38 protein-coding genes and 2 pseudogenes are annotated in these 54,678 nt (G+C 71.1%); 20 read left to right on the forward strand and 20 right to left on the reverse strand.

Going from position 1 to position 54,678, the window contains the following annotated elements; all coding sequences use genetic code 11:
- Positions 1 to 61: 61 nt before the first annotated feature.
- A complete protein-coding gene (locus ABT288_RS27805; protein WP_351613101.1) occupies positions 62 to 1,591 on the reverse strand; it encodes a helix-turn-helix domain-containing protein in 1,530 nt (509 codons plus the stop codon).
- 379 nt (positions 1,592 to 1,970) lie between these two features.
- Between ABT288_RS27805 and acnA the strand changes: the two genes are divergently transcribed.
- Positions 1,971 to 4,688: an aconitate hydratase AcnA gene (gene acnA, locus ABT288_RS27810; protein WP_351613103.1), complete on the forward strand. Its 2,718-nt coding sequence runs from the start codon at positions 1,971 to 1,973 to the stop codon at positions 4,686 to 4,688.
- Positions 4,689 to 4,818: 130 nt separating this feature from the next.
- A pseudogene (locus tag ABT288_RS27815) lies at positions 4,819 to 5,160 on the forward strand (ATP-binding protein); the annotation flags it as partial.
- A gap of 265 nt (positions 5,161 to 5,425) precedes the next feature.
- Here the strand turns inward: ABT288_RS27815 and ABT288_RS27820 are convergent.
- Both ABT288_RS27820 and ABT288_RS27825 read right to left on the reverse strand, forming a co-directional pair.
- Positions 5,426 to 8,095, reverse strand: coding sequence for a SpoIIE family protein phosphatase (locus ABT288_RS27820; RefSeq protein ID WP_351613105.1), 2,670 nt, complete (start codon positions 8,093 to 8,095; stop codon positions 5,426 to 5,428).
- A 565-nt stretch (positions 8,096 to 8,660) separates the two neighbouring features.
- Positions 8,661 to 12,470 carry a GH92 family glycosyl hydrolase gene (locus ABT288_RS27825; RefSeq protein ID WP_351613106.1) on the reverse strand — a complete coding sequence of 1,270 codons (3,810 nt, stop codon included), beginning with the start codon at positions 12,468 to 12,470 and terminating at the stop codon, positions 8,661 to 8,663.
- Between the two features lie 1,094 nt (positions 12,471 to 13,564).
- Between ABT288_RS27825 and ngcE the strand changes: the two genes are divergently transcribed.
- From ngcE to ABT288_RS27875, 10 genes and pseudogenes are all read left to right on the forward strand, one after another.
- Complete coding sequence (ngcE, locus tag ABT288_RS27830) at positions 13,565 to 15,016, forward strand: N-acetylglucosamine/diacetylchitobiose ABC transporter substrate-binding protein (RefSeq protein WP_351613109.1); 1,452 nt, start codon at positions 13,565 to 13,567, stop codon at positions 15,014 to 15,016.
- Positions 15,017 to 15,046: 30 nt separating this feature from the next.
- Positions 15,047 to 15,973 (forward strand): carbohydrate ABC transporter permease, encoded by a 927-nt coding sequence (locus ABT288_RS27835; protein WP_351613112.1) that lies wholly within the window; start codon positions 15,047 to 15,049, stop codon positions 15,971 to 15,973.
- Between the two features lie 4 nt (positions 15,974 to 15,977).
- On the forward strand, positions 15,978 to 16,901 hold the full coding sequence (locus ABT288_RS27840; RefSeq protein ID WP_351613114.1) for a carbohydrate ABC transporter permease: 924 nt from the start codon (positions 15,978 to 15,980) through the stop codon (positions 16,899 to 16,901).
- A gap of 1,325 nt (positions 16,902 to 18,226) precedes the next feature.
- A complete protein-coding gene (locus ABT288_RS27845; RefSeq protein ID WP_351613117.1) occupies positions 18,227 to 19,426 on the forward strand; it encodes an ROK family transcriptional regulator in 1,200 nt (399 codons plus the stop codon).
- Positions 19,427 to 19,558: 132 nt separating this feature from the next.
- Positions 19,559 to 20,659 (forward strand): sugar ABC transporter substrate-binding protein, encoded by a 1,101-nt coding sequence (locus ABT288_RS27850; RefSeq protein WP_351613192.1) that lies wholly within the window; start codon positions 19,559 to 19,561, stop codon positions 20,657 to 20,659.
- A gap of 214 nt (positions 20,660 to 20,873) precedes the next feature.
- Positions 20,874 to 21,674: an ATP-binding cassette domain-containing protein gene (locus tag ABT288_RS27855; RefSeq protein WP_351613120.1), complete on the forward strand. Its 801-nt coding sequence runs from the start codon at positions 20,874 to 20,876 to the stop codon at positions 21,672 to 21,674.
- The gene (locus tag ABT288_RS27860; protein WP_351613123.1) at positions 21,671 to 22,981 is read left to right on the forward strand and encodes a sugar ABC transporter permease; all 1,311 of its coding nucleotides are present in this window, start codon (positions 21,671 to 21,673) and stop codon (positions 22,979 to 22,981) included. Before ABT288_RS27855 ends, ABT288_RS27860 begins: the two co-directional genes overlap by 4 nt.
- Positions 22,982 to 23,116: 135 nt before the next feature.
- A complete protein-coding gene (dxs, locus tag ABT288_RS27865; protein ID WP_351613195.1) occupies positions 23,117 to 25,045 on the forward strand; it encodes a 1-deoxy-D-xylulose-5-phosphate synthase in 1,929 nt (642 codons plus the stop codon).
- A gap of 153 nt (positions 25,046 to 25,198) precedes the next feature.
- Entirely contained in the window at positions 25,199 to 26,722 is a 1,524-nt protein-coding gene (locus ABT288_RS27870) for an amino acid permease (protein ID WP_351613126.1), read from the forward strand.
- An 82-nt stretch (positions 26,723 to 26,804) separates the two neighbouring features.
- Positions 26,805 to 28,264, forward strand: a pseudogene (locus tag ABT288_RS27875) (ArnT family glycosyltransferase).
- 540 nt (positions 28,265 to 28,804) lie between these two features.
- On the opposite strand, the gene ABT288_RS27880 reads toward ABT288_RS27875, so the two are convergent.
- Both ABT288_RS27880 and ABT288_RS27885 read right to left on the reverse strand, forming a co-directional pair.
- The gene (locus ABT288_RS27880) at positions 28,805 to 29,212 is read right to left on the reverse strand and encodes a PIN domain-containing protein (RefSeq protein ID WP_351613129.1); all 408 of its coding nucleotides are present in this window, start codon (positions 29,210 to 29,212) and stop codon (positions 28,805 to 28,807) included.
- Between the two features lie 47 nt (positions 29,213 to 29,259).
- Complete coding sequence (locus ABT288_RS27885; RefSeq protein WP_351613132.1) at positions 29,260 to 30,225, reverse strand: hypothetical protein; 966 nt, start codon at positions 30,223 to 30,225, stop codon at positions 29,260 to 29,262.
- A 150-nt stretch (positions 30,226 to 30,375) separates the two neighbouring features.
- On the opposite strand from ABT288_RS27885, the gene ABT288_RS27890 reads away from it, so the two are divergent.
- Both ABT288_RS27890 and ABT288_RS27895 read left to right on the forward strand, forming a co-directional pair.
- Positions 30,376 to 31,395, forward strand: coding sequence for a PLL family lectin (locus tag ABT288_RS27890; protein ID WP_351613135.1), 1,020 nt, complete (start codon positions 30,376 to 30,378; stop codon positions 31,393 to 31,395).
- A gap of 10 nt (positions 31,396 to 31,405) precedes the next feature.
- Complete coding sequence (locus ABT288_RS27895; RefSeq protein ID WP_351613198.1) at positions 31,406 to 31,798, forward strand: hypothetical protein; 393 nt, start codon at positions 31,406 to 31,408, stop codon at positions 31,796 to 31,798.
- A 61-nt stretch (positions 31,799 to 31,859) separates the two neighbouring features.
- On the opposite strand, the gene ABT288_RS27900 is transcribed toward ABT288_RS27895, so the two are convergent.
- The 5 genes from ABT288_RS27900 to ABT288_RS27920 all read right to left on the reverse strand — a co-directional run bounded on the left by ABT288_RS27900 (position 31,860) and on the right by ABT288_RS27920 (position 38,616).
- Positions 31,860 to 33,989 (reverse strand): 3-hydroxyacyl-CoA dehydrogenase NAD-binding domain-containing protein, encoded by a 2,130-nt coding sequence (locus tag ABT288_RS27900; RefSeq protein WP_351613136.1) that lies wholly within the window; start codon positions 33,987 to 33,989, stop codon positions 31,860 to 31,862.
- Positions 33,986 to 35,203 (reverse strand): thiolase family protein, encoded by a 1,218-nt coding sequence (locus ABT288_RS27905; RefSeq protein WP_351613139.1) that lies wholly within the window; start codon positions 35,201 to 35,203, stop codon positions 33,986 to 33,988. Before ABT288_RS27905 ends, ABT288_RS27900 begins: the two co-directional genes overlap by 4 nt.
- Before the next feature lie 255 nt (positions 35,204 to 35,458).
- Positions 35,459 to 36,748 (reverse strand): ribonuclease D, encoded by a 1,290-nt coding sequence (locus ABT288_RS27910; RefSeq protein WP_351613142.1) that lies wholly within the window; start codon positions 36,746 to 36,748, stop codon positions 35,459 to 35,461.
- 253 nt (positions 36,749 to 37,001) lie between these two features.
- Entirely contained in the window at positions 37,002 to 37,658 is a 657-nt protein-coding gene (locus ABT288_RS27915; protein WP_351613144.1) for a LuxR C-terminal-related transcriptional regulator, read from the reverse strand.
- A 280-nt stretch (positions 37,659 to 37,938) separates the two neighbouring features.
- The gene (locus tag ABT288_RS27920; RefSeq protein ID WP_351613146.1) at positions 37,939 to 38,616 is read right to left on the reverse strand and encodes a DUF3000 domain-containing protein; all 678 of its coding nucleotides are present in this window, start codon (positions 38,614 to 38,616) and stop codon (positions 37,939 to 37,941) included.
- Positions 38,617 to 38,767: 151 nt separating this feature from the next.
- Here ABT288_RS27920 and hemE point away from each other — a divergent pair, with 151 nt between their 5' ends.
- Positions 38,768 to 39,808 carry a uroporphyrinogen decarboxylase gene (gene hemE / locus ABT288_RS27925; RefSeq protein ID WP_451335919.1) on the forward strand — a complete coding sequence of 347 codons (1,041 nt, stop codon included), beginning with the start codon at positions 38,768 to 38,770 and terminating at the stop codon, positions 39,806 to 39,808.
- 1 nt (position 39,809) lies between these two features.
- On the opposite strand, the gene ABT288_RS27930 is transcribed toward hemE, so the two are convergent.
- On the reverse strand, positions 39,810 to 40,634 hold the full coding sequence (locus ABT288_RS27930) for a rhomboid family intramembrane serine protease (RefSeq protein ID WP_351613151.1): 825 nt from the start codon (positions 40,632 to 40,634) through the stop codon (positions 39,810 to 39,812).
- 91 nt (positions 40,635 to 40,725) lie between these two features.
- On the opposite strand from ABT288_RS27930, the gene ABT288_RS27935 reads away from it, so the two are divergent.
- Entirely contained in the window at positions 40,726 to 40,998 is a 273-nt protein-coding gene (locus ABT288_RS27935) for a hypothetical protein (RefSeq protein ID WP_351613154.1), read from the forward strand.
- Here the strand turns inward: ABT288_RS27935 and ABT288_RS27940 are convergent.
- Together ABT288_RS27940 and ABT288_RS27945 are read right to left on the reverse strand one after the other, a co-directional pair.
- Positions 40,995 to 42,389, reverse strand: a complete 1,395-nt coding sequence (locus ABT288_RS27940; RefSeq protein ID WP_351613157.1) for an FAD-dependent oxidoreductase — start codon at positions 42,387 to 42,389, stop codon at positions 40,995 to 40,997. The two genes, ABT288_RS27935 and ABT288_RS27940, sit on opposite strands and share 4 nt — an antisense overlap.
- Before the next feature lie 27 nt (positions 42,390 to 42,416).
- Complete coding sequence (locus ABT288_RS27945; RefSeq protein ID WP_351613160.1) at positions 42,417 to 43,382, reverse strand: DUF4349 domain-containing protein; 966 nt, start codon at positions 43,380 to 43,382, stop codon at positions 42,417 to 42,419.
- Positions 43,383 to 43,522: 140 nt separating this feature from the next.
- Between ABT288_RS27945 and hemG the strand changes: the two genes are divergently transcribed.
- Complete coding sequence (hemG, locus tag ABT288_RS27950) at positions 43,523 to 45,016, forward strand: protoporphyrinogen oxidase (RefSeq protein WP_351613163.1); 1,494 nt, start codon at positions 43,523 to 43,525, stop codon at positions 45,014 to 45,016.
- A 5-nt stretch (positions 45,017 to 45,021) separates the two neighbouring features.
- Positions 45,022 to 45,753 carry a hydrogen peroxide-dependent heme synthase gene (gene hemQ, locus ABT288_RS27955; protein ID WP_351613166.1) on the forward strand — a complete coding sequence of 244 codons (732 nt, stop codon included), beginning with the start codon at positions 45,022 to 45,024 and terminating at the stop codon, positions 45,751 to 45,753.
- Between the two features lie 67 nt (positions 45,754 to 45,820).
- On the opposite strand, the gene ABT288_RS27960 is transcribed toward hemQ, so the two are convergent.
- The 7 genes from ABT288_RS27960 to ABT288_RS27990 form a co-directional block, all read right to left on the reverse strand.
- Positions 45,821 to 47,458 (reverse strand): alpha/beta hydrolase, encoded by a 1,638-nt coding sequence (locus tag ABT288_RS27960; RefSeq protein ID WP_351613169.1) that lies wholly within the window; start codon positions 47,456 to 47,458, stop codon positions 45,821 to 45,823.
- A gap of 150 nt (positions 47,459 to 47,608) precedes the next feature.
- Entirely contained in the window at positions 47,609 to 48,388 is a 780-nt protein-coding gene (locus ABT288_RS27965) for a TIGR04222 domain-containing membrane protein (protein ID WP_351613172.1), read from the reverse strand.
- Between the two features lie 97 nt (positions 48,389 to 48,485).
- Positions 48,486 to 49,259: a DUF4142 domain-containing protein gene (locus ABT288_RS27970; protein ID WP_351613174.1), complete on the reverse strand. Its 774-nt coding sequence runs from the start codon at positions 49,257 to 49,259 to the stop codon at positions 48,486 to 48,488.
- A gap of 245 nt (positions 49,260 to 49,504) precedes the next feature.
- Positions 49,505 to 50,824 carry an MbnB/TglH/ChrH family RiPP precursor modification enzyme gene (locus ABT288_RS27975; protein ID WP_351613177.1) on the reverse strand — a complete coding sequence of 440 codons (1,320 nt, stop codon included), beginning with the start codon at positions 50,822 to 50,824 and terminating at the stop codon, positions 49,505 to 49,507.
- Between the two features lie 90 nt (positions 50,825 to 50,914).
- Positions 50,915 to 51,523 carry a TIGR03086 family metal-binding protein gene (locus ABT288_RS27980; protein WP_351613180.1) on the reverse strand — a complete coding sequence of 203 codons (609 nt, stop codon included), beginning with the start codon at positions 51,521 to 51,523 and terminating at the stop codon, positions 50,915 to 50,917.
- 77 nt (positions 51,524 to 51,600) lie between these two features.
- The gene (locus ABT288_RS27985; RefSeq protein ID WP_351613183.1) at positions 51,601 to 52,239 is read right to left on the reverse strand and encodes a TetR/AcrR family transcriptional regulator; all 639 of its coding nucleotides are present in this window, start codon (positions 52,237 to 52,239) and stop codon (positions 51,601 to 51,603) included.
- Positions 52,240 to 52,248: 9 nt separating this feature from the next.
- Complete coding sequence (locus ABT288_RS27990) at positions 52,249 to 52,965, reverse strand: aminoacyl-tRNA hydrolase (protein ID WP_351613186.1); 717 nt, start codon at positions 52,963 to 52,965, stop codon at positions 52,249 to 52,251.
- A 106-nt stretch (positions 52,966 to 53,071) separates the two neighbouring features.
- Here ABT288_RS27990 and ABT288_RS27995 point away from each other — a divergent pair, with 106 nt between their 5' ends.
- Positions 53,072 to 53,950 (forward strand): ATP-binding cassette domain-containing protein, encoded by an 879-nt coding sequence (locus tag ABT288_RS27995; RefSeq protein WP_351613189.1) that lies wholly within the window; start codon positions 53,072 to 53,074, stop codon positions 53,948 to 53,950.
- A partial coding sequence (locus ABT288_RS28000; RefSeq protein ID WP_502972841.1) for a hypothetical protein occupies positions 53,947 to 54,678 on the forward strand: 732 nt, incomplete at its 3' end. The genes ABT288_RS27995 and ABT288_RS28000, both read left to right, overlap by 4 nt.

Genomic DNA, 54,678 nt, shown 5'->3' on the forward strand with positions numbered 1-54,678 from the left:
CTCCCGGGCCCGCGTTCGTGCGGGCCCGGGAGGGGTGTGGCGGCGGTAGTGCGCAGGCCCGTCAGATGTCCCGGAAGATCTCGATCTGCGCCCCGACGGAGTTCAGCCGCTCGGCGAGATCCTCGTAACCCCGGTTGATGACATACACGTTCCGCAGTACGGACGTGCCCTCGGCCGCCATCATCGCCAGCAGGACGACCACGGCGGGGCGCAGGGCCGGCGGGCACATCATCTCGGCGGCGCGCCAGCGGGTCGGGCCCTCGACCAGGACCCGGTGCGGGTCGAGGAGCTGGAGGCGGCCGCCGAGGCGGTTGAGGTCGGTGAGGTAGATCGCGCGGTTGTCGTAGACCCAGTCGTGGATGAGCGTCTTGCCCTGCGCGACGGCCGCGATCGCCGCGAAGAACGGGACGTTGTCGATGTTCAGGCCCGGGAAGGGCATGGGGTGGATCTTGTCGATCGGGGCTTCGAGCTTGGAGGGGCGGACCGTCAGGTCGACCAGGCGGGTGCGGCCGTTGTCCGCGAAGTACTCGGGCGACCGGTCGTGGTCGAGGCCCATCTCCTCCAGGACCGCCAGCTCGATCTCCAGGAACTCGATGGGGACGCGGCGCACGGTCAGTTCGGACTCCGTCACCACCGCGGCGGCCAGCAGGCTCATCGCCTCGACCGGGTCCTCGGAGGGGGAGTAGTCCACGTCGACGTCGATGTTCGGCACGCCGTGCACGGTCAGCGTGGTGGTGCCGACGCCCTCGACCTTGACGCCCAGCGCCTCCAGGAAGAAACACAGGTCCTGGACCATGTAGTTGGAGGAGGCGTTGCGGATGACCGTCACGCCGTCGTGCCGGGCGGCGGCCAGCAGCGCGTTCTCGGTCACGGTGTCGCCGCGCTCGGTCAGCACGATCGGCCGGTCGAGGCGGACCGTGCGGTCGACCTGCGCGTGGTACTGGCCCTCGGTGGCCGCGATGTCCAGGCCGAACCGGCGCAGCGCGATCATGTGCGGCTCGATGGTCCGCGTGCCGAGGTCGCAGCCGCCGGCGTACGGCAGCTTGAAGTGGTCCATGCGGTGCAGCAGCGGGCCGAAGAACATGATGATCGAGCGGGTGCGTACGGCGGCCTCCGCGTCGATCGCCGCCATCTCCAGCTCGGTCGGCGGCACCAGTTCCAGGTCGACGCCGTCGTTGATCCAGCGGGTGCGCACGCCGATGGAGTTGAGCACCTCCAGCAGGCGGTACACCTCCTCGATACGGGCCACCCGGCGCAGCACCGTGCGGCCCTTGTTGAGCAGCGAGGCGCACAGCAGCGCCACGCAGGCGTTCTTGCTGGTCTTCACGTCGATGGCACCGGACAGACGGCGACCGCCGACCACGCGCAGATGCATCGGGCCCGCGTAACCCAGCGACACGATCTCGCTGTCCAGCGCTTCGCCGATCCGGGCAATCATCTCAAGGCTGATGTTCTGGTTCCCGCGCTCGATGCGGTTGACCGCGCTCTGACTGGTGCCGAGCGCCTCCGCGAGCTGCGTCTGTGTCCAGCCCCGGTGTTGCCGGGCGTCACGGATGAGCTTGCCGATGCGTACGAGGTAGTCGTCTGCCATGAGGTTGAGGTTATCTCAGATATGAGATGGTGCCCGTCAGGGGGGCCATTCGGGTGACGGCGTGTCACCGGCCTGCGGGGACCCCGCATTCCATCCGGTTCGTGGTGAGTGCCCGTTATCTCCCCTACCCTCCCCGTACGGGGTGAATCCAGGCGTGACGTCGCCGATCCGTCCCGTGCGACCGGCCCGGCGGGGTGTCCGGGCATGACCATCCGGCCCCCATGTACTAGAGTTATCTCGACATCGAGATATCTGCCAGGCGCACCGCAGTCGCCACCCACTAAGGGTTACCTAACTTAGCCTTACCTTAGCGGATCGGCCCAGCCGGGGTGGCGGCAGGATTGACGGTGGTACGCGCACATCAATGAAGGAGACTGTCGTGTCGGCGAACAGCTTCGACGCCCGCAGCACGCTGCAGGTGGGCGACGAGTCGTACGAGATCTTCCGGCTGGACAAGGTGGAGGGCTCGGCCCGCCTGCCGTACAGCCTCAAGGTCCTGCTGGAGAACCTGCTCCGCACGGAGGACGGCGCGAACATCACCGCCGACCACATCCGCGCGCTCGGCAACTGGGACTCGCAGGCCCAGCCCAGCCAGGAGATCCAGTTCACGCCGGCCCGCGTGATCATGCAGGACTTCACCGGCGTGCCCTGTGTGGTGGACCTCGCGACCATGCGTGAGGCCGTGAAGGAGCTCGGCGGCGACCCCGCCAAGATCAACCCGCTGGCGCCGGCCGAGCTGGTCATCGACCACTCCGTCATCGCCGACAAGTTCGGCACCAACGACGCCTTCAAGCAGAACGTCGAGCTGGAGTACGGCCGCAACAAGGAGCGCTACCAGTTCCTGCGCTGGGGCCAGACCGCCTTCGACGAGTTCAAGGTCGTCCCGCCGGGCACCGGCATCGTCCACCAGGTCAACATCGAGCACCTGGCCCGTGTCGTGATGGTCCGCGACGGCAAGGCCTACCCGGACACCCTGGTCGGCACCGACTCGCACACCACGATGGTCAACGGCCTCGGCGTCCTCGGCTGGGGCGTCGGCGGCATCGAGGCCGAGGCCGCCATGCTCGGCCAGCCGGTCTCCATGCTCATCCCGCGCGTCGTCGGCTTCAAGCTCACCGGCGAGCTGCCCACCGGCACCACCGCCACCGACCTCGTGCTCACCATCACCGAGATGCTCCGCAAGCACGGTGTGGTCGGCAAGTTCGTCGAGTTCTACGGCGAGGGTGTCGCCGCCACCTCCCTCGCCAACCGCGCCACCATCGGCAACATGTCGCCGGAGTTCGGCTCCACCGCCGCGATCTTCCCGATCGACGACGAGACCCTGAACTACCTGCGCCTGACCGGCCGCTCCGAGCAGCAGGTCGCGCTCGTCGAGGCCTACGCCAAGCAGCAGGGCCTCTGGCTGGACCCGAAGGCCGAGCCGGACTTCTCCGAGAAGCTCGAGCTGGACCTGTCGACCGTCGTTCCGTCCATCGCCGGCCCGAAGCGCCCGCAGGACCGCATCGTCCTCGCCAACGCCGCCGAGCAGTTCAAGCAGGACGTCCGCAACTACGTGGACGACATCGACGAGGCGGGCAAGGAGTCCTTCCCGGCCTCCGACGCCCCGGCCGTCCACCCGAACGGCTTCCCGTCCAACCCGGTTCCGGTCACCGCCCCCGACGGCACCACCTACGAGCTGGACCACGGTGCGGTGACGGTCGCGGCCATCACCTCCTGCACCAACACCTCCAACCCGTACGTCATGATCGGCGCCGCCCTGGTCGCCAAGAAGGCGGTCGAGAAGGGCCTGTCCCGCAAGCCGTGGGTCAAGTCCACCCTCGCCCCGGGTTCGAAGGTCGTCACCGACTACTTCGAGAAGGCCGGCCTCACCCCGTACCTGGACAAGCTGGGCTTCAACCTCGTCGGCTACGGCTGCACCACCTGCATCGGCAACTCCGGCCCGCTGCCGGAGGAGGTCTCCAAGGCCGTCAACGACCACGACCTCGCGGTCACCTCGGTCCTCTCCGGCAACCGCAACTTCGAGGGCCGGATCAACCCCGACGTCAAGATGAACTACCTGGCGTCCCCGCCGCTGGTCGTCGCGTACGCCATCGCGGGCTCCATGAAGGTGGACATCACCCGTGACGCCCTGGGCACCGACCAGGACGGCAACCCGGTCTACCTGAAGGACATCTGGCCGACCGAGGCCGAGGTCAACGACGTCGTCGCGAGCGCCATCGGCGAGGACATGTTCTCGAAGTCGTACCAGGACGTCTTCGCGGGCGACGCCCAGTGGCAGTCCCTCCCGGTCCCGACCGGCAACACCTTCGAGTGGGACCCGCAGTCCACCTACGTCCGCAAGCCCCCGTACTTCGAGGGCATGGGCATGGAGCCGGCACCGGTCGAGGACATCGCCGGCGCCCGTGTCCTGGCCAAGCTGGGCGACTCGGTCACCACCGACCACATCTCCCCGGCCGGTGCCATCAAGGCCGACACCCCGGCCGGCCAGTACCTCACGGAGCACGGCGTCGAGCGCCGCGACTTCAACAGCTACGGCTCCCGCCGCGGCAACCACGAGGTCATGATCCGCGGTACGTTCGCCAACATCCGCCTGCGCAACCAGATCGCGCCGGGCACCGAGGGCGGCTACACCCGCGACTTCACCCAGGCCGGCGGCCCGGTGTCGTTCATCTACGACGCCTCCCGCAACTACATCGAGCAGGGCATCCCGCTGGTCGTCCTGGCCGGCAAGGAGTACGGCTCCGGTTCGTCCCGCGACTGGGCCGCCAAGGGCACCGCGCTGCTCGGCGTCAAGGCCGTCATCGCCGAGTCCTACGAGCGCATCCACCGCTCGAACCTCATCGGCATGGGCGTCCTGCCGCTGCAGTTCCCGGAGGGCTCCACCGCCGAGTCCCTCGGTCTGACCGGTGAGGAGACCTTCTCCATCTCCGGCGTGACCGAGCTGAACGAGGGCACCACGCCGCGCACGGTCAAGGTCACCACCGACACCGGTGTCGAGTTCGACGCGGTCGTCCGCATCGACACCCCCGGTGAGGCCGACTACTACCGCAACGGCGGCATCATGCAGTACGTGCTCCGCAACCTGATCCGCAAGTAGGCGGACCGGCACAGCGGTTCAGGGCCGCATCCCCGGCACCGGGGGTGCGGCCCTTCGCCGTCCCCCGCGACCGGGTCACCGCGTCGCCCCCGGCACGGCCCGGCACCGCATCACGGCCGAGCCGGCCCGGATGACGGGTCTCGTGGAGGACCGGCTCCTGCCCGCCCGGCTGGACACGGGCCGGCCCCTGCACGCGGCTGAGGCGGACCTCGCGGCAGTGGTCGCGGAAGCGGTACGGGAGCCCCGTACGTCCGGAGCGGACCACGTCTGGCCACTCGGACTCCCCGCCGCCTCCCCGGCCCCGGTCGTCGGCGACGGCCCGCGCCTGAAGCAGGCGGTGACCGCGCTGCTCGTCAACGCCTGCGTACACACCCCGCCCGGTACGACCGTCACCGTCGCCGTCGAGACCACCGCCGGCCACCACACCGTCCGCGTCCGCGACGACGGCGCGGGCATCCCTGCCGACCTGCTCCCCGCGGTCTTCGACCCCTTCCCCCGCGCCGACCCCTCCCGCACCCGCACGGGCCTCGGCGAGGGCGGCTCGGGGCCGGCCTCGCGGTGGCGGCGGCGATCACCGGCGCGCACCAGGGCCGTATCGACGTCCACAGCGCGCCGGGTCGCACCGAGTTCCGCATCGAACTTCCGGCCGCCGAGCCGACGTCCAGGAACGCGGAAGCCTCCTCGGCGCACCGGTCCGGGCCGCCGCACAGCCCCCTGTGAGCTGCCCCGCCAGTGCCCTACGGCAGTGCCTGCTCCGCCCAGATCACCTTGCCCTGCGGGCTGTACCGCACGCCCCAGCGCTCGGTCATCTGCGACACCAGGAACAGCCCGCGGCCACCCTCGTCGGTGGTCCCGGCGTACCGCAGGTGCGGCGAGGTGTTGCTGCCGTCGGACACCTCGCAGATCAGCGTGCGGTCACGGATCAGCCGTACCCGGATCGGCGCGCCGCCGTAGCGGATGGCGTTGGTGATCAGCTCGCTGAGCACGAGTTCCGTGGCGAAGACCAGCTCGGCAAGGCCCCACTCGTCCAGTTTCCCGGACACCGCCAGGCGCATGTCCGACACGGCCGCCGGATCGGTGGGCACGTCCCACTCGGCGACCTGCTCGGGCGTCAGCGCCCGGGTGCGCGCGACGAGCAGCGCGACGTCGTCCGTGGGCCGACCGGGCAGCAGCTCGTCCAGCACCGCCTGGCAGCTCTCGTCCGGTGCCCGGCCGGGATTGCCCGCCAGGGCCTGCGCCAGCAGCTCCATGCCCACGTCCAGGTCGCGGGCGCGGTCCTCAATGAGACCGTCGGTGTACAGCACGAGCTCGGTGCCCTCGGCCAGCTCGAGCTCCGCCGTCTGGAACGGCATGCCCCCGATGCCGAGCGGGGGCCCGGCCGGCAGGTCGGCGAAGGTGACGCTGCCGTCGGGGCCGACCAGGGCCGGTGCCAGATGCCCCGCCCGCGCCATGGTGCAGCGGCGGGTCACCGGGTCGTAGATGGCGTACAGACAGGTCGCGCCGGTGATCTCCCCGGCCGCCTCCGCACAGGCCTCGTCCTGGTCGATGCGGCCGACCAGGTCGTCCAGATGGCCCAGCAGCTCGTCGGGCGGCAGGTCGAGGGTGGCGAAGTTGTGCACCGCGGTGCGCAGCCGTCCCATGGTGGCGGCCGCGTGCAGGCCGTGGCCGACCACGTCACCGACGACCAGCGCCACCCGGCTCCCCGGCAGCGGGATCACGTCGAACCAGTCCCCGCTCACCCCCGACTGCGCGGGAAGATAGCGGTAACCGACGTCGAGGGCGCTCTGCTCGGGCAGCGCCCGCGGCAGCAGACTGCGCTGCAGGGTGACCGCCAGCGCGTGCTCACGGGCGTACCGGCGGGCGTTGTCGATGCTGACCGCGGCGCGGGCCACCAGCTCCTCGGCCAGCGACAGGTCCTCCTCCTCGAAGAGCTCCCGCTTGGCACGCCAGAAGGTCGCCATGCCCAGCACCTCACCGCGGGCCCGGATCGGGGCGACGATGAGCGACTGGATGCCGTAGTCGAGGATCTCCCGGGCGCGCCGCGGATCCTGCGCGTGCCAGTCCTGCACGGCGGTCAGGTCGGCCACCAGTTCCGAACGGCCGGAGCCGTACCCCCGCGCCTGGGGCGTGGACGGCACGAAGTGGATCAGCCGGTCCTTCTCGTAGAGCGGATGGTCGTCCCGGACGCCGTGGATGGCGATGCGCCGCATGTCCGTCGCGGTGGAGGCCGGCTCCTCGCCGTGCAGCACGGCGTCGGCCAGGTCCACGGTGACGAAGTCGGCGAAGCGCGGCACGGCGACCTGCGCCAGCTCCTCCGCCGTGCGCTCCACGTCCAGGGTGGTCCCTATGCCCAGACCGGCGTCGTACAGCAGCGTGAGCCGCTCCCTGGCGACCTCCGCCCGCCCGGACAGGGCCTGGAGCTCAGTGGAGTCCCGGAGGGTCACCACCCTGCCTCCGGGGCAGCCGGCCCGGTCCGTGGCCCGCTGGTTGACCGCCAGCAGCCGTTCGCCGGCGAACAGCACCTCGTCGCTGGCCTCGCGCCCGGAGAGGAGCAGGTCCACGATGTCCGGGTCCAGGCCCGGCAGCTGGGACACCAGCTGTCCCTCGGCCTCGGCCGGCAGCTCCAGCAGCCGCCGGGCCTCGTCGTTGACCAGCAGCAGCCGCCCGTCGGCGGCGACGATGAGCACGCCTTCGCGCACCGAGTGCAGCACCGTGTCGTGGTGCTCGTACATGCGGGTCATCTCGTCCGGGGCCAGGCTGTGGGTCTGCCGTCGCAGCCGCCTGCCCACCAGCGCCGTGCCCGCGGTCGACACCACGAGGGTCATGGCCCCGGCGGCCACGATGATCGGCAGCTGCCGGTCCACCTGGCTGGTGATGTTCTTGACCTTCATCCCGGCCGAGACGAGGGCGACGACCTTGCCATGGGTGTCCCTGATCGGAACGGTCGCCTGTTCCTCGTGACCCAGCGGGCCGTGGACGCTCTCCGTGTAGACCTTGCCGGCCAGCGACGGTCCGATCGTGCCCACGAACCGGTGCCCGATCTTGCTCGGGATCGGGTGGGTGTAGCGGATGCCGTGGGTGTCCATGACCACGATGAAGTCCACGCCGGCCGACTTGCGGCCCGCTTCGGTGAGCGGCTGGAGGATCTTGGACGGGTGCGGCGTCCCCAGGGCCTGCACGATGCCGGGGGAGTGCGCGAAGGTCTGGGCGACGGCTATGGACCGGCGCCTGGCCTCGGTGCCGGTGTCCCGCTCCGACTGCAGGACCAGGGCGAGGACGCCGCAGAGGACGAGTACCGCGACCAGCGCCACCTGCAGGAGGAAGACCTGCCCGGCGACGCTCCGAGGGCTCTTGCCGATCACAGATCGCCAGGACAGACGCCTGAATCGGTCAGTCATGTCCGACATGCGGCCTTTGTAGCACCGGCCTTCACTGGGTGGCTATGCCCTGTCCGCGAGCCGGACGCGTGTTCCGTCCCGGTCGACGTGAATCGTCCCTGGTCGCGAGCGTGGAGGCGGGGCCGGATGTCGCCGGTGAATTCCTGCCTCCGCGCCGCGAATTGCTCGGGGCGGACCCGGTATTCCTATGCACCGGGTCCGCGAGCCGGGCGGGTGAGGGGGGTGTCGGAAACCCGCCCGGGTGGTGCTGGTTTGTGAGATAGGCCACATGGCCGACAACGTTGTCTGATGGTCTGTACATGACTCTACCGCCGTAACCGACAACGATGTCAACACACTTGGGTTAGCCCGACCGGGTGATCCAGGCGTGCGCCCATCGCGCGTACGCAGCCTTCTGTGCTACCGGTGGGGCCCGTTGACATCCCTGCGGCTGGTGCGACGGGTGGTGCGCGACGGTCCCGTTCGGAACAAGGACTGCGGCCACCGGCTGACCGGCCGCATGACAACCGCATGACAACCGCACGACAAGGGGGCGGGACCCGGACGGGCCCGCCCCCTCCCCCCCGTATCCCTGTCAGGCCAGCAGCTCCACCTCCGCCAGCGTCGACTCGCCGTCCAGGACCAGCCGGTACTTCGTGTACGTGCCCGGCGTGGTGATCGTGAACGCCCGGGTCTGGCGGTCCCAGGCGAACGACTCGCCGGAGCGGTGGTCCAGGGTCTGCCAGGTGGTGCCGTCCGAGGAGCCCTGGAGGGTCCAGCCGGTCGGCGCCCTGGTGTGGTCCGTCGAGGAGGTCAGCGTGTACTGGACGGGCTTCACCGCCCCGTCCACCGGCAGATCCACCGAGGTGACCGTGGCGTCCGTCGCCGAGGTGTCGTCGAAGAGCGCGCCGTCACCCTTCAGGACGTCCGTGCGGGGTGCCGGCACCTTGTCGTCCTGGGTGATCGAGACGGGGGCGGCGTTCCTGCCCGTGCCCCATGCCGAGGGCCTGGCGCCCATGGAGAACTGCAGCACCCCGCCCTTGGACAGCAGCGAGTGGGGCAGCGAGGTCGACGTCCAGGGGCGGCCGTTGAACGTCACGCCCTGGACGTAGACGTTCCTGGCGCTGTTACCGGGCGCCTTGATCACCAGGTCGCGGCCGTTCTCCAGGTGCACGGTGACCTTCTTGAACAGCGGGGAGCCGATGGCGTACTCGCCGCTGCCCATCACCAGCGGATAGAAGCCGAGCGCGGAGAAGAGGTACCAGCCCGACTGCTCGCCGTTGTCCTCGTCACCGTGGTAGCCCTGCCCGATCTCGCTGCCGAGGTAGAGCCGGGAGAGGATCTCCCGGACCGTCGCCTGCGTCTTCCAGGGCTCGCCGGCCGCGTCGTACATGTACGGGATGTGGTGCGCGGGCTGGTTGGACTGCCCGAGCATGCCCATCCGGACGTCCCGTGCCTCGGTCATCTCGTGTATGACACCGCCGTAGGAGCCGACGTGGTCCGGGGAGGCGGTTTCCGGGGTGGAGAAGAACGCGTCCAGCTTCTCGGCGAGACCCTGCCGGCCGCCGTAGAGGTTGGCCAGGCCCCGGCTGTCCTGCGGAACGCTGAAGGCGTACCCCCAGCCGTTGGTCTCGGTGTAGTCGTACCCCCAGACGCGCGGGTCGTACGTCGAGGAGTCGGCCCGCCAGTCGCCCTTGGCGTCACGGCCCTGGAAGAAGCCGCCCGCCGCCTTGGGGTCGAACAGGTTCACATAGTCCCGGGCACGGTTGAGGAAGTACGCGGACTCCTCCTTGTAGTGCCGCTCGCCCGTCTTCCGGTACAGGGCCTCGCCCATCCTCGCGATGCCGTAGTCGTTGACGTATCCCTCCATCGCCCAGGACAGGCCCTCGGCGGTGTCGGTGCTGGTGTAGCCGAGGAACGGCGAGGTGCTCATGCCCTTGCGGCCCACACCGGACATCGGCGGCACGACGGTCGCGTTCTTCAAGGCCGCGTCGTAGGCCGCCTGCGCGTCGAACTTCACGCCCTTCACATACGCGTCCGCGAACGCCACGTCCGCCGAGGTGCCGGTCATCAGGTCGGCGTAGCCCGGGGAGGACCAGCGCGAGGTCCAGCCGCCGTCCTTGTACTGCTGCACGAACCCGTCGACCATCTCACCCGCCTGAGAGGGCGTCAGGAAGGAGTACGCCGGCCACGTGGTCCGGTAGGTGTCCCAGAAACCGTTGTTGACGTACACCTTGCCGTCGACGATCTTGGCGCCGGTATGGGTCGGGGTGTCCTGGCTCGGCATGGGGGAGAAGGGGGAGGCGTACTGGTAGGTGTCGCCGACCTTCTCGAAGCCCGAGTTCGGGTACAGGTACAGCCGGTACATGCTGGAGTACAGCGTGGTCAGCTGGTCCGGGGTGGCGCCCTCCACCTCGACCTTGCCGAGCAGGCTGTCCCAGGTGCGCTGCGCCCGCTCCTTGACCGTGTCGAAGGAGGTGCCGTCCGGGATCTCCTGGCCCAGGTTGTCCTTCGCCTGGTCGATGCTGATCAGCGAGGTCGCCAGGCGCAGCGTGACGGTGCGGTCCGCGCCCGCGTCGAAACGCAGGTAACCCTTCACCCCGCTCGATCCGCCGTCCGTCACCGGCCGGTCGAACTCGCCGTACACGAACAGCCGGGTGGCCCCGGTGGACAGGCCCGACTTCACGTCCGAGTAACCGGTGACGATCCCGTGCTCCTTGTCGAGCGTCAGGCCCGCCTGCTCGGTCACGTTGTCGAACAGCACGCTCGCGTCGTCGCCGGGATAGGTGAAGCGCAGCATCGCCGCGTGGTCGGTGGGCGTCATCTCGGCCTTGAGACCGTTTTCGAAACGCACGCCGTAGTAATACGGCCGCGCGGTCTCGTTCTCGTGCCGGAACGGCAGCGCGCGCGCCTCGCGGCCGGTGTCCGGGGCGCCGGACGCGGCCGACGGCATCACCTGGAAGGTCTGCCGGTCACCCATCCACGGGCTCGGTTCATGACTCGCGCTGAACGCCTGGATCGTGGGCAGGTTGTCGTCGTTGTTCGCATGTGCGTACTCGTACAGCCAGCTCAGCGACGAGGCGTTGGTCACCGGCGTCCAGAAGTTGAAACCGTGCGGAAGCGCGGTCGCCGGGAAGTTGTTGCCGCGCGAGAAGCTGCCGCTGGAGTTGGTGCCGCGCGTGGTCAGCGCGTAGTCCGACAGATGCGCCTTCGGCACCTCGGGCGGTACGGGCTTGATCGCCACGTCGTCGATCCAGCCCCGGAACTTCGCCGGACCCGCGGGGGAGTCGTACGCCACCAGGATCCGGTCGACCGTCTTGCCGGCCGCCACCGCACCGATCCGCGCGACCACGTTGTTCCACTGGTTGACGTACAGCGACTTCGAGTCGCCCTGCCCGCGCGGCGACAGCGGGAACCCGTGCTGGTCCTGCGCGCCCAGATCACTCAGATACGTGCCGTCGGTGAAGGCCAGGTCGAGCGAGACGTTCGTGGCGTCGTAGTCCCGGTCGCCGTCGGCCATCTGCGGAAAGATCCGGTACGACAGCTGGGTGTCGCCGCCGACCTTCACGTTGACGTCGAAGACCTTGTTGTACGAGTACGCCCGCCCGCCCGCCGTGTGCCGCCCGGCGTAGCGCAGCGCCCGCTTCCCGGTGAACCCCACCCGGGCCTTGGCCGTCGGCGAGGCGGTCGGGCCCTTGTCGACCAGCGTCAGCATGTCCTGCGGCACCGGGCCGCCCCCGGCGCCGGTGGAGAACTGCACATCGGCGAGCTGGAGTATGCCGGAGGCGCCGTTGTTCCTCGTGACCTCCAGCCGGAAGTGCTGGTACTCGGCCGGCTCGGCCAGGTCGTAGGACTTGGTCTGGAACCGCTCGGAGAAGGTCTCGCCGGAGCGCGTGTCGACCGTCTTCCAGTCCTTGCCGTCGGTGGAGCCGAGCAGCGTCCAGTCCCTCGGGTCGCGCTCGGCGTAGTCGTTGGCCGAGGTGAGCGCGTACGTCGCCAGCTTGACGGGCTTGTCGAGGTCGAACTCGGCCCAGCCGGTGGGGTCGAAGGTCAGCCACTTGGTGCCGGGATCGCCGTCGACCAGGTTCTCCTTGACCTCGCCCGCGCCCGTGTTCTCGCCGCTCGCCCGGACCTCGGTGACATGGTCGTTCACATTGCCCGGTATGCCGGTGCTGTAACCGCCGTCGACACCCGATGCGCGCTTGGTGCCGTCCGGCGTGGTGTCGACGGTATTGAGCCAGTCCGGAGCCGGATCACCCGTCTCGAACGAGGATGCGAACTCCCGGTCGGCGGCCGGAGTCTTGGCGGGCAGGGCGACCGCCGCGCCCTGGGCGCCGACGGCCATGACAAAGGCGGCCGTGAGGACGACCGCCGGGCCCCATCTGTGCCGAGTTCTCCGCTGCATCTACGGATTCCCCTCCTGACACCGCTCTGGACAACGTTGTCAACTTCGGTGCGCAGGAACCAGTAGGTGGTCAAGTGGCCGTTGATGTCAAGGGTGTTGGGTGTGGCATTCAGGGGCTAATGACACGAGTTTTTCGCACAGGCTACCGACCGGCGGCTCATATTTCCGCGAGGTCTCAACTCGGAAAAGACCCATGGCGAACCTTGCATTCGATCTTGCTCCGCTGGCGGGAAGTGGACTATACCTGTCGGCGCCCGGTGCGAGACACACCGGGGGGCAAGACGCGAACGAGCACTTCCTGCACCACCCAGCCAGACCCGACAGCGGTGCCGGGGAGGATCCGGTTCACCGCCTGAGTCCTGGAAGGCGAGGACCTTGAGCGCGACTCCACCCACGCGTCAACGCGCGGGCTTCCTGCGCCGCCGGCCGATCGGCGTCGCAGCGGGCCGGCCGGGCCCTGTTGCGGGCGTCCACCGGGTTCACGAGACGAACGGCGCGCTCGGCCTTGTTCGTCAGGATCCTCGGGAAGTGCTCCCAACTCGCCTCCGGAATACCGCGGTTGGGTCCGGCCCGGGCGGCGGCCCCGTCCGGAAGGAACGCGCCGTCGTCGAGCTGGCCGGGCCTGGGTTTCGGAGCGCGCCTGGCGACTTTCCGGGCGGCTGCCCGGTGTTTCCCGGACCGCTTCCGGGTGCGCCCGCGGAAGAACGCCTGGAATGCCGTGCCGATGGTCGTACTGGACGCATGCCGATAAGCATCCCGCCGCTCCCGCAAGGCGCCGTTGTGGAGCGAGCAGTGGTTCCGCAGCATTTCCGTCAGTGCCTGGGCCTGCCGGGCGGTGGGGCGAAGCCCCGGCCGTCGGGAACGGTGCGACGGTACTTCGAGCAGCACACCGCAGTCCGCCCGGGGCCGGGCACACCAGCGGAGGGCGGGCGAAGCCTCCCGCCTTCGGCCGCACCGGCACCGAACAGGTGGTTCGTGTCTGCTCGCATGTGTTTTGTGACTGTCGCCTGCCACGCCCCGCACCGCGCCGTGGCGCGGCTGTCGATGCGGTTCCCCCACCGGCTGCGGCCGGTCGTTCCCTTGAGAGGAATCTGATGGAATTCACTTCCGCCGAGAACAGCGGTTCCGAAGGTGTCGGCCGCCGCAATCTGATCAAGCGTTCGGCCGCGCTGGGTTTGGTCGCGGTCCCCGGAATGAGCCTGCTGTCCGCCTGTGCCAGCAGCGGCGGGGGCGGGCAGAAGAAGGACAAGGCGGGGAAGAAGACCGCCAAGAACCCGCTCGGCGTCAACGAGACCGCCAAGATGGAATTCGTCCTCTTCGACGGCGGCTTCGGCAAGGAGTACGCCCAGGACGCGGTGAAGATCTACGAGAAGGACTTCCCCAAGGCGCAGGTGAAGTTCTCCGCCACCCAGAAGATCCAGTCCACCCTGCAGCCCCGCTTCAACCAGGGCAACCCGCCGGACCTCATCGACAACTCCGGCGCCGAGCAGATGGACATGGGCGTGCTCGTCGGCAAGAACCAGCTCGCCGACCTCACCCCGCTGCTGGACGCGCCGTCGTACGACGACCCGAGCAAGAAGGTCCGCGACACGCTGCGCCCCGGCATCGTGGAGATGGGCCAGTTCGACGGCAAGCCGGTGTGGATCCTCTACTACGCCTACACGGTGTACGGCGTCTGGTACTCGCAGAAGGCCCTGGACTCCCTCGGTGAAAAGTATCCCGAGACCTGGGACGAGATGCTCAAGGTCTGCGAGAAGGCCAAGAAGAAGGGCATGGCGGGCTGGACGTACGCGGGCAAGTACCCGTACTACCTCCCCTTCTCGCTCTACCCGATGATCGGCAAGGTCGGCGGCGTCGACGTCCTGAACGCGATCGACAACCTGGAGCCCAACGCCTGGAAGCACCCGGCCGTCAAGGCCTGTTTCGAGGCGTACTACGAGCTGTACAAGAAGGGCTACATTCTCCAGGGCACCCCGGGCCTGGACCACATCCAGTCGCAGACCGCCTGGGCCCAGGGCAAGGCGCTGTTCATTCCGAACGGTTCCTGGGTGGAGAACGAGTCGGCCAACGTCATTCCGAAGGACTTCAACCTGGCCGTCTCCGCGCCCTCCGGCATCGACAGCTCCGACAAGATGCCGTTCGGCACCATCTGGGCCTCCGGCGGTGAGCCGTTCATCGTCCCGGCCAAGGCCGCGAACGCCGAGGGCGGTATGGAGCAGCTGCGCATCATGCTCTCCGAGGCGTCCTCGAAGAACTTCACCGCCAAGGTGAAGTCCCTGACCGCGTACAACGGCGGCACCACCGGCATCACCCTCACCCCCGGCCTGACGTCGGGTGTGGCGGCGCTCAAGCTGGCCGGATCCAACGTGGTGAATCCCCGGCTGCAGGACTGGTATGTGCAGCTGCAGAAGGAGAAGATCGGTGTCGCCGGCCTCGGCGAGATGATGGCCGGCCGGCTCACCCCGGCCGAGGCCGTCAAGAAGATCCAGGGATTCGCCGACGAGGCGGCGAAGGACACGTCCATCAAGCACTACAAGCACCAGTAACCAGCACCTTTTCAACGCACCGGAGTGGCGATGCAGCACGGCAAGTACCGGTTCATCGTGGGGTTTCTGGTTCTGCCCCTGGGACTGTACGCGCTCTTCGTGGTGTGGCCGTTCATCCAGTCCATCTATTACTCGTTCACGGACTGGACCGGCCTGAGCCCCGATTTCAAGATGGTCGGCTTCGACAACTACAAGAGGATGCTCGATGACGACATCTTCTGGAAGTCGTTGCAGCACAGTCTGCTGTTCGCCCTGGTGCTCCCGCTGGTGACGATCAGTCTGGCGCTGTTCTTCGCCTTCATGATCAATGTGGGCGGACGGCGGAGAAGGGGCGGCCCCGTGATCTCGGGTGTCCGGGGCTCGTCCTTCTACAAAATCGTCTATTTCTTCCCGCAGGTGCTGTCCATCGCGATCGTGTCGCTGCTGTTCGCCTTCGCGTACAACCCGGACAGCGGCGCGATCAACTCGATCCTGCGCGGGATCGGCCTCGACCACGTCCAGCCGCTGTGGCTGGGCGACCCGAGCCTCGCCCTGTGGTGCGTGATGGCGGTCCTGGTGTGGTCCACGGTCGGCTTCTTCGTGGTCCTGTTCTCGGCGGGCATGGCCTCGATCCCGGCCGAGCTGTACGAGGCGGCCCTGCTGGACGGCGCGAGCCGCTTCACCACCTTCTTCCGCATCACCCTGCCGCTGCTGTGGGACACCGTGCAGTCCGGCTGGGTCTACATGGGCATCCTCGCGCTCGGCGCCGAGTCGTTCGCGGTCGTTCAGATCATGACGACCGGACCGGGCGGGCCCGACTACTCGACCACGGTGATGGTCCTGTACGTGTACCAGAAGGCGTTCCGGGACGGTCAGGCCGCCTACGCCACCACCATCGGCGTCGCCCTGCTCGTCGTCACGCTCGCGTTCGCGGCGATCGTGATGCGACTGGGCCGTCGCGAGCGGCTGGAGTTCTGAAGCCATGAAGACGACCGAGACCCCCGCCCCGCTGCCGGCCGAGTCCGGCGCCACCGTCTCCAAGGTCGACGTACCGGCCCCGAAGCCCGCCCGGCAGAAGAAGGAGGGCGGCGTCCTCAACGTCTTCTCCCACGGCGTGCTGATCATCTGGGCGATCATGGTGGTCATGCCGCTGCTGTGGGCGGTGATGACGTCCTTCAAGGACGACAGGTCCATCTTCGACTCGCCCTGGTCCCTGCCGACCCACCTGCACTTCGACAACTGGTCGCGGGCCTGGACCCAGGCCAACATGAGCGACTACTTCCTCAACACCGTCCTGGTGGTCGGGGGCTCGCTCATCGGCACCCTGGCGCTCGGCTCCATGGCGGCCTATGTCCTCGCCCGCTTCGACTTCCCGGGCAACCGCTTCATCTACTACCTGTTCATCGGCGGCATGAGCTTCCCGATCATGCTCGCGCTGGTGCCGCTGTTCTACGTCGTGAACAACATGGGGCTGCTGAACACGATCCACGGCCTGATCCTGGTCTACATCGCGTACTCGCTGCCGTTCACGGTCTTCTTCCTCACAGCCTTCTTCCGCACCCTGCCCACCTCGGTGGCGGAGGCGGCCTTCGTGGACGGCGCCTCACACTCGCGGACGTTCTTCCAGATCATGCTGCCCATGGCCAAGCCGGGCCTGATCAGCGTGGGCATCTTCAACTTCCTGGGCCAGTGGAACCAGTACATGCTGCCCACGGTCCTCAACACCGACCCCGACAAACGGGTCCTCACCCAGGGCCTGGTCCAGCTGGCGGTCAGCCAGGGCTACAAGGGCGACTGGTCCGGCCTCTTCGCCGGCCTGGTGATGGCCATGCTGCCGGTGCTCGGGGCGTACATCGTCTTCCAGCGCCAGGTGGTGCAGGGACTCACAGCAGGAGCGCTGAAGTAGCGGCCGCCCGGATCGCCCGGTCGATGTCCGGCTGGTCGTCCTCGTAGCCGCCGTTCAGCGGGACATGGCCCACCCGGCCCGGGTGTACTCCGTCGGCCTCGCCCGAACGGGGCGCCGGCGCGGCCGCTGCGGAAGGCGCCGAGCCAGTACGGGTCGGCCGGCTCCCCGTCCTCCGCCACCGCGCGCCGCCGGCTCCCGTGACCAGGTGTTCTGCGACCTCGTCTGCGGCACCGTCTCCTGCCGGCCCCGCCAGGTCTGCAGGAAACGGGCCCTGGCTGCCCGGTGCCAGGCGTCCACCCGTTCCGCACCGGCCACCATGCCGATCCGGATGCCCAGCTGTCCGGTGCAGCCGGCGCCGTCCCACGCCACGTCCAGCCCGGCGGGGAGGAACCGGCGACGAAGATCGGGCACCGCTCGGCACAGACGGCCGGGTCAGCGCCGGCCCCCCCGTGGTAGGGGCCGCTCGGGGCCGGGCGACCCGTGCCCGCTTCAGCTCCGACCCGGCACTCAGCCGCGGATCCGTCAGCAGCCGCCCGGCCGGCGCGTGACGGGTCACCAGCCGGCAGGTGTGCCCGTCGGGGTGGCGGAGCCTGCCGGATTTCCCGCGCCGCTCCCGCCGCAGTTTCCGGAAAGAGGCGGGGGAGCCGGTTCCCGGCCCCGCAGCAGCGCTTCCAGGTCGGCGTGCAGAATTCGTGTGGAATGACCGTCGGAGGCGAAATGGCCGACCATTCCGAGGAGCTGGTGTGATGCACCGCCGGATTCCCCGACGAGTTCGACGTGCACGGGCTCCGGGGACGTCCTCACGTCCCGCAGGGCGTTCCTGCGCCGGATCACGGAGGGCGCCCTGTCCTGCGGCGCGGCCGGTGTCCGGTGCAGCACGGGTATCTCGGAGCGCAGGCCCTGCGTCTTGGAAGATTCCGGGTCCGGAAACCCCGTTCGGGAACAACATCTGTCCTGCTCGGCGGTCAGCGGACGGCAAAACATGGAGCTCCCTCGGTCGGCCCCTGCACGATTCGGCGTGTGGGGATTCTCCAGGCGAATTGTCAATGCCGTGAAGGGAATTCTCAGGCTCGCCCGCGAAAATTGGCCAGGGAAGAATGCGGCGGCTTTTTTGGGGCCTGTCTGTTCTCTCCGTGACGTGTCCCGTCCGCCCGCCCGACGCCCGGGCGGGCAGGGCTCGGGACGACAGGTGAAGAGGGGCACAGCGAGGGATACCCGACGGTTCAACCTCTTGACGTAAGACACCCCGAACGGCTCAGCTTAGAGTTCACTAGTTGGACATACGCGGGGCCTCGCCGAAGCGGCCCCGCGCTCAGGAGGTCGTCGTGGAGACTCCAGGGTCGCAGTCGTCGCTGCACCGAGCCAACCTGGAGCGGGTCGTACGGGCCGTACGCTTGGCCGGGTCCCTCACGCAGGCGGAGATCGCGCGGACGACCGGTCTGTCCGCCGCGACCGTCTCCAACATCGTGCGGGAGCTGAAGGACGGCGGAACCGTCGAGGTCACGCCCACGTCGGCGGGCGGGCGGCGGGCCCGCAGCGTCAGTCTGAGCGGGGACGCCGGGATTGTGATCGGCGTCGACTTCGGGCACACCCATCTGCGCGTCGCGATCGGGAACCTCGCCCATCAGGTGCTGGCCGAGGAGGCCGAGCCGCTGGACGTCGACGCCTCCGCCGCGCAGGGCTTCGACCGGGCGGAGGAGCTGGTCAGCCGCCTGATCGCGGCGACGGGAGTGAATCCGTCGAAGGTGGCCGGCGTGGGGCTCGGCGTGCCGGGCCCGATCGACGTGGAGTCGGGAACCCTGGGGTCCACCGCGATCCTGCCGGGCTGGTCCGGCGCCAAGCCCGCCGAGGAGCTGCGCGAGCGGCTCGGTGTGCCCGTGCACGTGGACAACGACGCCAACCTCGGCGCCCTCGGCGAACTGGTCTGGGGAGCCGGCAAGGGTGTCCGCGATCTTGCGTACATCAAGGTGGCGAGCGGTGTCGGCGCCGGTCTGGTCATCGAGGGGAAGATCTACCGCGGCCCGGGCGGCACAGCAGGGGAAATCGGACATATTACACTCGACGAATCCGGCCCGGTCTGCCGCTGCGGGAACCGCGGCTGCCTGGAGACGTTCGCGGCCGCACGCTATGTGCTCCCGCTGCTCCAGCCCAGTCACGGCCCCGACCTGACCATGGAAGGCGTCGTACGGCTGGCCAGGGACGGAGACCCGGGCTGCCGTCGGGTGATCGCCGACGTCGGCCGCCACATCGGCAGTGGAGTGGCCAATCTCTGCAATCTCCTCAACCCGAGCCGGGTGGTCCTCGGCGGTGATCTCGCCGAGGCCGGTGAGCTGGTGCTCGGGCCGATCAGGGAGTCCGTCGGCCGCTATGCCATCCCCAGTGCGGCGCGCCAACTGTCCGTTCTCCCGGGGGCACTTGGCGGTCGCGCCGAGGTGCTCGGAGCGCTCGCGCTCGCTCTCAGCGAGATGGGCGATTCGACACTTTTGGACGGTTCGCTGCCTATGGCGGCCCCTGCCTTCACTTAGAGAACGGATGGCACCGTTGCCATCTCGTTAAGGATTTACTTCTTGACGTCGCACGTGTGGCCGAGTTGACTTCCAGCCACCTCGGCCGCAACGACGCGGCCTCGTCAGGGAGGTTTCAAAGTGAACGCACGTATGCGTCGTGCCGCCGTTGCTGTTGCTGCTGGTGCGATGGCGGTCTCGCTGGCCGCCTGTGGCAGTGCCAAGGAGTCGAAGGGCAACAACTCTTCCTCCTCGTCGCCGAAGAAGGGCGACAACATCAAGGTCGGTCTCCTGCTTCCGGAGAACAAGACCGCGCGTTACGAGAAGTTCGACAAGCCGCTCATCGAGAAGAAGATCAGCGAGCTGACGAACGGCAAGGCGACCGTCTCGTACAACAACGCCCACCAGGACGCGAACCTGCAGGCCCAGCAGGTCGACACCATGATCACCAACAAGGTGGACGTGCTGATCGTGGACGCGGTGGACGCCAAGGCCATCCAGAACTCCGTGCAGAAGGCCGTGGACGCCGGCATCAAGGTCGTCGCCTACGACCGCCTGGCCGAGGGCCCGATCAGCGGTTACACCTCCTTCGACAACGAGAAGGTCGGCGAGACCCAGGGCCAGGCCCTGCTGACGGCGCTGGGCAGCAAGGCCACCAAGTCCTCCAAGATCGTCATGGTCAACGGCTCGGTCACCGACCCGAACGCCGCCCAGTTCAAGGCGGGCGCCCACAAGGTCCTCAACGGCAAGGTGACCATCGCCAAGGAGTACGACACCAAGGAGTGGTCGCCGGACAACGCCAACTCCGAGATGGAGGCGGCGATCTCCGCGGTCGGCAAGAACAACATCGCGGGTGTCTACTCCGCCAACGACGGCATGGCCGGCGGTATCATCACCGCCCTCACCGCCGCGGGCATCAAGGTCCCGGTCACCGGCCAGGACGCCGAGCTCGCCGGTGTGCAGCGCATCGTCGCCGGTACCCAGTACATGAGCGTCTACAAGCCGTACGCCCCCGAGGCCGACGCCGCTGCCACGATGGCCGTGTACCTCGCCCAGGGCAAGGCGCTGGACTCCGTCGCCAAGGACAAGGTCTCCAGCAACTCCCAGAAGGACGTCCCCTCGGTCCTCGTCCCGGTCACCGCGCTGACCAAGGACAACATCAAGGACACCGTGATCAAGGACGGCGTCTACACCGTCGCCGACATCTGCACCGCCAACTACAAGGCGGCCTGCGACAAGCTCGGCCTCAAGTAAGCGGTTCAAGTCCCTTCCCGCAAGCGGGCGTTCGTCCTTGAATGCCCGTAGGGAAGCCGACTGACCGCCCACGGCTCCTCCGGCGCCCCGCGTACTCATACAGCCCCGCAAGCTCGGCGCGGGGCGCCGGAAGGAACACCCCCCCCGCGGCGGGTCCCCCGCCCACCCACCCAGATTTCTGCACAACCTCCCGCCGGGTCAGGCGGCGAAGGAGATGGTTCACGTGTCCGCTACGCCCGTGCTGGCGTTGCGCGGGGTCTCCAAGCGGTTCGGTGCCGTTCAGGCGCTCACCGACGTAGAGCTTGAGGTCCACGCCGGTGAGGTGGTCGCCCTGGTGGGCGACAACGGCGCCGGAAAGTCCACGCTGGTCAAGACGATCGCCGGCGTGCACCCGATCGACGAGGGTGTCATCGAGTGGGACGGCAAGGCCGTCTCCATCAGCCGCCCCCACGACGCCCAGGCACTGGGCATCGCGACGGTCTACCAGGACCTCGCGCTGTGCGACAACATCGACGTCGTCGGCAACCTGTTCCTCGGCCGTGAGCTGAGGAAGTGGGGCGTCCTGGACGAGGTCGAGATGGAGCGCCGCTCCCGCGAGCTGCTCACCACGCTGTCGATCCGCATCCCGAGCGTCCGCATCCCGATCGCCTCGCTCTCCGGCGGCCAGCGCCAGACCGTGGCCATCGCCCGCTCCATGCTCGGCGACCCCAAGCTGGTGATCCTCGACGAGCCCACCGCCGCCCTCGGCGTCGAGCAGACCGCCCAGGTCCTCGACCTGGTGGAGCGCCTGCGCGAGCGCGGTCACGCCGTCATCCTCATCAGCCACAACATGGCGGACGTGAAGGCGGTGGCCGACAAGGTCGCCGTCCTGCGCCTCGGCCGCAACAACGGCGTCTTCGAGGTCAAGACGACCTCGCAGGAGGAGATCATCTCCGCCATCACCGGCGCCACCGACAACGCCGTGACCCGCCGTGCGGCCCGCACCTCCGGCGCGGACGGGGAGGTTTCCAAGTGAGCATCGACAAGACCTCCGCGAACGTCGACGAGACGCCCTCGCAGGACGCGCACGCCGTCGAGAACCCCGAGGCCGCGGCCGCCGCGGTCACCGCGGTCGACCCGCGCCTGCTGGTCCAGGAAGAGGGCCTGCTCGGCTACTGGCACGAGTTCAAGCGCAAGATGAAGGCCGGCGAGCTGGGCTCCCTCCCGGTCATCCTTGGCCTCGCGATCATCTGCGTCATCTTCCAGCTGCTGAACTCCGAGTTCCTCTCCGCGCAGAACCTCAGCGACATCACGGTCACGATGGTCGGCACGGGCATGATCTCGGTCGGCATCGTCTTCGTGCTGCTGCTCGGCGAGATCGACCTGTCGGTCGGCTCCGTCAGCGGCGCGGCCAGCGCCCTCGCGGCCGTCCTCGCGGTCAACCAGGGCTGGCCCGAGTGGGCGGCCGTGCTCGTCGCCGTCCTCGCCGGCATCGCCATCGGCGCGCTCCACGGCTTCTTCTTCGCGGTGCTCGGCGCCCCCGCCTTCGCCGTCACGCTGGCCGGCCTGCTGTTCTGGCTGGGCTTCATGCTGAAGGTGCTGGGCTCGGACGGCACGATCAACCTCGACCCGAACGGCCTGGTCGGCAAGCTGACCACGTACTTCTTCTCCGACGTGGCCGCCGCCTACGGGCTCGCCGTCGTCGTGGTCGCCGCGTTCTTCCTCTCCTCCTTCCTCGGCAACCGGCGCCGGGAGGCCGCGGGCGTGCCGGCGCGGCCGCTCAGCGACACGATCCTGCGGACCGCGCTGCTGGCCGTGATCTCCTTCGCCGCGGCCTACATGTACAACCAGTACAAGGGCCTGCCGCTGGCCACGGTGGTCTTCCTGGCGTTCCTGGTCGGCACGGACTTCGTGCTGCGCCGTACCTCCTACGGCCGCAAGATCTTCGCGCTCGGTGGCAGCGTGGAGGCCTCCCGCCGTGCGGGTATCAACGTCACCGCGGTGCGGATCTCGGTGTTCGCCATCTCGGGTGGCTTCGCGGCCATCGGCGGTCTGTTCCTGGCCTCGAAGATCGCGTCGGCGAACCAGAGCGCCGGTACCGGTGACCTGCTGATGAACGCGATCGCCGCGGCCGTCATCGGTGGTACGTCGCTGTTCGGCGGCCGGGGCCGTACCTGGAACGCGCTGCTCGGCGTGCTGGTGATCGTCTCGATCCAGTACGGTCTGCAGCTGGAGTCCATCGCCGAGCCGGTGAAGTACATGATCACCGCCGCGGTCCTGCTCACCACGGTTGTGATCGACTCCATCACCCGTAAGACGCAGAAGACGGCAGGGCGTGCATAACGCCTGGTCTTCATAGGTTGACCAGCGCCCGGCACTTCGAAATGTGCCGGGCGCTGTCGTGTCGTGCAAAGCATGAACATTAGACTCGGGCGAGCCCGGCGAAAGCTCGATCAGCTCTACTGCAAGGAGGCACGGGTGCCGCTGCTGACCCGCATCACGGGACCGCGCGATCTGGACCGGCTCAGCCTGGAGCAGCTGGACCAGCTGGCAGAGGAGATCCGGACCTTCCTCGTCGACGCCGTCGCCAAGACCGGCGGCCACCTCGGCCCCAACCTCGGCGTGGTGGAGCTGACCATCGCCCTGCACCGCGTCTTCGACTCGCCGAAGGACAAGGTGCTCTGGGACACCGGCCACCAGTCCTATGTGCACAAGCTGCTCACCGGCCGGCGGGACTTCTCCAGGCTGAAGATGAAGGGCGGCCTGTCGGGCTACCCCTCGCAGGCCGAGTCCGAGCACGACGTCATCGAGAACAGCCACGCCTCCACGGTGCTGGGCTGGGCCGACGGCATCGCCAAGGCCAACCAGCTGAAGAAGCGGGACAGCCATGTGGTGGCGGTCATCGGTGACGGTGCGCTCACCGGCGGTATGGCCTGGGAGGCGCTGAACAACATCGCCGACGCCAAGGACCGCCCGCTGGTCATCGTCGTCAACGACAACGAGCGGTCGTACGCCCCCACCATCGGCGGCCTCGCCAACCACCTCGCCACCCTGCGCACCACCGACGGGTACGAGCGCTTCCTCGCCCGGACCAAGGAGCTCCTGGAGCGCACCCCGGTCGTCGGCCGGCCGCTGTACGAGACCCTGCACGGGGCGAAGAAGGGGTTCAAGGACTTCATCGCGCCGCAGGGCATGTTCGAGGACCTGGGCCTGAAGTACGTCGGTCCCATCGACGGGCATGACATCGAGGCGCTGGAGTCCGCCCTCGCCCGGGCCAAGCGGTTCGGCGGGCCGGTCATCGTGCACTGCCTCACCGAGAAGGGCCGCGGCTACCAGCCCGCGCTGCAGGACGAGGCGGACCGCTTCCACGCCGTCGGCAAGATCCACCCGGACACCGGCCTGCCGATCGCCTCCTCCGGCGCCGACTGGACCTCCGTCTTCGGGGACGAGATGGTCAAGCTGGGTGAGGAGCGGGAGGACATCGTCGCCATCACGGCGGCCATGCTCCAGCCCGTCGGCCTCGACAGGTTCGCCAAGCGATTCCCCGAACGGGTGTACGACGTCGGCATCGCCGAGCAGCACGGCGCCGTCTCCGCCGCGGGCCTCGCGTACGCCGGGGTGCACCCCGTCTTCGCCGTCTACGCCACCTTCCTCAACCGCGCCTTCGACCAGGTCCTCATGGACGTGGCCCTGCACAAGTGCGGGGTGACCTTCGTGCTCGACCGGGCCGGTGTCACCGGAACGGACGGTGCCTCGCACAACGGCATGTGGGACATGTCGATCCTGCAGGTCGTACCCGGCCTCAGGCTGGCGGCCCCGCGGGACGCCGAGCAGGTGCGGGCCCAGCTGCGGGAGGCCGTCGCGGTGGACGACGCGCCGACCGTGGTGCGCTTCTCCAAGGGCGCCGTCGGCCCCGCTGTACCCGCCGTGGGCCGGATCGGCGGCATGGACGTGCTGCGCGAGCCCGGCACCGACCGGCCGGACGTGCTGCTCGTCTCCGTGGGCGCCCTCGCCCCGATGTGCCTGGAGATCGCCGGCCTGCTGGACAAGCAGGGCATCTCCACGACCGTGGTCGACCCGCGCTGGGTCAAGCCCGTCGACGAGGCCATGGCCCCGCTGGCCGAGCGGCACCGGGTCGTCGTCACCGTCGAGGACAACAGCCGGGTCGGCGGCGTCGGCTCCGCGATCGCCCAGGCCCTGCGCGACGCCGGCGTGGACGTGCCGCTGCGCGACTTCGGCATCCCGCCGCGCTTCCTCGACCACGCCTCCCGCGCCGAGGTCCTCGCCGAGATCGGCCTGACCGCCCCGGACATCGCCCGCCAGGTCACCGGGCTGGTCGCCAAGCTGGACGGCCGGTTCGACCGTACGGCCGCCGAGGTGGACTCGGTGGAGCCCGCGCGCGACTGACGCGGACACCGCCCTGACGGGCCGGTCCGGCCACTCCTTGCGGTGGCGGAACCGGCCCGTCTGCGTGAACCTGCCTGTGCCGGGGCATACGCATCCCGACCCTCTCGATCATGACGGGCCACGGCGAGGTCCCCAAGCGTGGGAGGCAGGCACGTGAGCAGCGCGCTGTTCAGGACGAAGAACGTCGAGCAGTCCATCCAGGACACCGAGGAACCGGAGCATTCGCTCAAGAAGTCCCTCTCCGCGCTCGACCTGACCGTCTTCGGCGTCGGTGTCATCATCGGCACCGGCATCTTCGTCCTCACCGGACAGGTGGCCAAGAACAACGCCGGCCCGGCGGTGTCCCTGGCCTTCGTGGTGGCCGGCGTGGTCTGCGCGCTCGCCGCCCTCTGCTACGCCGAGTTCGCGTCCACGGTCCCCGTGGCGGGCTCGGCCTACACGTTCAGCTACGCCTCCCTGGGCGAGCTGCCCGCCTGGATCATCGGCTGGGACCTGGTCCTGGAGTTCGCGCTCGGTACGGCGGTGGTGGCGGTCGGCTGGTCCGGCTACATCCGCTCGCTGATGGACAACGTCGGCTGGCACCTGCCCGACTACCTGGCCAGCCGGGACACGGCCTCCGGCTTCGGCTTCGACATCCTCGCCGCGGCCCTGGTGCTGGTGCTCACCGGCATCCTCGTCCTCGGCATGAAACTGTCGGCCCGGATCACCTCGCTCGTCGTCGCCGTCAAGGTGGTCGTCGTCCTCATCGTGATCATCGCCGGTGCCTTCTTCATCACGGCCGGCAACTACTCGCCGTTCATCCCCAAGCCCCAGCCGGTGCCGGCCGGGGGCAATCTCAGGGCCCCGCTGATCCAGCTGATGTTCGGCTGGGCGCCCGCCAACTTCGGCGTGATGGGCATCTTCACGGCCGCCTCGGTGGTGTTCTTCGCCTTCATCGGTTTCGACATCGTCGCCACGGCCGCCGAGGAGACCCGCAACCCGCAGCGGGACATGCCGCGCGGCATCCTCGGCTCCCTGTTCATCTGCACCGTGCTCTACGTCGCCGTCTCCCTCGTCGTCGTCGGCATGCAGAAGTACTCCAGGCTGTCCGTGGAGGCCCCGCTCGCCGACGCATTCAAGGCCATCGGGCATCCCTGGTACGCCGGCGTGATCAGCTTCGGCGCCGCCATCGGCCTGACCACCGTGTGCATGATCCTGCTGCTCGGCCAGACCCGGGTGTTCTTCGCGATGAGCCGCGACGGACTGCTGCCACGCTTCTTCTCCCACGTCCACCCCCGCTTCCGCACCCCGCACCGGCCGACCATCCTGCTCGGCGTGATCATCGCGATCGTCGCCGGTTTCACCAGCCTCAGCGCACTGGCCGAACTCGTGAACATCGGCACGCTCTTCGCGTTCGTCGTCGTCGCGGTCAGCGTGATCATCCTGCGCCGGACCCGCCCGGACCTGCCGCGCGCCTTCCGTACTCCCTGGGTCCCGGTCATCCCGATCCTGTCGGTGTGCGCCTCGCTGTGGCTGATGCTCAACCTGCCGGCCGAGACCTGGCTGCGGTTCGCCATCTGGATGGTGATCGGTTTCGTCGTCTACTTCTTCTACGGCCGCACCCACAGCCGGCTGGCCCCGGGCGGGCAGACCGCCACCGGAGAGACCCAGCGGCCGCCCGCCGGAAACACTCCGTAACCGTCTTCACCCGGCGGCCCCTCCTCCCCGCCCTGTATGTCCGGATTCGGAGGGAATCGCGGAGTCGGATAGCGTGCTCCCCGTGCCCGCCGCCCCACTCGCGCCCGCACGAACCGTGGTCACGAGGGCCGTCACCCGGACGGCGTACTGGAGGCGGCTGCTGCCCCTCCTCGTGGCGCTGGCCTGCGTCACCGCCTGCCGTCCTTCGTCCGGCCGCTGTGGAACCCGGACGAGGGCTACCTCGCCGTACAGGCGCGGCTGCTGGCCCAGGACGGTCAGCTGTACGACACCGTCGTGGACCGCAAGCCGCCGCTGCTGCCGTGGCTGTACGAGGCCGCGTTCGCGCTGTGCGGCTCCGGCTCGCTCACCCCGCTGCGAGTGCTCGCGGACCTCGCCCAGCTGCTCACGGCGGTGCTGCTGGCCTCCCTCGCCCGGCGCCGCTGGGGCGACGGCGCGGGCCGGACGGCCGGGGTGCTGTATCTGCTGGTCTCGGTCGGGCTCAACCCCGAGGACGCGCAGGCCGCCTCCTTCGAGGTGTTCATACTGCCCGGCACGGCCGCCGCCCTGTGGTGCGCCGGCCGCGGGCGCTGGGGTGCGGCCGGGGCCGCCGTCGCCGTCGCGTTCCTCACCAAGCAGACAGGCGGCGCGGTGCTGCTCCCGGTGGCGTGGCTGCTGCACCGGCAGGGCGCCCCGCGCGCGGGCGTGCTACGGCGCGCGGCCGGCTGCGTCCTGCCGGTGCTGGGCGCGGCCCTGCTGACGGACCCGGCCGGATTCCTGTTCTGGACGGTGACCGGTTCCGCCGTGTACGCCTCCTTCACCGGCTCCGAACTCCACGTCCTCGCCCGCGCCCTGGCCAACACCGCGATCCTGGCCTTGGGCTCGGCGGGCCTGCTCCCGCCGGTCGTACGGACCCTGCGGATCACCCGTGCCGGAGCCGTGGACCTGTGGCTGTGGCTGGCCTCCTCGGCGGTCGCGGTGACGCTCGGCTTCCACTTCTTCGGCCACTACTACCTGCAACTCACCCTGCCACCGGCGCTGTTGGCCACCGCTGCCCTGCACGCGCTCCCCGCCGGGCGCCATGCGTTCGCCCTCCGCACCTCGGCCGGCGCCTGCGCCCTGTACCTCGCCTGGGGACTCACCGCCCCGCGCCCCGAACTCGCCCACGCCCAGCGGATCGCGGCCGCCCTCGACCAGCGCACCACGCCCGCGGACCGCGTCCTGGTCTGCGGCATGCATCCCGAGACGTGCTGGCTGGCCGCCCGCACCCCCGCCGGCCGCTGTCTCACCGCGGGTCTGCTCACCAACTACAGCGGCGGCCGGGACGGACCGCAGGTCGGCGAGAGGTACGCCGTCGCGGGCGCCTGGCCGCTCTTCCGGCGCGAACTGGCCGCGCACGCCCCAGCGCTGGTCGTCGACGACTCCCGCGGCAAGCCGTACACCCCCGACCGCATCCCGACCCTGCACCGCCTCCTCGCCGCCCACTACGAGGAGGCAGGCACCGTGGACGGTGCGGTGCTGTACACCCGCGTGCCGGGGGAGTGACGGCACACTCGGCAACGCATCCGGTGCCACCACTCCGGCCGACTCGGCGGCGTACGGCGCGGGCGGTTGGCTCGCCCCCGTGCCGTGCCGTGCGGTCGGCAGGCTCGGCCCCGCCCGTGCTGTGTGGGCGTCTGGCGTGGCGCTGTACCGGTGCGGGTCGGTTGGCTCGGCCCCGTACCGTGCGGGCGTCCGGCCCGGCGGTGTACCGGTGCGGCCGGTTGGCTCGGTCCCGTGCCTTACGGTCTGTCGGCGTGGCGCTGTACCCGTGCGCCGCGGGTGGCTCGGCCCCGTGCCGTGCGGTCGGCAGGCTCGGCCCCGCCCGTGCCGTGTGGGCGTCTGGCGTGGCACTGCACCCGTGCGGACGCGTGGCTCGGCCTCGTCGCCCTACGGCCGGCCGGCGTGGCGCTGTACCCGTATGGGCGGGTGGCTCGCCCCCGCAACGTACGGCCGGCCGGCTCGCCCCCGTACCGCAGGGACGTGTGGCCCGGTGCCCTGCCGCCGTGCGTGCGGCTCGGCGCCGTACCAGTGCCGTCGGACGGGTCAGTCCAGTACCGTGCGGGGGCCCGTGGTCTGGGCGCCGTGTTGCCGGACGCGGTGGCGCAGTTCGCGGTCGGCCGTGACGACCAGGCAGGGGCGGTCGCCGGCCGCCGCCGCGAGGGCGACGATGTGGTCGTCGCCGCTGCCGGGCGCGTCCTCGACGCGCACCCCGGGCACCGACTCCACGCCCCGGGCCGCGCCCTCCACCACCAGGACCAGCTCCACCGGACCGGGCAGGCCGGCGACGCCGGACCGGGCGAAGGGCGGCAGCCGGTCGCGCAGGCGCTCGGCGGCGCCGCGGCGGTCGCGCCACCAGCCGTCGGGCACCGACCCGACGACGTTCGCGCCGTCGACGATGAGCAGGGGGAGGGGCTCGTCCGTCGCGTCCGTCCCGCCCGAGGTGTCCGTCATGGTCCGTAACAGCCCTGTTGTGTCGCGTTGGTGGCAGGCTCAGTCTGTCACGGTTTCGTCGCCCAGCGGCCGGTGATCTCGGCGATCGCGGCGGCCGCGCGCTCGGCGGGCCGCCCGCCCGCGCGTACCTCGGGGGAGAACTCGACGTGCAGGAACGGCACATGGTCGGCGTCGGCCACCTGGCCCTGCACGTTCGTCAGACCCTCCAGCGGGCAGGACCGCGCCCACGCCCGGCACACCCGGAAGCCGTGCCCGCGCAGGGCGTCGGCCAGGTCCCGGCCGTCCGGCCGGCCCGCGGACCCGGCGCCCGTGGAGGCGATGACGTCGTAACCGGGCGCGGCGGAGGCGGCGAAGCCGTGCAGCTGGATCCCGGGCATCCCGCGGCGGGCCAGTTCGGCGCAGATGCCGTGGAAAACGGTGTCCTCGCGGTGCGCCACGTCCGCCGCATTACCCACTCCGGCTTTGCGATGTGCTCCCGCGATCACGAGGATCCCGCCGGGTGAGCCGCGCAGCACCCGCACGCCCAGCTGCTCGGTGCCCAGATCGAAGCCGGGATGCGGGACCTGCACCGACCAGCTCGGACGGTGGTCGAGATCGAGATAGACCCGGCCCCAGCCGCGCGGGGTCGCGGCGGAGTCGGTGCGGTCGGCGACCTCGGCATAGCGGTGGCCCGAGGGCCGGTCGACGACCGTGCGCACCGTGAAGTCCCGCTGGGAAAGCCGCTGTTCCGCTTGCGCGCGGTGACCGTCGAGCAGCAGGCCGATGGCCGCGGCGATGTCCTCGCGGTCGGTCCGGCCGGGCGGCAGATAGCCCCGGCCGGGGGCGAACCGGCTCGTGTAGTCCGCCACTTCGCGGGCCAGGTCGATCTGCTCGGCCCCCTTCGGCGCGGGCCCGTGGGCGTCGTGCGCGGTGCCGCCCGGGCTGTGGAGCAGGACGGTGAGACCGGCCGCGAGACCGGCGACGACGAGCAGCAGGGTTGCGATCGTGATGAAGCGTGAGCGATGGGCTCTCATGGTCGTATCAAGATATCCCGGTGAACAGACGCCGTGGCCGGCCCCTGCTGTCCCTGCCGACCCCGCGCTCGGTGGGCTGTTCCGCAGTGCGAAGCGGCTGTGACCAGGGGTGGCGGGGGTGTCCGTACGGCCCGCGGCTAGAGTGAACCGGTGAACGGCGACTGGCTTCTGCGCGGCCGAGACGGCCGGCTCAGTGTCTACCAGCTGTCGGGCGAGGCCGTCCTGTGCCGGGCGGAGCGCGAACCCGGCGGCCCCTGGACCACCCCGCGCAGGGTGGGCGGCGACCAGGAACTGCACCCCGTGCTCGCGGTCGGCCAGGGCGCCGACGGCTACGCCCACCTGGTCTCCTGGCGGCCGACGCGGCCGGGCGAGTCCGGCCTGGTGCACTCCACGCACTTCCGGGCGCACCTCGCGGCCCTGGACTGGAACCCGATCGGCCACCCGAGGAAGCGGGGCGGCGACCGGTCCGGCGCGCCGGCCGCCGCCGTCGACGCCGAGGGCCGCGCCCATGTGTTCGTCCGCAACGACGGCGGCGGGGTGCACATGGTCGCGCAGAAGGAGAAGGGCGGCTGGGCGCCCTGGGTGGATCTCAGGGGCAGCAAGGTGCAGGACGGCCTGGCGGCGGTGACGGGGGAGTCCGGCCGCATCGAGCTGTACGCGGCCGTCCCCGACGGGATCCTCCACTGGCGCCAGGAGAAGGCGGGCGCCGAGCCGGTCCGGACGGAGACCCTGCGCACCCCGGTCCGCCCGGGCACCCTTTACGCCCTCGCCACGTCCCCCGACAGCACGACGCTCTTCTACACCGACACCGGCGGCGACCTGTGCGCCTGGCGCCCCGGCGGCAAACCGGTCACCCTGCTGCCCGCGGCCGGTTCCGGCCCGGTCTCGGCCGTCCGCTGCGAGCTCGACGGCCACGACTGCACCCTGCTCGCCCAGCGCTCGGCGGGCGGCCGCGTCGCCTTCGCCGCCTACCCGAGCGAACTGGAGTCGGCGGGCGCCTGGTGGACCGAGTCGGGCCCGCGGCTGCCGGTGGACGCGACGGTGTCCCTGACCACGGACGCGGACGGCCGGGTGGCGGCGGCAACGTTGTCCCCGTCCACCGGCCAACTCCTGCTGACCCGGCGGAAGGACGAGCCGGGGCTGGCCCTTCAGGCGTGGCGGCAGGTCTGAGTGCGCCATGATGGCCGGCGTGGACACCGAGACTCTCATCGACGCCTGGCGGCGTCTCCTCGCCGGCTCCGGAAAGACATGGGTGCTGTTCGAGCACGGCACCTGCGTGGTGCTCGAACGGCCCACCGGGGATCTCGCCGCCCAAGCCACCGAGATCCTGCGGGAGTTCGGGCCGGTAAGGGTGGCGGGCCCCGCGGGCGACTTCCGGGTGCTGGAGCTGCACAACGGCGAGGGCTGGCTGGTGACCGGCCACCACCCGGACGTCGTCACCTTCGTCCCGCTGGACGACGCCGCCGACCCCTCGCACCTGGCCGTCGGCATCCTCGGCCGCTCCCGGCGCGACCGGGACGGCACCGAGCTGCACGTGGTCCACGTCGAGGCCGGCCGCCCGGCCGAGGACTGACAACGCCGATGCCCGGCACACCAGTCGATGTGCCGGGCATCGTACGACCGTACGCGGTGCCTTACGCCGGGACGCTCGCCACGCCCGGTGCCAGGAACTTCTTGCCGTTCACGCGCTCCGAGACGCCCTCGCGGTCCAGGTACGGCGTGATGCCGCCCAGGTGGAAGGGCCAGCCGGCGCCGGTGATGAGGCAGAGGTCGATGTCCTGGGCCTCGGCGACGACGCCCTCGTCGAGCATGAGCCCGATCTCCTGCGCCACCGCGTCCAGGACACGGGCGCGGACCTGCTCCTCGGTCAGGACGACATCGCCCTGCTTCAGCAGCGCGGCGACCTCCGGGTCCAGCTCCGGCTTGCCGCTGTCGTAGACGTAGAAGCCGCGCTTGCCCGCCTTGACGACGGCCGCGAGGTTCGGGGACACCGTGAAGCGGTCCGGGAAGGCCCGGTTGAGGGTCTCCGAGACGTGCAGACCGATCGCGGGACCGACCAGCTCCAGCAGCACCAGCGGGGACATCGGCAGGCCCAGCGGCTCGACGGCCTTCTCGGCGACCTCGACCGGGGTGCCCTCGTCGATGACGTTCTGGATCTCGCCCATGAAGCGGGTCAGGATGCGGTTCACGACGAACGCCGGGGCGTCCTTGACCAGAACCGCGGTCTTCTTCAGCTTCTTGGCGACGGCGAAGGCCGTGGCCAGGGAGGCGTCGTCGGTCTGCTCGCCGCGGACGATCTCCAGCAGCGGGAGGACCGCGACCGGGTTGAAGAAGTGGAAGCCGACGACCCGCTCGGGGTGCTTCAGCTTCGACGCCATCTCCGTCACCGACAGCGAGGAGGTGTTGGTCGCGAGGATCGCGTGCGCCGGGGCGACCGCCTCGACCTCCGCGAACACCTGCTGCTTGACGCCGATCTCCTCGAAGACGGCCTCGATGACGAAGTCGGCGTCCGAGAAGCCCTTGGCCTTGTCCAGCACACCGGTGACCAGCGCCTTGAGGCGGTTGGCCTTGTCCTGGTTGATCCGGCCCTTGCCGAGCAGCTTGTCGATCTCGGCGTGGACGTAGCCCACACCCTTGTCGACGCGCTCCTGGTCGATGTCGGTCAGCACGACCGGCACCTCCAGGCGGCGCAGGAAGAGCAGGGCCAGCTGCGAGGCCATCAGGCCGGCGCCGACGACACCGACCTTGGTGACCGGGCGGGCCAGGTTCTTGTCCGGGGCACCGGCGGGACGCTTGCCGCGCTTCTGGACGAGGTTGAACGCGTAGATGCCGGCGCGCAGTTCGCCGCTCATGATCAGGTCCGCGAGGGCCTGGTCCTCGGCGTCGTAACCCTGCTGCAGGTCGCCGTTCTTGGCGGCCGCGACGATGTCGAGGGCGCGGTAGGCGGCCGGGGCCGCGCCGTGCACCTTGGAGTCGGCGACGAACCGGCCCCGCTCGACGGCCTGGTCCCAGGCCTCGCCGCGGTCGATCACCGGACGCTCGACCTGGACGTCACCCTTGAGGACCTGAGCGGTCCAGATCAGCGACTGCTCCAGGAAGTCGGCGCCCTCGAAGAGCGCGTCGGCGATGCCCAGCTCGAAGACCTGCTTGCCCTTGAGCTGCTTGTTCTGGTTCAGCGAGTTCTCGATGATGACCGAGACGGCCTTGTCGGCGCCGATCAGGTTCGGCAGCAGGGTGCAGCCGCCCCAGCCGGGGACCAGGCCGAGGAAGACCTCGGGAAGCGAGAACGCCGGGACGGCCTTCGACACCGTGCGGTAGGTGCAGTGCAGACCGACCTCGACACCGCCGCCCATCGCCGCGCCGTTGTAGTAGGCGAAGGTGGGGACGGCCAGGTTCGACAGACGCTTGAAGACGTCGTGGCCGCCCTTGCCGATGGCGAGCGCGTGCTCGCGCTCCTTGAGGATCTCCACGCCCTTGAGGTCGGCGCCGACCGCGAAGATGAACGGCTTGCCGGTGATGCCGACGCCGACGATCCCGCCGTCCGCCGCCTCCTTCTCGACCTGGTCGATGGCGGCGTTCAGGTTCGCCAGCGAGCCCGGGCCGAAGGTGGTCGGCTTGGTGTGGTCGAAGCCGTTGTCCAGCGTGATCAGCGCGAAGCGGCCGGCGCCGAACGGGAGGTCGAAGTGGCGTACGTGCGCGGACGTCACGACCTCGTCGGGGAACAGCTCCGAGGCCTGCTTCAGAAGCTCGGTGGTGGTGCTCACTTGTCCCCCTCGAAGTGCGGGTTCTCCCAGATGACCGTCGCGCCCATGCCGAAGCCGACGCACATCGTGGTCAGGCCGTAGCGGACGTCCGGCTGCTCCTCGAACTGGCGGGCCAGCTGCGTCATCAGGCGGACGCCGGAGGAGGCCAGCGGGTGGCCGAAGGCGATGGCGCCGCCGTACTGGTTGACGCGCTCGTCGTCGTCGGCGATGCCGTAGTGGTCGAGGAAGGCCAGGACCTGGACGGCGAAGGCCTCGTTGATCTCGAACAGGCCGATGTCGGAGATGGACAGGCCCGCCTTGGCGAGGGCCTTCTCCGTGGCCGGGATCGGGCCGTAGCCCATGACCTCCGGCTCGACGCCCGCGAAGGCGTAGGAGACGAGCCGCATCTTGACGGGCAGGCCGTTCTCGCGGGCGAAGTCCTCGGAGGCGATGATCGAGGCGGTGGCGCCGTCGTTCAGACCGGCCGCGTTGCCCGCGGTGACCCGGCCGTGCACGCGGAACGGCGTCTTGAGGCCCTGCAGGTTCTCCAGAGTGGTACCCGGGCGCATCGGCTCGTCGGCCGTGACCAGGCCCCAGCCGGTCTCGCCGGCCTCGGGGCTGGTGCGGCGCACCGAGATCGGCACCAGGTCCTGCTGGATCTTGCCGTTGGCGTACGCCTTGGCGGCCTTCTCCTGCGAGCGCACCGCGTACTCGTCGGCGCGCAGCTTGGTGATGTGCGGGTAGCGGTCGTGCAGGTTCTCCGCGGTCATGCCCATGAACAGGGCGGACTCGTCGACCAGCTTCTCGGACACGAACCGCGGGTTCGGGTCGACGCCCTCGCCCATCGGGTGGCGGCCCATGTGCTCCACGCCACCGGCGATGACGGCGTCGTAGGCGCCGAACGCGATCGAACCGGCGGTGGTCGTCACGGCGGTCAGGGCGCCGGCGCACATGCGGTCGATGGAGTAACCGGGGACGGACTGCGGCAGGCCCGCGAGGATGCCGGCCGTACGGCCCAGGGTGAGGCCCTGGTCGCCGATCTGCGTGGTGGCCGCGATGGCGACCTCGTCGATCTTCTTCGGGTCCAGACCGGGGTTGCGGCGCAGCAGCTCCCGGATCGCCTTCACGACGAGGTCGTCGGCGCGGGTCTCGTGGTAGATGCCCTTCGGGCCCGCCTTGCCGAACGGGGTGCGGACGCCGTCGACGAAGACGACGTCCCTGACGGTACGAGGCACGATGGCTCTCCTCCAGGGTGCGGGGTGGCACTGCTGCGTTGCGCTGAGCGCGCGCTCAGGACCCATGCTACTTATGAGTAACGTAGCTGCACAGTCCTGGTGGGGGGAGCGGTGAACGTCACACGCCGCCGACTCGCCGCTTCCCCTTCCTCACCCGTACATGCCGTCCCAGGATCTTGGCGTGATCTCGACGTCCCTGTTCCGCTTCCGCCACCCGGCTTCACGCGAGGAGCGACCGGGCGACGTCTACGGCGGCTAGGCCCCCTTCGCCGACAGTGCCGACACCAGGACCGGCGTCACCAGCTCCACCTGCCAGGCCCGCGCACCGTATCCGGCCAGCGCGGTCTCGACCGACGCGGCGTCGACCGCCTTCGGCGGCTCCCAGCAGATCCGCCGCACCGTGTCCGGGGACACCAGATTCTCCTGCGGCATGTTGAGCCGCTCGGCAAGGGCGGTGATTCCCGCCCGGGCCGCGGACAGCCGGGCCGCGGCGGCGGGATCCTTGTCGGCCCAGGCCCGCGGCGGCGGAGGCCCGGTCACGGGCTGACCCGGCTGCGGCAGCGCCGAGTCCGGCAGGGCCTTGGCCCGGTCGACCGCCGCCTGCCACTGCTCCAGCTGCCGCCGACCCATCCGGTGCCCGAACCCGTTCAGCATCGCGAGCGCGTGGACGTTGGCCGGAAGTGCGAGCGCCGCCTCCACGATGGCGGCGTCACTGAGGACCTTGCCCGGCGAGACGTCCCGCCGCTGCGCGATCCGGTCCCGCGTCTCCCACAGCTCCCGCACGACACCGAGCTGCCGGCGCCTGCGTACCTTGTGCATCCCGGACGTACGGCGCCACGGGTCCTTCCGCGGCTCGGCCGGCGGCGCGGCCGCGATCGAGTCGAACTCCTGCAGGGCCCACTCCAGCTTGCCCTGCCGGTCCAGTTCCTTCTCCAGGGCGTCGCGCAGGTCGACGAGGAGTTCCACGTCGAGCGCGGCATACCTGAGCCACGGATCGGGGAGCGGCCGGGTCGACCAGTCGACGGCGGAGTGGCCCTTCTCCAGGACGAAGCCGAGCACGTTCTCGACCATGGCGCCGAGGCCGACCCGCGGGAACCCGGCGAGCCGGCCGGCCAGCTCGGTGTCGAAGAGCCGGGCCGGGACCATGCCTATGTCGCGCAGGCAGGGCAGGTCCTGGGTGGCGGCGTGCAGCACCCACTCGACGCCGGACAGCGCCACGCCGAGCCCGGACAGGTCGGGGCAGGCCACGGGGTCGATCAGCGCCGTCCCGGCACCCTCGCGGCGCAGCTGCACCAGGTAGGCGCGCTGGCCGTAGCGGTAGCCGGAGGCGCGCTCAGCGTCGACGGCGACGGGGCCGGAGCCCCCGGCGAAGGCGGCGACCACCTCGGCGAGCGCGGCCTCGTCGGCGACGACGGGCGGAATGCCCTCACGCGGTTCCAGCAGCGGTGTCGGCGCCCCCATCACAGAAGATCCGGCGTCGTCCGGAGGAGTGCCTCCGGTGGTGCGCAGGGAGCTGTCTGCTGCGGTGTCTTGGGCGTCGGTCACCTGTCAAGGGTATCCGTGTGTCGACGGGGGGCCGGGGGGGGTAGTTTAATGGGAGGGGGGCGGGGGGGGGGTATAAATTTAATGGGGGGTTGATGGGGGGTTTTCTGGGGGGTGGTACACTTTTATTGTTATTCGTTGTGGCGCCGGCGCCCGTCTCGGAACGTTCCGTCGACGGGCGCCGGAGGGTCGTAAACCAGTCAGGCCGGTGAAAGACGCGGTTCACGTGAGTGAACCGTCCGCTGCTCCGGCCGGCTCAGTGGATGATCCCCGTGCGCAGCGCCACGGCCACCATGCCGGCCCGGTCGCCCGTGCCCAGCTTGCGGGCGATACGGGCGAGGTGGCTCTTGACGGTCAGGGCGGACAGGCCCATGGAGACGCCGATCGCCTTGTTCGACTGGCCCTCCGCGACCAGCCGCAGCACCTCGACCTCGCGGCCGGACAGCTCGCGGTAGCCGCCCGGGTGGCTCGGGGCACCCGGGGGGCGGCGGTGCATCCGGGCGGCGCCGAGGGGAGCGGCGCCGGGCCGGGAGGGCAGGCCGAGGTTGGTGCGGGTGCCGGTGACGACGTACCCCTTGACCCCGCCCGCCAGCGCGTTGCGCACCGCCCCGATGTCGTCGGCCGCGGACAGCGCCAGCCCGTTGGGCCAGCCCGCGGCGCGGGTCTCGGACAGCAGGGTCAGGCCGGAGCCGTCGGGCAGGTGGACGTCGGCGACACAGATGTCGCGCGGGTTGCCGATGCGGGGACGAGCCTCCGCGATGGACGAGGCTTCGATGACATCGCGCACGCCGAGCGCCCACAGATGGCGGGTGACGGTGGAACGGACGCGCGGGTCGGCCACGACCACCATGGCGGTCGGCTTGTTCGGGCGGTAGGCGACCAGGCTTGCGGGCTGCTCGAGGAGAACGGACACCAGGCCTCCTGGGTGGGGGGACGGGGCCGGCTTGTGGGGAAGAAGCCGGGACGAACCGTGCTTTCAAGGTCACAGTCGTCTTCGGCAGCAAACTCGTCCGCCTTTAGAGAATGATCACGATCTAGTGAGTAACAATCTGTGCAATTCGGACGCGCGATCGATCATCGGAAGATCGAGTCGGTTCAAGCCGATGCGATTCGGGGACGGAAAGTGGCCGTATCGACAAAGAGATGGTCAATAAGGCGCCCGTGCGGATGAAACCCCGGTCCGACCGGTTCGCTCACCGTGACTGCGGGCCCCTGCGCTGTGGCAGCGTCACCACCGAGGCGTCGCCCGGACCGGCCGGCGGCAGCCCCGCGACCTGGGCCAGCAGATCGCACCAGGAGGCCAGATGGGAGGCCGTGTCCGGCACCCCGCCGAGCCCTTCGCGGGGCGTCCAGGACGCCCGGATCTCGATCTGCGAGGCCGCCGGACGCTCGGCCAGCCCGCCGAAGTAGTGCGAGCTCGCGCGCGTGATCGTCCCGCTCGGCTCGCCGTAACCGAGCCCCCGCGCCTGCAGCGCCCCGGTCAGCCACGACCAGCACACCTCGGGCAGCAGCGGATCGGCGGCCATCTCCGCCTCCAGCTCCGCGCGCACCAGCGTCACCAGGCGGAAGGTCCCGCGCCAGGCGTCGTGCCCCGCCGGGTCGTGCAGCAGCACCAGCCGTCCGTCGGCCAGTTCCTGCTCGCCGTCGATCACCACGGCCTCCAGCGCGTAGGCGTACGGGGCGAGCCGCTGCGGGGCGGGCGTGGGTTCCACCTCGACCTGCGGCCGCAGCCGGCTGCTGCGCAGGGCGTCGACCGCGGCCCGGAAAACCGGCGGGTCCGGAGTACCGGAACGCCGGTCCGCCTCCTCGGTGTCCTTCACGTCGTCCAATCCGTCAGCGCTGTCCGACATTCGTCCGTGAGCCGCAGCCATGCGGGGAAGAGTAAGGGGAACCGCGGCTTTGTGCAGGGCAAGACACAGCAGGTGGCCGCGGGCAGTCGTGCCGTGCACCGGCGACCCTGACACCGGGCGGGGGCCCGATCCCGCGGCATGCGAAACTTGCCCCGTGACCGCCAACACCAGCATGCAGCCGACAGCGACGTACGACAGCGCCTTCCTCAAGGCGTGCAGGCGCGAACCCGTGCCGCACACCCCGGTGTGGTTCATGCGCCAGGCCGGCCGCTCCCTGCCCGAGTACCTCAAGGTGCGCGAGGGCATCCCCATGCTCGAGTCCTGCACGCGGCCCGAACTGGTCACCGAGATCACGCTGCAGCCGGTGCGCCGGCACCACGTGGACGCGGCGATCTACTACAGCGACATCGTCGTCCCGCTGAAGGCGATCGGCCTCGGCCTCGACATCAAGCCGGGCGTCGGCCCGGTCGTCGACGACCCCATCCGCACCCGCGCCGACCTGGCCCGGCTGCGCGACCTCACCCCCGAGGACGTCCCCTACGTCACCGAGGCGATCGGCCTGCTCACCAAGGAGCTGGGCGCGACCCCGCTGATCGGTTTCGCCGGCGCGCCTTTCACCCTCGCGAGCTACCTGGTCGAGGGCGGTCCCTCGCGCACGTTCGAGAACGCCAAGGCGATGATGTACGGCGACCCCGAGCTCTGGGCCGACCTGCTGGACCGCCTGGCCGACATCACGGCCGCCTTCCTCAAGGTGCAGATCGAGGCCGGCGCGAGCGCGGTCCAGCTCTTCGACTCCTGGGTCGGCGCCCTCGCCCCGGCGGACTACCGGCGCTCGGTCATGCCCGCCTCCGCGAAGGTCTTCGAGGCCGTCTCCGGCTACGGCGTCCCGCGCATCCACTTCGGTGTCGGCTCCGGTGAGCTGCTGAAGCTCATGGGCGAGGCCGGCGCGGACGTCGTCGGTGTCGACTGGCGCGTCCCGCTGGACGAGGCGCAGCGCCGCGTCGGCCCCGGCAAGGCGCTCCAGGGCAACCTCGACCCGACGGTCCTGTTCACCGACAAGGACACCGTGGAGACCAAGGCCCGCGAGGTGCTGGACGCGGCCGCCGGTCTTGAGGGCCATGTCTTCAACCTGGGCCACGGCGTCATGCCGAACACCGACCCGGACGCGCTGACCCGGCTCGTGGACTACGTCCACACCGCGACCGCGCGCTGACTCACCACGTGTAACGGGGCCGCGCCCGCCTGCCGAACAGCAGGCCGCGCGTCTCCGGAGGGGGCGGCGTGCCGGGCTTGAGCGGCCAGGCGAGCAGCATGCCGGCCAGGAAGCCGACCACGTGCGCCGCGTACGCCACGGTTCCGGCGCCGGTGACCGCGTGCCCGGACGAGTACACCGCCTGCAGCGCGAACCAGAAGCCCAGCACCAGCCAGGCGGGCAGCCGGAGCGGCAGGAAGACCAGGAACGGCACGAGGACCCACACCCGTGCCCTCGGCCACAGCACGATATAGGCGCCGAGCACGCCCGCGATCGCGCCGGACGCGCCGATCAGCGGGTCGCCCGAGGTGTCGTTGAGCAGCGCGAAACCGTATCCCGCCGCGTAACCGCAGACGACGTAGAAGAGGAAGAAGCGGATGTGGCCCATCCGGTCCTCGACGTTGTTGCCGAAGATCAGCAGGAAGAGCATGTTTCCGAGCAGGTGCAGCCAGCTGCCGTGCAGGAACATCGCCGTGAAGACCGACAGCGGCGGCGACTTGTGGTAGTGCGGCGGTCCCACGACACAGCCCGGGCCTTGCGGGCCCACGCCGACGCCGCCCGTCGGGACCAGGCCGGGTATCCGGTGGTGGATCAGCTCTCTGGGGACCGCCGCGTAGTGGTCCATGAAGGCCTGCAGATGGCACAACTGCGCCAGGTCGCTGCCGCCGGCCACGGAACCGGCTATGCCGGGCGTGCTGACGAACACCAGGACGTTCGCTGCGATGAGGGCGTACGTCACCCAGGGGGTGCGGCGCACCGGGTTCACGTCATGGACGGGGATGACCACACAGAAGTACTGCCCGGGATCCGGCGGGCGAACCGGTGAACGGCGCCGGGCGGATGTCCGTATCTGTTCTCAACCGACGTGAGGACAGGCGATGACGAACGCTCCGCAGGTTTCGGCGATGCATGCTCTGCCCGATGGAGAGGCCGAGCTGTCTCTGGTGGTACGACTCCCCTGGGAGGATGTCGCACGGCTCGGCCAGGAGGCCGGTCGGCTCGCCTCGCAGATGCAGCGGCCGGTGACCCTGGACGAGGCGGTGAGCTACCGGCTCCGGTCCGCCCGGCCGACCGCCACACACGCGAAGCCCGCCGCGGAGCAGCCGACGGCGGCCGTGTCCGCGCTGCCGCGCATCAGCGGAACGGCCTAGGAAGCGCGTACCCTCGCCACCGCCTTTCTCGCCGCCACCAGCACCGGGTCCCACACCGGGGAGAAGGGCGGGGCGTAACCCAGGTCCAGGGCCGTCATCTGTTCCACCGTCATCCGCGCGGTCAGCGCCACCGCGGCGATGTCGACCCGTTTCGCCGCACCCTCCCTGCCGACGATCTGGACGCCGAGCAGTCGGCCCGTGCGGCGTTCGGCGAGCATCTTGACCGTCATCGGGGAGGCGCCCGGGTAGTAACCGGCGCGGCTGGTCGACTCGATGGTGACCGTCTCGTACCGCAGGCCCACCCGGTCGGCGTCCTTCTCGCGCAGACCGGTGCGGGCGATCTCCAGGTCGCAGACCTTGCTGACCGCCGTGCCGACCACGCCCGGGAAGGTGGCGTAACCGCCGCCGGCGTTGGTGCCGATGACCTGGCCGTGCTTGTTGGCGTGGGTGCCGAGCGGGACGTACTGGTCCTGGCCGGAGACCAGGTTCAGCACCTCCACGCAGTCGCCGCCCGCCCAGATGTTCCCGTGGCCGCGCACCCGCATCGCGAGGTCGGTGAGCAGGCCCCCGTGGGCGCCGAGGGGGAGGCCCGCGGCCTTGGCGAGGGCGGTCTCCGGACGGACACCGATGCCGAGGACCACCACGTCCGCCGGGAACTCGGCGTCCTCCGTGACCACCGCGCGGGCCCGGCCGTCCTCTCCGGTGAGGATCTTGGTGACCTCGGCGTCGTTCACCATCGTGATGCCGAGGCCCTCCATGGCCCGGTGCACCAGGCGGCCCATGTCGGCGTCGAGCGTCGACATGGGCTCCTTGCCGCGGTTGACGACCGTCACCTCGAAGCCCCGGTTGATCAGCGCCTCCGCCATCTCCACGCCGATGTAGCCGGCGCCGACGACGACCGCCCTGCGGCCACGCGTGCGTGCCAGCGTGTCCAGCAGGGCCTGGCCGTCGTCCAGGGTCTGCACGCCGTGCACCCCGGGGGCGTCCGCGCCGGGCAGGCCGGGGCGGACCGGTCGCGCGCCGGTCGCGATGACGAGTTTGTCGTACGACGTCCAGGACTCGGCGCCGGAATCGACGTCACGCGCGCGTACCCGCTGTCCGGCCACGTCGATCTCCATGACCTCGGTGCGCAGCCGCAGATCGATGGCGCGCGCCCGGTGCTCCTCGGGCGTGCGGGCGATCAGGTCGTCGCGTTCGGGGACGTCGCCGCCCACCCAGTACGGGATGCCGCACGCCGAGAAGGAGGTGAAGTGGCCGCGTTCGAAGGCCACGATCTCCAGTTCGTCGGGCCCCTTCAGCCGGCGTGCCTGTGACGCCGCGGACATGCCCGCGGCGTCGCCGCCGATCACGACCAGTCGTTCCGTCCCGCCCCGCCCGTCGCTCATGCTCATGGGAACACGCTACGGGGCGTGGGCATTTCAGTCCCGGTCCGGCCGTTCCCCGGCAGGTTCCGGCGCCGGGCGGGCCGACGGCAGCGGGCCCAGCGCGGTCATCGCGGGCGCGGACTCCCGCCGGCGCGGCAGCCGGGGCCGTACGACCCGCAGCCACAGCAGCGTCAGCAGCGCCGCGCACGCCGCGAACGGCAGGGCGGCGCCGAGCGCGAGGACGATCCAGCGCACCATGGTCACGAACACGCGCCAGCCGCCGGACAGGGCGTCCACCACGCCGGGGGAGCCGTCACCGGCCGCCTTCTTCGCCGGCGTCCCGGACAGCGACAGCGTGATGGTGGCGAGGCTCGTGCGGTCCTTCAGCGATGCCTGCCGGGCCAGCAGCGCCTCCAGGTCGGCCTGACGGCTGCTCAACTCTCCCTCCAGGGAGACGACATCGCTCAGCTTGGTCGCCCGGGCCATCAGCGTGCGGATCCGGTCGACGCTGGCCCGCTGCGACCTGACGCGGCTGCCGACGTCCACCACCTGGTCGGTGGCGTCCTCCGCCTGGGCCGTGCGGCTGATCAGCCGGCCCGCTCCCTGGAGCCCGGCGAGCACCTCGTCGTACTTCGCGCCGGGTACGCGCAGCACGACCCGGGTGTGCTCCTGGCCGTCGGCGTCCCGGCTGGTGCTCTCCTTGCCGACGTAGCCGCCCGCGTCCTCGGCGGTGGCACGGGCCCGGTCCAGGGCCGTGGGCACGTCCTTCACCCGGAGGGTGAGGGACGCGGTGCGGATGATCGCGTTCTGGGTGAGCCGCGGTGTCCTGGGTGCCGCCGGCCCGGCACTGTCGGCCGTGCCCGGTCCGGCGTCGGCGCCGTTCGCCGCGGACTTCGCCGAGGCACCGCCGCCCGAGTGGTCCGCGGCGCCGCATCCGGCGAGGGCGAGGGAGGCGGCGAGCAGGATCCCCGCCAGGGCCCTGGCAGGGCGTGCGGGTCGTGCGGAACGTGATGTGCGCATGGGCGCTACCCCCGAGGGCTCGGCTGCCGGTGACGTCCCTACGACGCCCGGACGTGCCGGAACGTTCGGCCGACGGCCCCCGGTGCGCAGGACCTCCGGCCCTGGCGGGAGTGTCAGTGGCGTCTGAGAGAGTGGGGGACATGAACGCAACGGGTGCACGCACGGGGCATGTCGTCGTCATCGGAGCCGGTATCGCCGGGCTGGCCGCCGCCCACCGGCTGCTCGGGCGGGGCGCGCGCGTGACCGTGCTGGAGGCCGCCGGCCGGGTCGGAGGCAAGCTGCTGCCCGGCGAGATCGCGGGCGTGCGGGTCGACCTGGGCGCCGAGTCGATGCTCGCCCGCCGCCCCGAGGCCGTGACCCTCGCCCGCGAGGCCGGCCTGACCGAGCGGCTCCAGCCGCCGGCCACCGCGACCGCCTCGATCTGGACCCGCGGTGCCCTGCGCCCCATGCCCAAGGGCCATGTGATGGGCGTCCCCGGCGCCGCCGCCGCGCTCTCCGGCGTGCTCTCCGAGGAGGGCCTGGCCCGCATCGAGCGCGACGCCGACCTGCCGCGCACCGAGATCGGCGACGACGTGGCCGTCGGGGAGTACGTGGCCGCGCGCCTCGGCCGCGAGGTCGTCGACCGCCTGGTCGAGCCCCTGCTCGGCGGGGTGTACGCGGGCGACGCGTACCGCATCTCGATGCGCTCGGCCGTCCCGCAGCTCTTCCAGGCCGCCCGCACCCACACCTCCCTCACCGAGGGCGTCCGCGAGATCCAGGCCAAGGCGTCCGCGAACCAGCAGACCGGGCCGGTCTTCATGGGCATCGAGGGCGGCGTGGGCACCCTGCCGCTCGCGGTCGCGGAGTCGGTGCGCGCGCGTGGCGGAGAGATTCTGACCGGCACGCCGGTGCGGGAACTGCGCCGGGGCGGCACGGCGGAGCCGAGCACCGCGCGCGCGTCCGAGGGCCCGCACGCGCCATGGCGCGTCGTCGCCGGGGACCGCGTGCTGTACGCGGACGCGGTCGTCCTCGCCGTCCCGGCCGGTGCGGCCGCCGGCCTCCTGCGCGCCGAGGCCCCCGCCGCCGCGGCCGAGCTCGCCGCCGTCGAGTACGCCTCGATGGCGCTGGTCACCCTCGCCTACCGGCGCGCGGACCTGAACCTGCCGGAAGGCAGCGGTTTCCTCGTGCCCCCCGTCGACGGCCGCACCATCAAGGCCTCGACCTTCGCCTCCCAGAAGTGGGGGTGGATCGCGGAGGAGGACCCGGACGTGCTCGTGCTGCGCACCTCCGTGGGCCGCCACGGCGAGACGGAGATCCTCCAGCGGGACGACGCCGCCCTGGTCGAGGTCTCCCGGCACGACCTGCGCGAGGCCACCGGCCTGGACGCCGTGCCCCTCGAGACCCGGGTCACCCGCTGGACCGACGGCCTGCCGCAGTACCCGGTCGGGCATCACGCGCGCGTGGCCCGCATCCGCGAGCACGTCGCCAAGCTGCCGGGCCTCGCGGTGTGCGGCGCGCAGTACGACGGCGTCGGCGTCCCGGCGTGCATCGCGAGCGCGTACGCGGCCGTCGACCAGCTCGACGGCGACCTGAGCGGAATCCGGGAGCTTACGGCCAACCCGGTGCAGAGCCTCCACGGCGGAGCGGGAGAATAGGAACCATGAGTGACGACGCCCCCACCACCGAGTCCGGCAGGATCCCGAACAAGGGCAAGCTGGCCAAGGACCTCAACGAGGTCATCCGCTACACCCTCTGGTCGGTCTTCAAGCTCAAGGACGTACTGCCGGAGGACCGCGCGGGTTACGCCGACGAGGTCCAGGAGCTGTTCGACCAGCTCGCCGCCAAGGACGTGACGATCCGCGGCACCTACGACCTCTCCGGCCTGCGCGCCGACGCCGACCTCATGATCTGGTGGCACGCCGAGACCAGCGACCAGCTGCAGGAGGCGTACAACCTCTTCCGCCGCACCAAGCTGGGCCGCGCCCTCACGCCGGTGTGGTCGAACATGGCGCTGCACCGCCCGGCGGAGTTCAACCGCTCGCACATCCCGGCGTTCCTCGCCGACGAGACCCCCCGCAACTACGTCAGCGTCTACCCGTTCGTGCGCTCCTACGACTGGTATCTGCTGCCCGACGAGGACCGCCGCCGCATGCTCGCCGACCACGGCAAGATGGCCCGCGGCTACCCGGACGTGCGCGCCAACACGGTCGCCTCGTTCTCCCTCGGCGACTACGAGTGGATCCTCGCCTTCGAGGCCGACGACCTGCACCGCATCGTCGACCTCATGCGCCACCTGCGCGGCTCCGAGGCCCGCATGCACGTCCGCGAGGAGATCCCGTTCTTCACGGGCCGCCGCAAGGACATCGGCGACCTGGTGGCGGGCCTGGCCTGAAGCGCCCCGCAAGGGGCGCGACGTCATGGCGTGGCACCCCAATGGCGTGGCGCCCCGGTCGGGGCACTCAGCGCCGGCCGCTCTTCACAGAGCCTCGCGGGGACTCCTTCGTCGGCCCGACCGCCGGAGGCAACCGGTGCGGCGCGCACGACGCGCGCCGCCCGGCAACACGGCCCTCCAGCAAGTACGCGTCGAGGTGACCGTTGACGCACTGGTTGGGCCCGCCCCCGATGCCGTGCGTCCCCGCGTCCCGCTCGGTCACCAGCACCGAGCCGGCCAGCCGCCGGTTCATCTCCAGCGCCCCCGGGTACGGCGTCGCCGCGTCCCGCTCGGCCGCAAGGATCAGGACCGGCGGCAGTTCGCCCCGCCCCGTCCGCACGTCCAGGGGCCGCTGCCGGGGCGCCGGCCAGTAGGCGCAGGGCAGGTTCATCCACGCGTTGTCCCAGGTCTCGAACGGCGCCACCCGGGCGAGCCGGGTGTTGTCCCGGTCCCACACCTTCCAGTCCGTCGGCCAGGGCGCGTCGTTGCACTCCACCGCCGTGTAGACCGCGTTGATGTTCTCCGCCTCCGCGGCCCCCGCCGCGCTCGGCGCGGCCAGCCGGACCAGCGGCTTCGCGTCGCCGTGCAGATAGGCCGACAGCGCCTCGGCGCGGCTGGGCCAGTACGTGTCGTTGTACCCGGCCTGCAGGAACGCGCCCTGCAACTGGCCGGGACCGACCTTCCCGCCGGCCGCCTTCCCGGCCAGCCGCTCGCGCGCGCTGTCGTAGCTGCGCTGCACCTTCCCGGGGGTGTCACCGAGCTTGTAGACGTCGTCGTGGCGGGCGATCCAGTCCCGGAAGTCCGCCCAGCGCTCCTCGAACGCCGCCGACTGGTCGAGGTTGTTCCGGTACCAGATCTTCTCCGGGGCGGGGTCCACCGCCGAGTCCAGCACCATGCGCCGTACGTGCGAGGGGAACATCGCCGCGTACAGCGCGCCGAAGTAGGTGCCGTACGACGCTCCCATGAACGTCAGCCGGTCCTCGCCCAGCGCGGCCCGCAGCACGTCCAGGTCCCGGGAGTTGTTCAGCGAGGTGTAGTAGCGCAGCTTGCCGCCGGAGCGCCGGGCGCAGCCGCGGGCGTACGCCTTGGCCTGGGCGATGCGCTGCCGTTTGTACGCCTCCGACGGGTGCGCCGGTGACGCGGTGGGCCCCTTGACGAAGCTCTTGGGGTCCTCGCAGGACAGCGGCGCGGAGCGGCCCACGCCGCGTGGGGAGTAGCCGACCAGGTCGTAGGCGGCGGCGATCCGCTGCCACTGCGGGACCGCGCCGACCAGTGGGAACAACATGCTGGACCCGCCCGGGCCGCCCGGGTTGTAGACGAGGGCGCCCTGCCGGGGGACCTTCCGCTTGCTGTTGTGCGGGTCCTTGTGCGTCGCCGTGATCCGGCTGACGGTCAGCTTGATCTGTGTGCCGTCCGGGTGGGCGTAGTCGAGGGGGACGGTCACCGTGCCGCACCGCATGCTGCTCGGTGCCTTCGGCACGTCGGCCGGGGAACACGCGCCGAAGTCGATGCCCGCCGCCCGGGCGCGGGCCACGGCCACCTCGGTGCCGCGCAGCTCGGCCGTGCCGGAGGCAGCGGGCGCGCCGGCCGCCCCGCCCGCCGGTGCGGCGGCCAGGGTGGTCAGAAGCAAGGACCCGGCGGCCGAGTACAGAGCGGCAGCTCTCATCGCGTATCCCTTCGGTGCGGAGGCGGCGATGGCATGGCTGCCATGGCCCGGCGACAACAGAAGGGATATTTCGTTCGGCTCTCTGCGAAGGCAAGCACCACCCGGCCGGTGTCGGCGCCAATGCCCCCTATGCGCCCCTCGAAGAGGCCCTCACTCCCGCCAGGGCTGGTCGCGGTGGGTGAAGGCGGCGCGCAGCTGCGGCTCGCCGATCGCCCGGATCCCGCGTACGGCGACCGAGGTGAGAAACGACCGCTCGTCGGCCGCGGGCCTGCGCACCAGCGCGCCGAGCAGCCGCTGCCCGGCCGGGGAGGCCCAGCGCGAGTAGGGATGCACCTCGAACCGGGCGATGGCGAGGCAGCTCAGGCACAGCGTGAGGGGCAGGGCGAACCACACTCCGACCAGCAGCCGCGGCGTACCGGTCTGGATGGGCAGCAGCAGCGCGGTCACCGCCAGCACCGCCACCGTCAGCGCGGCGGCGCGCACCTGGCGGACGGCGGCGCCCACGGTCGTACCCGCGCCGTCGGGAACGGCGAGGCCGGCGCGCTCCAGCCGGTCGGCCAGGCGCCGTACCGCGTCGGCGCCGGCCGCCCGAGCCCGCGCGGGTGCGATGCGCGACTGCCCCTCCGGACCTATCGCCCCTATGACGGACCGCTCCATCTCGTCGCGCCCCTCGGGGTCCACGACCGTGGCCCAGCCGGTGTGCGCGAGCAGCAGGCGCCGCTGGCGGGCCATGGAGACCATCGTCACATCGGCGACCCGGGCCGGGCCGCCGGAGAGGAAGGCCGCCTCGTACAGCGTCAGATGGTGCTCCCGGTCCGCCGTCGCGGCATCCGCGTCCAGGGCTGCCGCGCGGACGGCCGCCACGCAGAGCCGGGTGCACGCCGTACCGGCGAAAGCCCAGGCCAGAAGCAGGAGAAGGACCCAGAACATGACGTGTTTCTATGCCAGAGGCCTGGGTGAACGCCATGCCCTGTTCATCATCCGGACACAGTGTTAGCGGTCTGTGACGTTCCGTTTGCCGCCCAGGTCAGGAGCTGCTTGCCGGCGGCGGCGGGCTGGTGGTGGCGGGCGGCAGGGAGTACGACTCGGCCGGCGACGGGGCGACCGGCACGGCGGCACTCGGGTCGACGGCCGCAGGGGTCGGTACGGGGGTGGGCGAGGAGGCCAGCTCCCGCGCGAGCGTGCCGAAGTCGACGTACCCGGTCGCCTCCACCACCTTGATGTGATCCAGGAAGGTCGCGTTCGCGTCGTCGGCGAGATCGCGGACCAGGGAGTTCTGGGTGCCGGCCCGGACCTGGGCGACCAGCGTGAAGATCCGGCCGTGGGCGAGGCGCACGATGCCGGCGAACCGGCGGTCGAAGTCCTGCCCCTGCGCCGTCTTCAGGGTGTCGAGCCACTGCTGCTGCTGTTCGTCCGGCTCGTTGGGCAGGGGGATGCCGAGCTGGCCGGCGACGGTGCGGACATGGGCGTCCAGCGAGGTGAGCCCGTCGACCAGGTGCCGGCCCGCCGTGCGGACGGCCTCCGTGGTCCCCGTGCGCTCCGCCAGCTCGCCGGCGGGCAGCTGCCACAGCCCCGCCAGCCGGACCCTGGTGATGAAGTCCCGGTCCTGTGCGGACAGGGGGCCGTAGGGGGTCGTCACGGTCTGGGCGCTCAGGACGGTCGCACCGGCCGCCGGGCCCGGGCGGTCGGCGTAGAACCAGAGCGGGCACAGCAGCGCCGCCGCGGTCGCCGCGAGGGCCGCGATGACGAGGCCTGTGCCACTGAATATGCCTCGGCCCTTGATCGGGGGTCGGGGTCGCATGACGCCTCCTGTAGCGCACCGCACGCGACTGTGCATGGGTGGTGGGTGCGGGCGGCATATTACTCGGCCGCGTTCGGTGGCTGCGGGGCTCGGGCGGGTAACGCATGGACGCCCCGGGGTGCGGTGCGTGGGCGGCTGCGGGTGCGATGTGGCTGGTCGCGCGCATGCGCGGAGCCGCACATCGCTACCACCCCGCGCCCCTGTGAGCGGCCGACCCCCGCTCGGTCATGACCCCGGGCGACCCGTCACGCCCCCCGGAGCAGTACCTTCCGCGCCGCCCGAGCCAGCCTCCCGCCTCCGGACCTCGGGCTCGGGCCCGCCCGGTCCAGCCACCACTCCCGGAGCCGCCGCCGGGCATCCGCGTCCTCCGGGCGCCCGGACCCGAGCAGGTGCCCGGCGAAGTCCAGGGCGTCCCGGCGGTAGCCCCCCGTCATCGGCCGCACCCGGGCGTACTCCAGGAACGCCGCCCGGTACCCGTCGCCGAGAATGACCGGCAGCTCCGGCGCCACCTTCGCGACCACCTCCGCCCTCTTCGAGGCGAGGGCCCGCGCCTGCACCCCCATCCGCACCCGGTCGAACCCCTCGGGCACCGGCGTTCCGGCCACCAGTGCGGACAGTACGGCGGCCTGGGCGACAGCGAGCCGCTCCCGCGCACGGACCGTCGGCCGCGCCAGGACGGCGACACCCCCGCCTGCCGCGCAACCGCACGCATGAGCCGCCGTACCGCTGTCGGCCCGGTTGCGCCCCGCCGTCACCGCGTCCCGGATCACCGTCAACTCCCGCTCCAGTTCGGCCGGTTCGGGGAAGTTCTCGTCCCGCTCCAGGAGGACTCCGGGCGGTGCGGTGCGGGAGGCGAGGTCGGTCAGGATGTCGAGCACCGGGCGCGGCACGGGGTGGGCGTGGCTGTCGTGCCAGACGCCGTCCCGCTCGAAGCCGCCCGCGACATGGACGTAGGCGATCGCCTCCACGGGCAGCGCGACCAGCGCCTCGGCCGGGTCCTCGCCCCGGTTGACGTGGTTGGTGTGCAGGTTGGCCACGTCGATCAGCAGCCGTACGCCGGTGCGCTCGACCAGCTCGGACAGGAACTGTCCCTCGGTCAGCTCCTCGCCCGGCCAGGAGAACAGCGCGGCGATGTTCTCCAGGGCCAGCGGCACGGGAAGGGCGTCCTGCGCGATGCGCACGTTCTCGCAGAGCACGTCCAGGGCGTCCCTGGTGCGCGGCACCGGCAGCAGGTGCCCGGCCTCCAGACACGGGGAGGCGGTGAGCGGGCCGCCCGCGCGGACGAACGCGATGTGCTCGGTGACCAGGGGCGAGCCGAGGGCCTCCGCCCGCTCGGCGAGCGCCGTCAGCCTTGACTCCTCGGGGCGGTCGGCGCCGCCGAGGCCGAGGGAGACGCCGTGCGGGATCACGGTCACGCCGCGCTCGCGCAGCCGCAGCAGCGACTCGGGAAGGTGGCCGGGGCAGACGTTCTCCGCCACGACCTCCACCCAGTCGACGCCCGGCATGCGCTCCACGGCGTCCGCGATCTCCGGCCGCCAGCCGATCCCGGTGCCCAGTCGCCGCATGGCTCCTCCCCTCCTTCGAATGGAGGGGGTATGGCCCGGGCGGCCGGACCCGAACCGCCTTGCCGGCGTGTTCAGAGCAACATTTGAGCTTCAGCCCCGGACCGGCCACCGCTCCGGAGCGCGCCCCAGCAGACGCAGCGCCTCCTCCAGCGGGCCGGCGCCCTCGGATGCCTCCAGCGCCGGGGCGAAGGCGAAGCCCGGGCCGCGCCGGGAGGGGTCGGTCGGCACCCGACGGGCCACGGCGAGCGCGGCGGCGAGCACATGCTCGGGGAGTTGCACGGTGATGCCGAGGGCGGCGGCTGCGTCCCAGGCGTGGACGACGTAGTCGATGAAGTGGAAGCTGACCGCCCGGTCGCCCGGGAAGTCACCGCCCAGCTCCGGCAGCGCGAACTCCCGTTGCGTGACGCCCGGTTCGGCGAAGGCCGCGAGGACCGTGGCCGCGGCCGACCGATGTACCCGCGCGGGCTCGCCCCTGTCCTCCGGCTCCCGCCAGTGCTCCGCCTCCCGCCCCCTTCCGCGCGCCGCGGCGGCGAACCCGAGGTGCTGTGCGGTCATGTGCGCGACGAGCTGCCGCAGGGTCCAGCCCGCGCAGGGGGTGTCCCGGGCCCAGTCCGCGTCCGTGGCCAGGTCCACGACGCGCACCGCCTCCTGGACGGCGATCCGGTCGAGTTCGACGAAGTCCGCTCCGGTCAGAGTCATGAGCCGAGCATAAAACAAAGCGAACGGACGTGCTTATTCTTTTTCACGGCCATGCCGACCCCCAACTGGGCGAAATATCAGGAGAATTGGGGGAACGGGACACCGTCCGCGGCCGCACCGCGCAGCCGCTCCGCGATGGCCACCCGTGCCCTGCCGTACGCGCTCTCCTCGTCGTGCAGCACCGACAGGGCGTTCGCCGTCTCCAGCAACGCGACGAGCTCGAAGGCGAGTTGCCCGACATCGGCGCCGGCGCGCAGCTCACCCGCCGTACGGGCCTCCTCGATGGTGCGCTCGACATGCGCCGACCAGTCGCGCTGCGCACGGACCACGGCGTCGTGCACGGGCCCCGTCCGCGCGTCGAACTCGGCCATGGCGCCGTAGAAGAAGCAGCCGCCCGGGAACACCCGGCTGCGCGAGTACTCCAGCCACAGCTCGCACAGCCGCCACACCCGGCCGAGGCCGGGCGGGGTCTCGGCGGCGGGCCGGAGCACCCGCTCGGTGTAGATCCGCGCCGCCTCCCGCACGGTGGCCAGCTGCAGTTCCTGTTTGGAGCCGAACAGCGCGAACACCCCGCTCTTGCTCAGCTCCAGCTCGGCGGCGAGACGGCCGACGGTGAGCGCCTCCAGGCCCTCGACCGAGGCGATGTCCACCGTGCGGCGCAGCACCAGCCGGCGGGTGCGGTTGCCCCGCTCGACCCGTCCGTCGACCCGCGTCATCGGCCCCTCCTAGCGCAGCGCCGGGTGGTCGGCGACGACCGTGCAGCTGCCCGGCGCGATCTCCGTGAAGCCGGCGTCCCGGACCAGCGGCAGCCCGCTGCGGGTCAGCCGTGCCCAGTCGGCGGGGCCGGCCGTACGGACGGCCAGTGCGAAGCCCGCGTCCCGCCAGGCGGCGCGCTCCGCGCCGGACAGCGCCCACCAGGCCAGCTGTGCACCGTGCCCCGCCTGCGCCATCGCCTTCCCGGCCGACATCTCCAGCTCGGGGTTCAGCCACAGCACCGGCTGGGCCGGGTCGGCGGCGGCGGGCGGCTCCGGGTCGTCCAGGTCGGTGCCGGACACCTGGAGCTTGGCCAGGTCCTTGGGCCAGCCGTCGAGCGGGACCGGCGGGAACACCCGTACCTCCGCGGACTTGCCGGTCACCGTGATCCCGGGCAGCGCCTCGGTCCGCCGCCACTCGGCGCCCCGGGCCCGCCGCACGACCTTGCGGATCCGCGCGTCCTCCCAGCTCCGCACCGCCTCGGCCCACGCGCCGTCCCCGTGCGCCCGCTCGTCCCCGAGCAGCGCCAGCACCGCCCGCGCGGCCGTCTCCAGAGCGTCGGTACGCGCCGGCGGCGCGCTCTTCTCGATCCGCACGACGAGGGGCAGCACGAACTGGGGGGCTTCGTCGCGCGGATTGCGCTCGGAGGTGAAGGGACTGTCTCCGGGCGAGGCTGAAACATGGGTCACACCAGCCAACCTTAAGGGGCGCGCAGAACTGCGCGACCAGCCACCGGCGTCCTGCAGACGGACAAGCTGATCAAGCCCGACGGCGAGAGCGGACCAAAATACCCTCATGCAACGTGACCTGCGACTGACCGCGGTAGGCCGCCGCTACGGCATCCGCGGCCCCTGGGTGTTACGAGGCGTCGACCTCACCGTCACCCCCGGAACCCTCACCCGCATAGAAGGAGCGAACGGCACCGGAAAGTCCACCCTGCTCCGCCTCCTCGCCCGCCTCGACGCGCCGACGGAGGGCCGCGTCACCGGCCGCCCCCGCACGGCGTACGTACCGGAACGCTTCCCCTCGGCCCTCCCCTTCACCACCCTCGGCTATCTCACCCGCCTCGGCACGGTGCACGGCCTGAGCCGCCGGACGGCACAACGCGCCGCAGGAACCTGGCTGGAGCGCTTCGGCGCCGGGGCCCACGCCGGTACGCCCATGGCGCAGCTGTCGAAGGGCAGCAGCCAGAAGGTGGCCGTCGCGCAGGCCCTGCTCGGCGAGCCGGAGCTGCTGGTGCTGGACGAGGCGTGGACCGGCCTGGACGCGGCGGCGCGCGCCGAGCTGGAGCGGGCGGTGGCCGAGCGGACCGCCGCCGGGGGCGCCGTGGTCTTCGTCGACCACGACCCGCGCCGGCTGGCCGGGGCGCCGGACGCGACGTACACCGTGCTCGACGGCGGTCTCGAGCTCCGTACGGACTCCGGGAGTTCACCGGCGGGACCGCTCACCCTCGTCACCGTGCGCGGACCGGCCGGCGGGCAGCTGCCGCCCGACGCGGCCCGGACCGCTGCCTGTGCCGAGGAGACCGCTCCCGGCACCTACCGCCTCGGCGTCGCCGCCTCCCACTCCGACATCGTCCTGCACACCCTGCTCACGGCCCGCCCGCCCTGGCACGTGGTGAGCGTCACCCCGCCCCCCGACGACCCCGTACCGAACCCCGGAAACCGCCCATGACCGCACTTCTGCGCTACCAGGCCGACCTGCTGCTGCGCTCCCAGCGCTGGCTGCCGCCGGTGATCCTGTACGCCGCGTTCCTCGGGATCGGCGTGCAGAGCGGCCAGCCCGTCCTCGACTCGCTCGGCTACACGGCCGCCGGTCTGCTCCCGGTGGCCGCCTGGCTGGTGCGGATCTGTGTCACCGGCGAGCCGGACGCGGCCCGCGCCTGTGTCGCCGCCGCCCGCGGCCCCGTCCGGGCGCACCTCGCCTGTCTGCTGACCGCGCTGCTCGCGTCGGTGGCGCTCGGCGTGGTGGCGACCGTGGTGGTGACGCTGATCAGCGATCCGGCGAGCACCGGGCACCAGGTCCGCGTGCCCCTGCCGCGGGCGGGCGTGGCCGGACTGCCGGCCACGCTCACCTGCGCGCTGCTCGGCGCGGCCGTCGGCGCGCTCACCAACCGTCCGCTGTTGCGCTCCACCGGCCGCGCGGTGCCCGCGATGCTGCTGGGCGCGCTGCTGGCGGTGGTGCTCACCGGCTCCCCGGCGCAGGCCGCGGTCAGCGGCCTGGTCACCGGTTCGCGGACCGGCCGCGCACCGCTTCCGCTGCTGCCGCTGGCCGGCGCGGCCCTGCTCACGGCCGTGGCCTTCGCCGCGGCCGCCGACCGGGTCCGGGGTGTCCGGGGCGTACACGAAGGACACGAACCGGGCGAGCTTCTCGGGGTCGTTTATGGTATCCGCCCACTCGTC

Origin of the sequence: Streptomyces sp. NPDC001093, from assembly GCF_040298985.1 — a bacterium.
Taxonomy (GTDB): Bacteria; Actinomycetota; Actinomycetes; order Streptomycetales; family Streptomycetaceae; genus Streptomyces.

Coding starts and splice junctions, on each gene's coding strand:
- ABT288_RS27805 (WP_351613101.1), bottom strand. CDS start 1,591: ATGGCAGACGACTACCTCGTACGCATCGGCAAGCTCATCCGTGACGCC.
- ABT288_RS27820 (WP_351613105.1), bottom strand. CDS start 8,095: ATGTCGGACATGACTGACCGATTCAGGCGTCTGTCCTGGCGATCTGTG.
- ABT288_RS27825 (WP_351613106.1), bottom strand. CDS start 12,470: ATGCAGCGGAGAACTCGGCACAGATGGGGCCCGGCGGTCGTCCTCACG.
- ngcE (WP_351613109.1), top strand. CDS start 13,565: ATGGAATTCACTTCCGCCGAGAACAGCGGTTCCGAAGGTGTCGGCCGC.
- ABT288_RS27835 (WP_351613112.1), top strand. CDS start 15,047: ATGCAGCACGGCAAGTACCGGTTCATCGTGGGGTTTCTGGTTCTGCCC.
- ABT288_RS27840 (WP_351613114.1), top strand. CDS start 15,978: ATGAAGACGACCGAGACCCCCGCCCCGCTGCCGGCCGAGTCCGGCGCC.
- ABT288_RS27850 (WP_351613192.1), top strand. CDS start 19,559: ATGCGTCGTGCCGCCGTTGCTGTTGCTGCTGGTGCGATGGCGGTCTCG.
- ABT288_RS27855 (WP_351613120.1), top strand. CDS start 20,874: ATGGTTCACGTGTCCGCTACGCCCGTGCTGGCGTTGCGCGGGGTCTCC.
- ABT288_RS27880 (WP_351613129.1), bottom strand. CDS start 29,212: ATGACGGACACCTCGGGCGGGACGGACGCGACGGACGAGCCCCTCCCC.
- ABT288_RS27885 (WP_351613132.1), bottom strand. CDS start 30,225: ATGAGAGCCCATCGCTCACGCTTCATCACGATCGCAACCCTGCTGCTC.
- ABT288_RS27895 (WP_351613198.1), top strand. CDS start 31,406: ATGGCCGGCGTGGACACCGAGACTCTCATCGACGCCTGGCGGCGTCTC.
- ABT288_RS27920 (WP_351613146.1), bottom strand. CDS start 38,616: ATGGCTGCGGCTCACGGACGAATGTCGGACAGCGCTGACGGATTGGAC.
- hemE (WP_451335919.1), top strand. CDS start 38,768: ATGCAGCCGACAGCGACGTACGACAGCGCCTTCCTCAAGGCGTGCAGG.
- ABT288_RS27935 (WP_351613154.1), top strand. CDS start 40,726: ATGACGAACGCTCCGCAGGTTTCGGCGATGCATGCTCTGCCCGATGGA.
- ABT288_RS27940 (WP_351613157.1), bottom strand. CDS start 42,389: ATGAGCATGAGCGACGGGCGGGGCGGGACGGAACGACTGGTCGTGATC.
- ABT288_RS27945 (WP_351613160.1), bottom strand. CDS start 43,382: ATGCGCACATCACGTTCCGCACGACCCGCACGCCCTGCCAGGGCCCTG.
- hemG (WP_351613163.1), top strand. CDS start 43,523: ATGAACGCAACGGGTGCACGCACGGGGCATGTCGTCGTCATCGGAGCC.
- hemQ (WP_351613166.1), top strand. CDS start 45,022: ATGAGTGACGACGCCCCCACCACCGAGTCCGGCAGGATCCCGAACAAG.
- ABT288_RS27960 (WP_351613169.1), bottom strand. CDS start 47,458: ATGAGAGCTGCCGCTCTGTACTCGGCCGCCGGGTCCTTGCTTCTGACC.
- ABT288_RS27965 (WP_351613172.1), bottom strand. CDS start 48,388: ATGTTCTGGGTCCTTCTCCTGCTTCTGGCCTGGGCTTTCGCCGGTACG.
- ABT288_RS27970 (WP_351613174.1), bottom strand. CDS start 49,259: ATGCGACCCCGACCCCCGATCAAGGGCCGAGGCATATTCAGTGGCACA.
- ABT288_RS27975 (WP_351613177.1), bottom strand. CDS start 50,824: ATGCGGCGACTGGGCACCGGGATCGGCTGGCGGCCGGAGATCGCGGAC.
- ABT288_RS27980 (WP_351613180.1), bottom strand. CDS start 51,523: ATGACTCTGACCGGAGCGGACTTCGTCGAACTCGACCGGATCGCCGTC.
- ABT288_RS27985 (WP_351613183.1), bottom strand. CDS start 52,239: ATGACGCGGGTCGACGGACGGGTCGAGCGGGGCAACCGCACCCGCCGG.
- ABT288_RS27995 (WP_351613189.1), top strand. CDS start 53,072: ATGCAACGTGACCTGCGACTGACCGCGGTAGGCCGCCGCTACGGCATC.